Origin of the sequence: Bradyrhizobium sp. OK095 (assembly GCF_900109945.1) — a bacterium.
GTDB lineage: Bacteria > Pseudomonadota > Alphaproteobacteria > Rhizobiales > Xanthobacteraceae > Bradyrhizobium.
Genome location: NZ_FOBX01000009.1, coordinates 57,672 through 113,655, shown reverse-complemented (window position 1 = coordinate 113,655; position 55,984 = coordinate 57,672). Strand labels below are relative to the sequence as shown.

Below are 55,984 nucleotides of genomic sequence, written 5' to 3'. Positions count from 1 at the left end.
GACGCCGGGCTCTGACGTATCAGGCATGACGACCAGCGCGGCGAGCGCCGCCGCGAAGGGACTGTCGATTGTCGTCCCCCTCTACAATGAGGCGGCGGGCCTTTCCGCCCTGCATCAGCGCATCTGCGATCTCGCCAAGACCTTGCGGCAGCGCTATCGCCTCGCTTGCGAAATCGTCTATGTCGACGACGGCAGCGCGGACGCGACGCTGTCGATTGCACGCAGCCTGCCGGCCGACGCGGTCGACGTCCAGGTGGTGTCGCTGTCGCGCAATTTCGGCAAGGAGGCGGCGCTTATGGCCGGCCTCGACCATGCCCGGCTTGGCGCTGTCTTATTCATGGACGGCGACGGCCAGCATCCGCCTGTTCTGGTCGAGCAACTGGTGCGGCACTGGATCGAGGACGGCTACGACGTCGTCTATACCGCCAAGGCGCATCGCGACAACGAGCCCTTCCTACGCCGGCTCGCCGTGCACGGCTTCTACGCGCTGATCAATTGGGGCGCCCGCCAGAAGATTCCGGAGGACGCCGGCGACTTCCGCCTGCTGTCGCCGCGCGCGGTCGCAGCCCTCAGGCAGCTGCCGGAGCGCAACCGCTTCTTCAAAGGTCTCGCCAGCTGGATCGGCTTCCGTCAGATCCGCGTCGATTACGAGCCCGCGCCGCGCACCCACGGTGTGACAACCTTCAGCGCCGCGCGTCTGCTCGGCCTGTCGATCGAGGGCGTGACCTCGTTCTCGGTGGCGCCGTTGCGCTTTGCCAGCCTGCTCGGCGTGATCCTCGCGAGCGGCGCGTTCCTGTTCGGCCTCTCGATCCTGTGGGAGGTCTTGACCACCGGCAAGCAGGTGCCCGGCTATCCTTCGCTCGTGATCGGCCTGATGACGATCGGCGGCGTACAGCTCATCATGATCGGCATCGTCGGCGAATATATCGGCAAGATCCTGTCCGAGCTGAAGGCCCGCCCCATCTATTTCGTCGCCGAGCACAGCGAGAAGCATTTCGAGACCGACAAATCCGACGACGCCGCGAAGCGGACGGCGGCCGAATGAGTGCGGCGGCGACGCCGCGACGGATCTGGCTTTGCGCCGACGATTACGGCATCAGCCCGGGCGTCAACCGCGCCATCCGCGACCTGATCGAACGCGGCCGCCTCAACGCCACCTCGGTGATGATGGTGGGACCTGCGATCGAGCGCAGCGAGATCGAGGCGCTCGAGACGGCGGCGAAAGCGAGCCCTCGCTGCGCGATCGGATTGCACGTGACGCTGTCGGCGCCGTTCCGGCCGCTCACCATGCATTTCCGCCCGCTCGACGGCGACATGTTCATGCCGTTTCCGAAGCTGCTGCGCGCAGGCCTGATGCGGCGGCTCGATCGCGAATTCTTTCGCAACGAGGTGCGCGCGCAGCTCGCGGCTTTCGTCGAGGCATTCGGGCGCGCGCCCGACTTCGTCGACGGCCATCAGCATGTGCAGCTCTATCCGCAGGTGCGCGACGGCTTTGTCGATGCTGTCGTCGAGGCCGCACCGAAGGCGTGGGTGCGCCAGGGCGGCCGCGACCTGCCGCTGGTGCAGCGGCTGGCCTCACCCAAGGCCATGGTGCTCGATATCCTCAGCGCGCAATTCCGCCGCCGCGCCGATAGCGCCGGGCTCAGCTTCAATCCCGGCTTCGCCGGCGCCTATGATTTTACGCGCACGGCCGATTTCGGCGATCTGATGCGGCAATTCCTCGAAGGCCTCCCCGACGGCGGCCTGGTGATGTGCCATCCCGGCTTCGTCGACGACATCCTGACCGGCCTCGATCCGATGACCGACGTCCGCGAGCGCGAGCATGCGTATCTCGGAAGCGAGGCGTTCCCGCAGCTGCTCGCGGCCAGCAACGTGACATTGGGATGAAACCGGCGAGGCAAGCCGCAGGGGCAGCTTGTCGCATACCGAAATTTAATCCGGCCGGCACTGTTGGGGCCACAATGGAACCCTACATCCCGGTGGCGCTTGTTTCGCGCGAGGGAGACAGACCATGAATCCGCAGGAACGCCAGCTCGTCGACGAGCTTTTCGACCGGCTTTCGAAACTGGAAAATGCACCGCGCGATCCCGACGCGATCGCTGCGATCTCCGACGGCCTGCGCAAGGCGCCCGGCGCGGTCTACGCGCTGGTGCAGACCACGTTGTTGCAGGACGAAGCCCTGAAGCGCGCCCATAGCCGCATCCAGGAGCTGGAGGCGGCCCAAGCGCCTGAGCCGGCGCAGTCCGGCGGCTTCCTGGACACCATGCGCGACAGTCTTTTCGGTTCAAGCCCGTCGCGCGGATCGGTTCCGAACGTGCCGCCGCGTGACGCGCGGCCGGTCTGGAACAGCGGTCAGGCGATGCAGCAACCGCAACCGGGTTACGGCCAGCCCCCGTACGGACAGGCTTACGGACAGGCGCCGGGCCCGGGCTATGGCGCCCCGCCGGTCGGCGGTGGCGGCGGCTCGTTCCTCGGCACGGCGGCGGCAGCCGCGGCCGGCGTCGTCGGCGGTTCGCTGCTGCTCTCCAGCATCCGCGGCATGATGGGCGGCTCGCACCAGCAGGCCTTCGGCGACACCAATTCCCTGGGCGGCGATCGCAGTCCCTGGAGCGGTAGCGACCAGTCCGGCGGCTCGCTCGCGCGCGACGCCGGCCTCAACGACATCGGCTCGAACCGCGATTCCCGCCAGGGCTTCCTCGACCAGGGCTCGAACGACCGCGACAACAATACCGATCAGAACTACGGGAACGACGATCGCGACAACGGCAATGTGGACGTGGCCGACGACAGCGATTTCGGCAATGACGACGGCGGCAGCGACTACGCCTGACCGCCGCAAGCCTCATAGGTCCAAACCAACGGCCGCCTCACGGGCGGCCGTTTCCGTTTCGGCGGTATCCGTGTCCCTGCGTGCAATTCGTCACACAAATCCGGTCCGCCCTACGGGTCTGTCTTGGACAGGCGCGACAGCACCGCTATGATGCAGCCTTTCTCGACCGGCATGGCCAAGGCGCCTGACGGTGGCCCGTCCGGGCTTTGACAGGCATCCTTATTGCAGCCGCGGAGGTCATCCGTGCGATCCGCCATTTTGTTTCTACTTGCGCTGATCTTTTCGATATCGACGGATGCCGCCTGGGCCGGCAAGCGCGTCGCGCTTGTCATCGGCATGTCCGCCTACAAGCAGGTTCCGCAGCTCACCAATCCCGCGCGCGATGCCGACGCGATGACCGCCCTGTTCAAGAAGGCCGGCTTCGACGCCGTGGACAACAGGCGCGATCTCGGCATCTCCGAGCTGCGCCGGGCCATCCGTGACTTCTCCGCGACGTCGCAGGATGCCGACGTCGCAGTGGTCTACTATGCCGGCCACGGCATCGAGGTCGACGGCGCCAACTATCTGGTGCCGGCCGACGCCAGGCTCGCGAGCGATTTCGACATCGAGGACGAGACCATCTCGCTCGATCGCGTGCTGCGCGCGCTCGACGGCGCCAAGCGGCTCAAGCTCGTCATCCTCGATGCCTGCCGCGACAATCCCTTCGCCACCAGCATGAAGCGCACCGTCGCCAGCCGCGCGATCGGCCGCGGACTTGCCAAGGTCGAGCCTTCGATGTCCGACACGCTGATCGCGTTCGCCGCCAGGGCCGGCGCGGTGGCAAGCGACGGCGACGGGCAGAACAGCCCGTTCGCCACGGCGCTGGTCCGCAACATCGCCGAGCCCGGGCTCGATTTGCGGATCGCGTTCGGCCGCGTGCGCGACGAGGTGCTGAAGGCGACCGGCAATCGCCAGGAGCCGTTCGTCTACGGATCACTCGGTGGCGATACCGTCGCGCTGGTCCCGCGCCTTGCCGATCCCGAAGCCGAAGCCCGCGTGGACTACGAGCTGGCGGCGCAGGTCGCAACCAGGGAGGCCTGGGACTCCTTCCTCGCCAAACATCCGGCCGGCTTCTTCGCCAACCTCGCGCGCGGACAGAACGGCAAGCTGGAGGCCGCCCAGCAGGGCCGCGCCAAGGCCGACGACGCCAAACGGCAGGCCGAGGAACTCGCGGCGCAGAAGGCGGCGGACTTCCGCAGGCAGCTCGAAGAGCAGAGCGCGCGCCAGACCGCGGAGGCGAAGCAAAAGCTCTCCGAGCAAGCCAAGCGCGATCTCGACGAGGCGCGGGCGCAGATCGCCGAACAGGCCAAGAAGGAGCTGGACGAGGCAAGACGCCAGGCCGAGCAGGCACGGCAACGGGCCGATACGGCCCAGGTCCAGGTCGAGGCGGCCCGGCGTCAGGCGGCGGCCGATGCGCAGGTCCAGGTCGAGCAGGCCAAGCGCGACGCCAAAGCTCAGGCCGACAAGGTTCAAGCTGACAAGGCCCAGGCGGACAAGCTGGCGGCGCTCACGCCCAACACCCCGCCCGCACCGGAGCCGCCTCCCGCCGCACCGAAGATGGATCCTTCGGATATCGCGCGGCTGCTCCAGGCCCATTTGAAGCGGGTCGGCTGCAATCCCGGCAATGTCGACGGCAAATGGGATGACGGCTCGCGAACCGCGCTGGAGCTGTTCAACAAGAGCGCCGACACTCGTTTCGACGTGAAACTGGCAAGCCTCGACGCGCTGGACTCGGTGCGCAGCAAGACAGACCGCGTCTGCCCGCTGGTCTGTGCCAAGGGGCAGCGCGCCGAGGGCGATCGCTGCGTCCAGATCGGCTGTTCGAGCGGCTATGTCCTCAACGCCGGCGGCGCCTGCGAGAAGCGGCCCGAGCCGGCACCAAAGCCCAGGACCGTGACGCGGCAGGAGCCCGCCGCGCCACGCAGCGCGCCGTCGTCTCGCGGCGGCGGCGGCAAGTGCTTCTCGTTCGGCGGCAAGACCTATTGCGAGTAAGGCACTTGCTCGCCGATCCGATCACATCACCACGACCCTGGTGCCGACATTAACGCGGCCATAGAGGTCGATGACGTCCTCGTTGCGCATGCGGATGCAGCCCGAGGAGACGTTGGTGCCGATGGTCCAGGGCTCGTTGGAGCCGTGGATGCGGTAGAGTGTTGAGCCCAGATACATCGCGCGGGCGCCGAGCGGGTTTTCCGGGCCGCCTTCCATGTGCCGGGGCAGGTCGGGCCGGCGCGCGATCATTTCCGTCGGCGGGGTCCAGTCCGGCCATTCGCGCTTGGAGGTGATCGACTTGACGCCGGACCAGGTGAAGCCCGGGCGGCCGACGCCGATGCCGTAGCGCATCGCGCGGCCGTTGCCCTCGACGAGATAGAGGAACTTGTTCGGCGTATCGACCACGATGGTGCCGGCACTTTCCTTGCCGCTATAGTCAACAGATTGTTTCTCGAATCTCGGATCGAACTGACGCTGCCGCGGGTCGACCGCTTCCTGCTGAACCGCCCCCTGCATCTGCGGCTCGCCCATCGGCGGCAGGCGACGCTGGTCGTAATAGCCGGGCTGCTGCTGATACATGGGCTGCTGCGGAGCGTAGGCCGGACCGCGGCCGGGCCCATCGCTGAACAGGAATTCGATGAAGCCGCCGCCCATGCCCGAACTGGAGGCGACACGGACCGGCGCCGGCGGCACCTGCGGCTGGTAGAGCACCGCAGGCGGATCGTTCGGCACCGTATTGTCGAAGGCGCGGGCGCAATTGGCGCCGGCAATGAAGGTGCAAGCGCTGCCAAGCAGCGCGACAGTCATCTTTTTGAACATCGACGTACTCTGTACTGTTTCGTCTAGTTACATTCGCCGTCGACGCGCCTGGATGATCGGCGCCCGCGACGTGGTCAATAAAGAGCAAAAGCCGTTTCGTTTGGTAAACAGAAACGACGTTTGGATTCACCACGTCGCGAGCGGGGCTGCAATTTGGCGATCAGCGTTTATTTTCGATGAACGCCGCAGGCCCATGGTTAATCGCTCCTTTTCACGCCGTCGCACGCGGCCGCACGACAGTTCCGGCTGTGAACTTCGTGTTAAATCGCTTCTGCCTAAAAAGACACGTGAGTGAGGTGGGGGGAGTTCCTGATGGCGATTCACCGCAAACGTTTTCGTGTCGAAGAGGCTATTGTCGGCGAGATGCCCAGCCCCGAAATGATTGAGGAGGCGGCGCCGATGCATAGTGAGATCATGGCGGAGTTGCGTGCGATCCGCGCCCAGATGGCGAAGGGCATTGCGCCCGTGCCCTTGTCCGGCAGCGCGGCCATGGCGGCGATCGACGCCTCCACGGCCCACGAGCTCTCCGAAGCTCGCACCATGCTCGAGACCTACCGGGCTCAGATCGAGCAGTGCGAGAAGCTGAAGATCGAGCTCGACCTGATCCATGACGCCATCGACCGCACCAAGCGCGAGATCGCGACGCTGCACGGCAAGAGCTTTGACGGCGCGGAGATGGCCAAGGTCAATGGCGAGCTCGGCGCGGTTGTCGGCGGCACCGAGCAGGCGACCCAGCAAATCCTGGAAGCCGCCGAGGCTATCGACCAGTCGGCCAGTGCGCTGGCCAAGGTGGACTCGGCCGACCAGCAGAAGCGGCTCTCCGACGACATCCAGGAACGTGTCATCTCGATCTTCGAGGCCTGCAACTTCCAGGACCTGACCGGCCAGCGCATCAGCAAGGTCATGACCACCATGAAGTTCATCGAGCAGCACATCAACTCGATGATGGATATCTGGGGCGGCGTCGACGCCATCAAGGCCCACGTGACGCCGCAGGTCGATAACCGCAGCGAGGACGATAAGCTGCTCAACGGTCCGAAGCTTAGCGGCGACGTCGGCCACGCCTCGCAGGACGACATCGACGCGCTGTTCGACTGATCGGACGCGACGGACGGAAAAAACAAAACGCCGGCGAAAGCCGGCGTTTTTTTTGTTGCGTCATTGCGAGCGAAGCGAAGCAATCCTCGCAATGACTGGGTTAGATCACGCCCTTGGCGCGCAGCGGACGTAGACCATGTTGCCGTAGCGGGTGGCGGCGTCCTTGTCGATGAAGCGGGTGATCATGACGCGGCCGTCGAAGGAGACGATCTCGCGGTCCTGCTCGCCGGGGGTGGGACCGGCCGGCCCGATATAGTTCTTGCCGCCGGGCGAGCCCTTCAGCCGCAGTTCCTGGGGCGTCGCCTGGTCAGCGAGATGCATGACCACGCCGCCGGAGGTACCGGCGCCGATCACATAGGGATTCTTGCACTGCTCGCGCGCCATCTTCTCGGTGCGGGGGCGGTCGGCCGGGTTCTGGAACGAGGCGAGGCCCCAGCGGCCGACGATCTCGTCGGCGCGGATGCTCGCCGGCATTTCCGGGCCGGTGCCGGTATCGGCCACGGGCGGCGGCGAAGACGACGTGAGGGACGGCAGGCTGAAGCCGCCGCCGCAGGCGCCAAGCAGCAGCGCCAGGCAAGAGGCGGCCGCCAGATTGGCAACCGTGCGTGCGTGAGCTGAACTGATCATGACATTCCCCCGAGCAAACTGCCCCCCAAACAAGACCTCGACCACATCCCTCCTCCAGCCAAGCGCAAAACCGCTGTCGGAGCAATGACGTCCTTTATACGCCAGCGCGACCAATAAGTTTCTGTAGACACAATCCTATATCCGCCTCACCAATCGCTTAACCACCTTTGCTTGACAGGATCGCGGCCAAGCCATATTTCCGGGCTCACTATTAGCACTCGGAAAGCCCGATTGCTAAGCGCGCCGTTCGATCCTCGGGAAGAGGGTGGACGGAAGCGCCGCCCCACCCACTTTCCGCTACTTCCGAAGCGAGCCTCCAAAGGGAAACGTCATGGCTAAATCCAAATTTCGTCCGCTGCATGACCGTGTCGTGGTCAAACGTATCGACGCCGAGGAAAAGACCAAGGGCGGCATTATCATTCCGGACAGCGCCAAGGAAAAGCCGTCCCAGGGCGAGGTTGTCGCCGTCGGCCCCGGCGGCCGTGACGAGGCCGGCAAGCTGACCCCGATCGACCTCAAGGTCGGCGACGTCGTGTTGTTCGGCAAATGGTCGGGCACCGAGGTCAAGATCGACAACGAAGATCTCCTGATCATGAAGGAGTCGGACATCATGGGCGTTCTGGCCTAAGGCCATCCGCCTGAACGGCCGCTGAATGTCATGCCCGGATCGACCGATCCGGGCATCCATCATTCCGCCGCAGATCACCAAACAAGACACATCACGAAACCCGAGGGATTGCAGAAATGACTGCCAAAGACGTCAAGTTTTCCGGAGACGCGCGCGATCGCATGCTGCGCGGCGTCGACATTCTCGCCAACGCCGTCAAGGTGACGCTCGGCCCGAAGGGCCGCAACGTCCTGATCGAGAAGTCGTTCGGCGCCCCCCGCATCACCAAGGACGGCGTCACCGTCGCCAAGGAGATCGAGCTCGAGGACAAGTTCGAGAACATGGGCGCCCAGATGCTGCGTGAGGTCGCCTCCAAGACCAACGACCTCGCCGGCGACGGCACCACCACCGCGACCGTGCTGGCCCAGGCCATCGTGCGCGAAGGCGCCAAGGCGGTTGCCGCCGGCATGAACCCGATGGACCTCAAGCGCGGCATCGACACCGCGGTTGCCGCTGTCATCAAGGACATTGAAAAGCGCGCCAAGCCGGTCGCCGCCTCCTCCGAGGTCGCCCAGGTCGGCACCATCTCGTCCAATGGCGATGCCGCCATCGGCAAGATGATCGCCCAGGCGATGCAGAAGGTCGGCAACGAGGGTGTCATCACCGTCGAGGAAAACAAGTCGATGGAGACCGAGGTCGAGATCGTCGAGGGCATGAAGTTCGACCGCGGCTATCTGTCGCCCTACTTCGTCACCAACCCCGAGAAGATGACCGCCGAGCTCGAGGACGCCTACATCCTCCTGCACGAGAAGAAGCTGTCCGGCCTGCAGGCCATGCTGCCGGTGCTGGAAGCCGTGGTGCAGTCGGGCAAGCCGCTCCTCATCATCGCCGAGGACGTCGAGGGCGAGGCGCTGGCCACCCTGGTCGTCAACCGCCTGCGTGGCGGCCTCAAGGTCGCCGCCGTCAAGGCGCCGGGCTTCGGTGACCGCCGCAAGGCCATGCTGGAGGACCTCGCGATCCTCACCGGTGGCCAGCTCATCTCCGAAGACCTCGGCATGAAGCTCGAGAACGTCACGGTGAAGATGCTGGGACGCGCGGGCAAAGTGGTGATCGACAAGGAGAACACCACGATCGTCAAGGGCGCCGGCAAGAAGCCGGAGATCGAGTCCCGCGTCGGCCAGATCAAGGCCCAGATCGAGGAGACCACCTCGGACTACGACCGTGAGAAGCTCCAGGAGCGTCTCGCCAAGCTCGCCGGCGGCGTCGCGGTGATCCGCGTCGGCGGCGCCACCGAGATCGAGGTCAAGGAGAAGAAGGACCGCGTCGAGGACGCGCTCAACGCCACCCGCGCCGCGGTGCAGGAAGGCATCGTCCCCGGCGGCGGCGTCGCGCTGCTCCGTGCCAAGAAGGCGGTGGGCCGTCTCACCAACGCCAATGCCGACGTCCAGGCCGGCATCAACATCGTGCTGAAGGCGCTGGAAGCTCCGATCCGCCAGATCGCCGAGAATGCCGGCATGGAAGGCTCGATCGTCGTCGGCAAGATCCTGGAGAACAAGTCCGAGACCTTCGGCTTCGACGCCCAGAACGAAGACTATGTCGACATGGTCGAGAAGGGCATCATCGATCCCGCCAAGGTGGTCCGTACCGCACTCCAGGACGCCGCCTCCGTGGCCGGCTTGCTGGTGACCACCGAGGCCATGGTCGCCGAGGCGCCGAAGAAGGAAGCCGCGCCCGCGATGCCGGGCGGCGGCATGGGCGGCTTCTAAGCCGTCCGTTCCATTGCAGAGTTACGAAGGCCGCCTCCGGGCGGCCTTCTTTTTTACCGATCATCCCCGACGCTTTGCAATTCAACCCACGGCCAAAACCAACTACGGTGGCGGCCGATTCTGTTCCTTCGAGGATTTCGGCGATGCGCGCGCTTCTGGTTTGTTCGACAGCCCTATTGGCGGCTTTGCTCGCCGTCTCGCCCGACATCGCCTCCGCCCAGATGAAATTGTCGCCGAAGGCCACGGTACCTGGCGGCACGGAGACGCGCTATTTCACCTCGATCGACGGGTTGATGGACGGCAATGCCGACGTGATCCTGAAAGAAACGCGCCAGGGCAAGACGGTGACGGCGGCGGTGCTCGACGTCTGCTATCCCGTCGCGAAGAATTCCGACCGCAAGGACCGCTTCGTCGTCAACCTCCAGGTCGCGGGCCAGAACCTGACGGGCACGACGCAGAGCATCGGCGCGAAGGCGCCCGTCAGCGTCAAGCTGCTGCGCAAACAGTCCGGGGACAATTTCGAATTCCGCGGGCAGATCAGCATCGGCCAGGCGGTCACCGAGGTCACCTCGCCCGACAATTCGGACCTCAGTGAAAAAGAATTTCAGGACAACCAGACCTCCGACGACGGCATCACGCCGCAGCCGAAGGATTTCACCGACGTCTCGCCGGAAGCGATCGCGGTCAAGGTCAAGCTGGATGCGGCGACGGAGTTCCTGAAGAGCCTGAAGGGCCAGGAGGTCGAGGTGACGCTGGCGAGCCTCACCGTCGGCTGCGAGGCGCTGCGCGCCGGCGAGCAGACCATCAACATGTCAGTCGATCCGGAGCGCGCCGGCGCGCTGCTCGCAAAATTCAAGGCGACGCCGGGCGTCACCGCCGCGGGCTGGACCGCCGGGATGACCGAGATGGACCGCAGCATCCGCTTTGCCGCCGCCGACTGGCGCGACGGCGACAAGACCAACCGCGACAAGCTCGCGACCGCCGTGGCCGGCGTGCTGAGCGGGACGCTCGCGGCAAAGCCGGTCTCGCAGAGCTTCAACCCCGCCACCGGCAAGCTCAAGCTCGTCTTCAAGCGACCGAATCAGGATTTCCCGGCGCTCGACCTCACCGACACGATCGAGGTCGCAGGCCTGATCTCGCCCGACAAACCTGGCGCCACCGACAAGCTCATGCTCTGGATCGGCAACCCGGCGACCACGACAGCTGATGAGAGCAGCGGCGCCAAGCTCAACCTCTCGGACGAAGCTGCGGCCGACGAGGAAGGCGACCAGCCCGACGACAACGGCTCGATCGGGGCGCTCGCCAAGGAGCTGAAGGGCCAGCGCTGGGATGCGGATAAGTCGGTGTGGAAGTGACGTAGCACTCACACCGCTCTCGGTCATCGCCCGCGAAGGGGGCGATCAAGTATTCCGAGACCTCTGTGGTTGAACCGACAGGCCGCGGCGTACTGGGTACCCCGGTCAAGCCGGGGTACGACAGCGAACCCTAATTCCCGTTGACGCGAAAGCGCAGCGGCTTGGGGCCGATCAGCGTGAGCACGTCGCCCTGGCGCTTCCAGGTCTCGACACTGCCGAGCGCAGCAACGAGCTCGTCGTCGGCCTGCGCTCTTGCCTGCGGGCAGGACCGGTCCTGGATCTGGCCGGGGACGAAGATGACGGTGTTGCCGGCGACCGAGAACTGGCCCTTGCCGCCTTTGCACCAGAGCTCCAGCACGACCTCGCCATTGTCGCCGATCTCGATGTTCGGAATCCGCTTCGAGCCGGGCTGCGGCAACGCCTCCAGCGTCATCTCGGTGCCGAAGGGGAAACCGTCCTCCGCGCGCGCGAGCGTGGACATTGCGAGCATTGCAACCGCCAAACACACCATCTGCCTGAGCAAAACCATGAGACCTCTCGACCATCCTTGTTGGCAGCACCTTCTATAAGACGGCGACGGCGTTGAACAGGTTCGTCGGTTCATGGCATGCCGGGTCTCTCGAAGCGCCCGGTCGGCGCGAGCGCCGCTGAATTGTCTTCGGATCCAGCGGTCACCGTTCGCTATACCGTTCGAAGCCACCGTGTTAGCGTGATGCAGCGTCACCTGTGTCCGGCACTCCTGATTGAGCAGAGTGGGGCGAATGAAGCATACGGTTCGCGATGTTGCGATGACCGCGCCGCGACCGCAGGGCGGACGCTTTCCGTTGCGGACCCGCCTGATGATGCTGGTCGTTGCCAGCGTTATTCCCCTCGTGGGATTCACGCTGGTGCGTGAATATCTGGACTACCGGAAAGCGGTGACAAGCTCGGGCCAAAAGACATTGGAGCTGACGCGCAGCCTGTCGCTGGCCGTGGAGAAGGAACTGCAAGCACGCATTGCCGTCCTTGAAGTGCTCGCGCTCTCGCGGCCGCTGCGCGACGGTGACCTCGAAGGTTTTCGCGCCCAGGCGGACACCGTGGTGGCACAGCAGTTTCCCGGCTCGAATATCCTGCTTCTGAGAGATGACGGACAACAGATATTCAATACCCTGCTGCCGCAGGGCGCACGCCTTCCGGCCCGTCAGAATCTGGGGACGATCAAGGCCGTATTCGCGACCGGCCGGCCTGCAGTTTCCGACACCTTTATCGGCCTCGTGTCACATCGCTACGTGATCTCGATTGACGTACCGGTTCGGCGTGCCGGTGGCACGATCTCCCATGTGTTGTCGGTCAACCCGCAAATCGACGCGTTTGACCAGGCCATAAGGAGTCAGCGCCTCCCGGAAAGCTGGCTGATTTCCATATTCGACCGGCAAGGAGCCAACGTCGCACGCAGCCTGAATGCCGATCGGTTCCTCGGCCAAAAGGCGGTGCCATTGTTGCTCGAGCGGATGCTGAGCAAGCCTGAGGACGTCTTCGAGACGACCTCACGCGAGGGCCTCAGGCTGCTGACCGCATTCAGTCGCGTCGAGCCGTCCGGCTGGACGGTGGCCATGGGCGTGCCTCTCGCCGAGTTGACCGCGCCGGCCATCAACGCCGCACTGCGAACGCTGGTCGCAGGCGGCGCCGTGCTCTCGCTCGGTCTGCTCCTTGCTGCAGCCTTGACGCGCCAGATCACCGGCCCGATCGCCATGTTGCGCCATCTCGCCACCGCCGCGAATCGACGCGAAATCCTGAATCCGCCTGCCACCGGTCTGAGCGAGGCCGACGAGGTCGTGCAGGCGCTGCACTTGTCCGAGATGGCCCGCCGGCAGAGCGAGCAGGAGGTTCGCGACCGCAGCGACGAGCTCGAATCCACGAACAGGACATTGGAAGCTGAAGTTGACGTCCGCGAGAGGGCCGAGCAGAAGGCCCAGGCCCAACTCGGGCACCTCTATCTGTTGCACCAGATCACCCGCGCGATCGGCGAGCGGCAGGATCTCAACAGCATTTTCCAGGTCGTGGTCCGGAGTCTCGAGGATCAGTTGCCGGTGGATTTCACCTGCCTCTGCTTTCACGACGCGGTCGACCACACGCTGACGGTGAGGCGGGTCGGGATCAAGAGCAGCGCGCTCGCGCTCGAACTGGCGATGCCCGAACGGGCGCGCATAGACATCGACGAGAACGGACTGTCGCGTTGCGTGCTGGGTCAACTGGTCTACGAGCCGGATATCGGGCAATCGACGGCGCCCTTCCCACAGCGGCTGATGCAAGGCGGCCTGCGCTCGGTGGTGCTGGCTCCGCTGCAAGTCGAGAGCCGGGTGTTCGGCGTGCTGGTCGCCGCACGCGCGTCCGCGCACGGCTTCAGCAGCGGGGAATGCGAGTTCCTCCGACAGCTCAGCGAGCACGTCGCGCTGGCCGTGCACCAGGCGCAGCTCTATGGCGCCCTGCAACAGGCGTATCAGGACCTCCAGCAGACCCAGCAGGCGGTGATGCAGCAGGAACGCCTGCGCGCGCTCGGGCAGATGGCGAGCGGGATTGCCCACGATATCAACAACGCGCTTTCGCCCGTTGCACTCTACACGCAATCGCTGCTCGAAACGGAGCCCGACCTCAGCGTGCGCGCGCGCGGATATCTCGAGACCATCCAGCGCGCGATCGAGGACGTCGCCCAGACCGTGGCCCGGATGCGGGAGTTCTATCGGCAACGCGAGCCGCAACTGGCGCTGGTGGCGGTTCACCTCAACCCGCTCGTGCAGCAGGTCGTCGACCTGACACGGGCGCGGTGGAACGACATGCCGCAGCAGCGCGGCGTCGTCATTGCGCTGCGTACCGAGCTTGCCGTCGACCCGCCGCCGATCGCGGGTGTCGAAAGCGAAATCCGCGAGGCCCTCACCAACCTGATCTTCAACGCCGTCGATGCGCTGCCGAACGGCGGCACGCTGACGCTGCGGACACGGCTCGTCCGCGAGGACAGCGGCCCGGGCCAGATCCTGCTCGAGGTCAGTGACGATGGCGTCGGCATGGACGAGGAGACCCGGCGGCGCTGCCAGGAGCCGTTCTTCACCACCAAGGGCGAGCGCGGCACCGGCCTCGGGCTGGCAATGGTCTATGGCGTCGCCAGACGGCACAGTGCCGAGGTCGACATCATCAGTGCGGTCGGGACGGGAACCACAGTGGGCCTGAGCTTCCCGATACCGGACAGGGCCGCGACGGCGACAGCCGCGCCCGATGCACGGCCGGCGATGCCCCCGCGGCTGCGCCTGCTCCTGATCGACGACGATCCGCTGCTGCTCAAATCGCTGCGGGACACGCTGGAAGCCGACGGCCATGTCATCGTCATAGCCAACGACGGCGGCGCCGGAATCGAGGCGTTCCGGGCAGCCTGCGACCGCGGCGAGACATTCGCAGCAGTCATCACTGACCTCGGCATGCCGAACATCGACGGACGCAGGGTGGCAGCCGCGGTCAAGAACGCATCACCGGCAACGCCGGTGATCATGCTGACCGGCTGGGGCAAGCGCCTGATGTCCGACGACGAGATCCCACCCCATGTCGATCATCTCCTCAGCAAGCCGCCGAAGCTTCGGGAATTGCGTGAGACACTGGTGGCGTGCTGCGGCCCGGCGCGGTGAGTGGTGATCCACCCGAAACGCAGATCCCCGCGAGCAGGCGGCCCGCGGGGATCGTTCGTTGTGTCCCGATCGCGGCTACTTCAGCACCATCGCCGTGAACGGCCAGACATAGGCTTGCAACGTCACGAACACGCCGACCAGGGAGGCCAGCACGATCGAGTGCCAGAACACGAAGCGCAGGATGGTGCCCTCGTGGCCGTACCAGTTGGTCGCGGTCGAGGCGACGACGATGGATTGCGCGTCGATCATCTTGCCCATCACGCCGCCGGACGAGTTCGCCGCCGCCATCAGAATCGGCGACAGGCCGAGCTGCTGGGAGGTGATCTTCTGGAGGTTGCCGAACAGGATGTTCGACGACGTATCCGATCCCGTCAGCGCGACGCCCAACCAGCCGAGCAACGTGCCGAAGAAGGGATAGAGCACGCCGGTCGCGGCAAAGGCGAGACCGAGCGTCGCGTCGACGCCGGACAGCCGGGTCAACGTGCCGATCGCGAGCATCGCCGAGATCGTGATCAGCGAGATCGCGCACAGCCGAATGGTGCGGCCATACTCGGTCACCAGCCTGCCGGGACCGACGCCCATCAGGAAGCCGGAGATGATCGCCGCGATCAGCATGCCTGTGCCGGTGAAGGACAGGTAAGTGAAGCCGAAGACCGCGCCCTCCTTCGTCGGCCCTGGCGCGACCGGCGGCATCTTGTTGATCATCTGGTGCAGTTCGGGAACGGGGTAGTTCCAGACAAAGATCGAGTTCGCCCAGGTCTTGAAGGCGCCGTTACCCCAGATCAGCATGACGATGCAGACGATGATCCACGGCAGCAGCGCATTGAACAGCTCGCTCTGCGTGAGCGGGGTTTTGTCGAGCGGCTTGGTCGCGGCCATGGTCGCGGCCGATTCGTCCTGGCCGCGCAGCGCAGGCGAGAGCCAGAGCTGCTTCGGCTGCCACACTTTCAGGAACAGAATGAGCGCCCCCATCGAGATCAGCGACGCCCCGATGTCGACGATCCATGGATTGACGAAGTTCGAGATCACGAATTGCGGGACCGCGAACGACACGCCCGTGACGAGGATTGCGGGCCAGACGTCCTTCATGCCCTTCCAGCCCGCAAACGCCCACACCACCCAGAACGGGACGATCAGCGAGAACAGCGGCAGTTGCCGCCCGACCATCGCGCCGAGGATGTAGGGATCGAGCCCGGTGACCGAGGCAAGGCCCTGGATCGGCGTGCCCAGCGCGCCAAAGGCCACCGGCGCCGTATTGGCGATCAACGACAAGCCGGAGGCCGCGAGCGGCGAGAAGCCGAGGCCGATCAGCACGGCGCCGGTGATCGCGACCGGTGTGCCGAAGCCCGAGGCGCCCTCGAAGAACGCGCCGAACGAGAACGCGATCAGCAACAGTTGCAGCCGCCGGTCCTCGGTGACTCCGCCGACCGCGCGCTTGAGCAATTCGAAGCGCCCGGTCGTCACCGTCACCTGATAGAGGAAGATGACGTTGAGGACGATCCAGCCGATCGGAAAGAAGCCGGTGACGATGCCGAGGATCGAAGCACGGATCGACATGTTCACCGGCATGGTGAACACGAAGATCGTGATCAGGTTGGTCACGATCACGGCGACGATGGCCGCGATATGGGCCTGGACGCGACCGCTCGCGATCAGGACGAGCAGCGTGACGACAGGGATCGCCGCCGCAATCGTCGACAGCACTGGGCTGTGCAGCGGATCATAGACTTGATTCCACATGGTCTTCCTCCCCCACGCGTTTATGTGGCGGGCCAGCCTGCGTGGACGGCGAGCCTGCTTGGCGCAGTGGAGAGTGCCTTTGAACCTGAAGCGAATGCCCCTGCGAACGCAGCGGTTCCCGTCCGCTCACAAGCTCGCGAAGTCCCGGAGGCCCCCACCCCGCGCCGTTATGCCCATGCTAGGGTTGCAAGGCGCGACAAGCCAACGCAAATTGCAGAACTTGCGACTTTAGTCTAAGCGCGCCCATTTTCGCCATTGCCGCAAGCCTTTGGCTTCAGGCAATTGTGCACACCCCTCAGGAGACAGAGCTCTGTGAAGAACATCAGCGCCACGCTCGCGATCGTCTGGCGAATCGCCATTCCCTATTTCCGATCGGAGGACAAATGGGCCGGCCGCGGCCTGCTCGGCGCCGTGATCGCGATCGAGCTGGCACTGGTCGCGATCGACGTGCTGGTGAACCAGTGGCAGAACCGGTTCTACAGCGCGCTTCAGAACAACGATTGGGACGCCTTCGTCACGCAGATCTGGATCTTCATCGCGCTCGCCTTCACCGCGATCGCGCTGGCGGTCTACAAGCTGTACCTGAACCAATGGCTCCAGATCCGCTGGCGGCAATGGCTGACCACGCATTATCTCGGCGAATGGCTCGAGGGCGCCACGCATTACCGCATGCAGCTCAAGGGCGATGCGGCCGACAACCCGGACCAGCGCATTACCGAGGACGTCAAGAATTTCGTCGAGCAGACCTTGGTGATCGGGCTCGGCCTGCTCTCCTCGATCGTGACGCTGTTCTCCTTCGCGCTGATCCTCTGGGGCCTTTCCAACGCTGCGCCGCTGCACCTGTTCGGCACCGACCTGATGATCCCCGGCTATCTGTGCTGGATTGCACTGATCTACGCGATCTTCGGCACCGCGCTGACGCACTGGATCGGCGCCCCGCTGGTCAACCTCAATTTCGAGCAGCAGCGCTATGAAGCCGACTTCCGCTTCAACCTCGTTCGGGTCCGCGAGAATTCCGAGCAGATCGCGCTGCTCAAGGGCGAAGGCGCCGAACGCGGGCGCCTGCTGGATCGCTTCAGTTTCGTGATCGGCAATTGGTACGCCATCATGAGCCGGACCAAGCGCCTCAGTGCGTTCACCAACAGTTATCAGCAGGCCGCCGTGATCTTTCCCTACGTGCTGGTGGCGCCGGCCTTCTTCGCCAAGAAGATCCAGCTCGGCGATATGATGCAGACGGCATCGGCCTTCTCGAGCGTGCAAGGCGCGCTCTCGTTCTTCGTGGTGGCCTACCGGTCGCTGGCGGAATGGCGCTCGATCGTCGCGCGTCTCGACGGCTTCGAGATGTCGGTCGATACGGCGGCAAACCTGCCGGCACATGAGGCGACGATCGAACTCAAGGCGACCGGCGGCAGCCGCAATATCGGGCTCGATAAGCTCTGCGTGTATCTCCCCAACGGCACCCCGCTGGTCGCAGCCGACGGCTTCGCCATCCAGGCGTCGGAGCGCGTGCTGGTGACCGGACCATCCGGCTCCGGCAAGTCGACGCTGTTCCGGGCCATCGCCGGCATCTGGCCGTTCGGCACCGGCAGCATCGTCATCCCTGCGCAGGCGAAGCTGATGATGCTGCCGCAACGCCCTTATTTCCCTGTCGGCGCACTGGGGCACGCCGTGATCTATCCCGCAGCACCCGGCGCGTTCCAGGCGCCCCGGATCCGGGACGCAGTGATCGCGGTCGGCCTGCCCGACCTCGCCGAACGGCTCAATGAGGAGGGCCATTGGAACCGGATGCTGTCGCTCGGCGAGCAGCAGCGCCTGGGGCTTGCCCGCGCGCTGCTGCATGTGCCGGACTATCTGTTCCTGGACGAGGCCACGGCGTCGCTGGACGAGCCGTCCGAGGCCCGGCTGTACCGTCTGCTGACGGAAAAGCTGCCGCAGGCCACCATCGTCTCGATCGGCCACCGCTCGACCCTCGACGCCTTCCACACCCGCAAGGTGACGATGGTGAAGGACGGCGCGATCCACGTCCTCGGTGACGGGGCTTCGGCCGAGAAGGAGCCGACCGCGGCGGGCTGAGGGCGTTGGCGGGGGCCCGCCGAGCTAAGGCGCCTCGTTGCGGCCATCCTTCGAGACGCCCGCCTTTGGCGGGCCCTCAGCATGAGGTCGTGATCGTGGAGAAGCCCCGACCCTCATGGTGAGGAGCGCCGCCTCACGGCGCGTCTCGAACCATGAAAGGCCCGGCTCCTCTCCCGGGCACCACCCAAAGCAGTCCCCCAAAGCAAAAGGGCGGCAGGTTGCCCTGCCGCCCTCGAAGTCGTCTCGGGAAGAAACTTACTTCAGGTTGCTCATCGCCGTCAGGTCGAAGGACAGCTTGGCAATGCCGGCCGCGCCGCACCAGTTGGAGCCAGCGCCGCCCGGATTGATCGGGGTGACGCTCGTGGTGCCGCTGGCGTTGAACGCGCTGGTGAAGGCGTTGCAATCACCCTTGTTCAGGTCGGTGTCGGAGTAACGCAGATCCAGCGTGAACACCTTGTAGGTGAAGCCGATGCCGATGTTCCAGGTGTTGTAGTCCTTGTAGGGAATGCCGTTGGCGAAAACGGTGCCAACGCCGGTGCCGTAGAAGGCATCCGAAGTGCCGAACCACTGCCGGCCGAACTCACCCGAAACGTACATGCCGACGCCCGAAGGGCCGAACACCGTGCTGGGTGCGGTGTACTTGGCGGTCAACGAAGCGTAGTTGCCCCAGGCACCCGAGTTCAGGAAGTTCGGCGAGTAGTACTCGGTCGCGCCGACGGTGAAGCTGTCGTTGATGGTGTAGTTCACCTTGCCGTAGACTTCGAAGAAGCTGACGTCCTTCTTCATGACGTTGCCGTCGCCGAGGAAGATCGTGGTCGTGCTGACCGGGCAGACGTTGCCGCCGGGAACGACGCCGGGGCCGACCGCGGTCACGGCGTTGTCCGCGCAGCTTCCACCCGGATAAAGGTAGCCCCAGACGCCGATGTCGAACGCGAAGGCGCCGAAGGTCGGGCGGATACCGCCGTAGATGTCGACTTCAGCCGCGGCGCGGTTGGCGAAGGAGATGCTCTCCGCGGACACGCCGACGTAAAGCTGGAGGTCCTTGTTGATGTTGTAGCGCGGCTCGAAATAGGCCGCGACCGACGGCTGGTGGTTCGACTGAGTCACGCCGCGGAAGATGTAATCGCTCATGATCGCGCCGCCGAAGGCGATATCCCAGGGGTCGAAGGCTGCGACCGGCGGGGCCTTCTTGGCCTTCACAGCCATGTCTGCCGCGAAAGCCGAACCCGTCGTCACCAATGCCAGCGCCGTTGCCAACAAAGCTACTTTTTTCATTTCGATCCCCATCACCAGTTCTAACCCCAGTCGTAGTCCCGGAAGCCCCCCGGGTTGCTCGACCTGATTGCAATTTCGTTACCGCCGCAATTTGGATTGAGGGATGTGAACCGTGAAGCAAAAAACGCGGGCATTTGCCGACTTTTTAGGCGTTCTGACGATTCTACGAAAGGTTGTCAGCCTGTGTGGCTTCTCGATCACATTATTTTCACGCCAAAGTGCACAACGAGGCCCGGGTTACTACGTAGCCCGGCGTTCCGTGGCGCGCGCGCCACGAATCAGACTGGCGCAAAAATTGGCGGCTGAAAGAAGCCCTGCGGCGATGCAAAAAAGGCCGCAGCGTCTCCGCTGCGGCCTCGTGCTGTCTGTCGATCGTCAGCGTCGGATTGGAGCCGACCTCTGGCCTGAGCTTGGACCTGGCTTTGGGGCCTAGCCTTGCCCGTCCGCCGGCGTTTCCGCAGAAGACGAAGGCATCGCCCAGCTGGTCTCGGCGACAGGCTCGGGAGCCGGAGCTGCCACAGGCGCTGACGGCTTCGGCGCGGGAGCTGCCTTCGCCTTCTTCGGTGCCGCTTTCTTCACAGCCTTCTTGGCGGCCTTCTTCGGTGCAGCCTGCTTAACGGTCTTCTTGGCCGCAGCCTTTTTGGCCGACTTCTTGGCAGCCTTCGGGGCGGCCTTCTTCGATTTTTTGGCAGACTTCTTCGCGGACTTCTTCGCGGATTTTTTGGCTGCCTTCTTGGCGGTCTTCTTTGCCGCTACAACCTTCTTGGCCTTTTTGGCCTTCTTGCTTTTCTTCTTCTTCGCTTTCGCCATCGTGGTCCTCCTGTTGCCGCCAAACAATGGTCGATCGGGCGTCTTCAGCCGTCACTTCCGGACGAAGACTCAGCTCGAGGCAGTCAATGCCGGCCGCGACCCGCCCGTAGCCCAATCGAGAAGCTCAATCGTGTGTACGACCGGAACTGACGTGCCACTGGCAATCTGCACCATGCAGCCGATATTGCCCGCGGCAATCATGTCCGGCTTGACGCTCGCGATGTTGGCGACCTTGCGATCACGCAACCTGCCCGCAAGCTCGGGCTGGAGAATGTTGTAGGTCCCCGCCGAACCGCAACACAAATGGCTCTCCGGGACATCTTTCACCACGAATCCATTCTTGGAAAGCAATTCTTTCGGAAGGCTCGTGATTTTCTGTCCGTGCTGCAACGAACATGCGGAGTGATAGGCGACGACGATGTTGTCTTGCCGCGCGACCTGCTCCAATCCGAGACCGGCGACGTATTCGGTGATGTCCTTGGCGAGCGCGGACACCTTCGCAGCATCGTCGGCGAACGCAGTGTCTTCGCGCAGCAGATAGCCGTAGTCCTTGATGACCGTGCCGCAGCCGGACGCCGTCACCAGGATGGCGTCGAGCCCCTCGCCTGCGGCCTCCTTCTGCCACGCTGCGATGTTGGCGCGGGCCCGCGCCAGCGCATCCTGGTCGTTGCCGAGGTGATGGGTCAGCGCGCCGCAGCATTGCTCATCCCTGACCAGGACGACCTCGATGCCGTGGCGGGTGAGGAGACTGATGGCCGCCTGGTTGATGCGCGGCGCCAGCACTTGCTGCGCACACCCCTGGAGCAGCGCGACCCGGCCGCGCTTCTTGCCGAGCGCCGCGAACACGCTGCCCGGAAGAGCGCCGGGTGCCGGCAGCCGGTTCGGCGCCAACGCCAACATCGCCTTGAGGCGCTGGATCAGGCCGGGCGTGGCTGACGGCCGCGGCGTCGGCAGGAACACAGCCAACGGCCGGGCAAGCCGCGCCAGCCGCATGCTGATGCGAAACCGCTGCGGGTCGGGCAGGACGAAGGCCAGCACCTGGCGCAGCAGCCGCTCGGTGAGGGGCCGCTGATAGCGCTGCTCGATCCTGACCCGGGCCTGGTCGACGAGATGCATGTAGTTCACCCCGGAGGGGCAGGTGGTCATGCAGGACAGGCACGACAGGCAGCGGTCGACATGCTTGACCACCTCCGCCGTCGGGGTCTGGTCCTTCTCCAGCATCTCCTTGATCAGGTAGATGCGGCCTCGCGGGCTATCGAGCTCGTCGCCGAGCAGCACATAGGTCGGACAGGTTGCGGTGCAGAAGCCGCAATGGACGCAGGCGCGCAGGATCTTGTCGGCTTGCGCGATATCGGGGTCGGCGAGCTGCGCCAGTGAGAATTCGGTCTTCATGCCGCAGTGTCCCGCGTCAGCCGTCCCCGGTTCAAAATCGACTTCGGATCGAAGCTGGCGCGCACCCGCTCGCTCAGCGCGGCAACGCCCGGCGCCTGCGGATGGAACACGTCCACCGCCCGCCTGACGTCCTCGGCCGCCCGGATCAGCGTGGCGTGGCCGCCAACCGCATTCGCGCCGGCACGCACGGCGGGGGCATGCGCATCGCCCTTCGGCGGCAGCGCCGCCCAGATCAGGCCGCCGCCCCAGTCGTAGATCACGTCGCCACCGGTCTCCCGCGCCAATTGCGTACCGAGCGCTGCGCCTGACGCCGGCGGGCAGACGATCCGCCAGACCGGCCAGGCGCCGAGCGCGCCGCTGGCGGCGAAGGGCAGCACGTCACGTATCGTCGCCCACAGCGCGGCAGAGGCCGCGTCCTCGATCAGCGTCGCTGTTCCGAACGGCGCAAGCAATTCGCGCAGCGAGCCGGCACGGTGCGCGGCCGAGGCCGTGATGCCCTCGAGCCGCAGAACGGTCAGCGCCTCGCCCTGGCCGGCGATATCGCCAAGCCCGTCGGTCTTGGCGCGGAACGCCGATTTAGGCAGATGCGCAGCAGCAGAAACGTCGAAGGGCGAGCCAAGCGCGGCGGTCATGGCCTTGTTAGCGACGGCATCGTCGAGCCCGCGCAGCAGCAGCGTCAGCTCGGCTTCAGGCTTCGGCATCACCTTCAGCGTGACCTCGGTCATGACCGACAGCGTGCCCCAGGACCCCGCCAGCAGCTTGCAGAGGTCGTAGCCGGTGACGTTCTTCACCACCTTGCCGCCGGTCTTGAAACTGTCGCCAAAGCCCGAGACGGCGTGCGCCCCGAGCAGGTGGTCGCGGGCCCCGCCCGCCTTGATCCGCCGCGGACCGGCAAGGCCAGCCGCGATCATGCCGCCGATAGTGCCTGATGCCGGCGTGCCGAGCAGCGGCGCGGTGTTCATCGGCTCGAAGGCGAATTGCTGGTTCTTGGCATCGATCAGCGACAGCACATCGGCCAGCGGCGCGCCGGCCTGAAGCGTGACAATCAGCTCGTTCGGCTCGTAGGAGATGACGGCATTGAGCGCGGAGACGTCGAGCACGGCGTTGGTCGCCATGGCGTGGCCAATGCTGCGCTTGCTGCCATGACCGATGATCTCGAGCGGCTGCTCATTGGCAATCGCCGCGCGCACCACCTCTTCGACGTCTTTGGCGTCTCTGACCCTGAGCGTATCCACGGGAAAAGCCGGTAGCGAAATTCGCCGCCAAAATCAAATGCGGCGTGATGCCGGCGACCACTGCCGGCGCGTTCGGGATCAGCCACGGGCCGCAATGACGCTTCGACTATGATCGAAGCGTTCACGACATCGACACTTCGATCGCCGGCGAACCAAAGCCGCCGGGCCATCGCTACAAGTCTGTGCCGATCGCGATCGAGGCCAACCGATGGAGACGGACAATCATGAACCACTATGCCACGCAGAAATCTCTCAGCGACGCCGTCGACGGCGGCGGCCTGCTTGTCGTCGCGCAATGGGAGGCCAAGCCGGGCGAGGCCGACAAGGTCGCAGGGATCCTCGACCGCTTCCTGCCGGAGGCGCAGCGCGAGGACGGCGTCAAGCTGTTCCTGATCTCACGCGCCAGGGACAATCCGGCCCAGTTCCTGTTCTACGAGCTGTTCCGCGACGAAGCGGCTTTCAAGGCGCATCAGGACAGCGCGCATTTCAAGACCTGTATCGCCGGCGAGGCCCTGCCGCTGCTGGCGAAGCGGGAGCGGGCGCAATATGCGCTGATATAAGGATCGCCCGTGCGAGGCTCCGGGCGCCGCGGTTCTGGCCGTGGCGCCCGATGCTAGATGACGGCGCGCAGCGGCGATTTCCGCAAAATCCAACCCGACACCGCGAAGCTGCCTGCGGCCGCCAGCATCGTCAACAGCAGCACCTTTGCGATCGCACCCAGCGCCAGCGTGTGCAACAGCAGCGCAAAGCCGATCAGGATCGGCGGATGGATTAGGTAGACGCCAAACGCATTGTCGGACAGAAATTTGGCGACCGGTCCCTGCGCGTCGAAATAGCGACGATAGACGGCCAGCATCACCAGACCCATGCCCACACAGACCAGCGCCTCCCACAGGCATTTGCCCGCGCTGACAAGATTGAAGCCGCCGCCATAGAGCGCCGTGTCGCCGCTCAAGCCGCCCCCGAAAAGCACCAGCGCGGCAAACAGCGGCACTGAGAGCACGAGCGCAAGCCCTCCCCAGCGGATGCAGGACCGCTCGGCAAGCGCCGTCAGCCAATGGCCGCGATAGCCGAGCGCGCCTGCTGTGAACATCAGGACATATTGCGGGACGTCGCCGGGATGGACGTTGAGTACCGAGGCATCGGCGTGGATCGCGATGCGAACGGCGAAGGTGGTTGCGGCCATGACGGCAATGAACAGAACAATCCCAGCGCCGCGCAGAGCGACCTGCGGCTCCCGCCATCCGGTCCGGCGGATGAGACCATAGAGCAGCGAGAACAGCAGCAGCACCGCGCAGAACCACATCGGCCCGGTCTCGGATAGCCACTCGCCATCCTTCAGATGGGTCAGCCATTGATGGCCGAAGCCGCCTTTGCCCCAGGTCCAGGACAGAAAATACTGCGTCAGCGGGCCGATCACCAACATGTAGAGCAAGGTCGGCAAACCGAGCCTGAGCAGCCGATCGCGCGCAAATCTCGAAAGTCCTTTCCGATCGAAGGCACCCGCGGCGAAATAGCCGGCGATGAAGAACAGCGCCGCCATGAAGAAGGCCTGGAGGAAGCTCTGGTAGACGCCGAAGAACAAGGCCGTGATGAAGCCGGTCTGCGGCCGATCGACATAGTACCAATTGCCGAACGGACTGTAGGTGTCGGCCGCGTGCATGCTCAGCACGAGAATGATCATCGACCAGCGGATGTTGTCGATGAACAGCAGCCGCGACTCCGCCTCCGGCCTGGCCGGCGCTGCTTCCGCGGCACCTGTGAGAACGTCCGCCACCATGCCGGATGTCCGGCCCTCAGAACCGCGGCAAATCCGGAAACGCCAGCTTGCCGGCATGGACGTGCATCCGGCCAAGCTCGGCGCAGCGGTGCAGGGTCGGAAACACTTTTCCGGGGTTGAGCAGCCCCTGCGCGTCGAAGGCGCATTTCAGCCGCTGCTGCTGGTTGAGGTCGATCTCGGAAAACATCTCCGGCATCAGATCGCGCTTCTCGATGCCGACGCCATGCTCGCCGGTGAGCACGCCCCCGAACTCGACGCAGGCGCGCAAAATGTCGGCGCCGAACGCCTCGGCGCGCTCGATCTCACCGGGCTTGTTGGCATCGTAAAGGATCAGCGGGTGCAGATTGCCGTCGCCGGCATGGAACACATTGGCGCAGCCGAGCTGGTATTTTTCCGAGAGCTCGCGGATGCGCGCCAGCGCCTTCGGTAGCGCGCCGCGCGGAATGGTGCCGTCCATGCAGAGATAGTCGGGCGAGATACGGCCGACGGCCGGGAACGCGGCCTTGCGGCCCGCCCAGAACAAATTGCGCTCGGCCTCCGAGGTCGATATCTGGCAGGTGGTCGAGCCACAGCCGTTCGCGATTGTCTCGACGCGCGTGATCAGCTCATCGACCTCGATCTTGGGCCCGTCGAGCTCGATGATGAGCAGCGCCTCGACGTCGAGCGGATAGCCGGCATGAACGAAGGCCTCCGCAGCATGGATCGCGGGCTTGTCCATCATCTCCATGCCGCCGGGGATGATGCCGGCGCCGATGATGCGCGCCACGCACTCACCGGCCGCCTCGACAGCTGCGAAGCCGACCATCAGCGCGCGCGCCGTCTCGGGCTTTTGCAGGATGCGCACCGTGATCTCGGTGATGACGCCGAGCAGGCCTTCCGAGCCGGTGATGACGCCCATCAAATCGTAGCCGCTGTTCTCCGCCGACTTGCCGCCGATGCGCAGGATCTCGCCGCTCATCAGCACGATCTCGCAACCGAGCACGTTGTTGGTGGTCATGCCGTATTTCAGGCAGTGCACGCCGCCGGAATTTTCCGCGACATTGCCGCCGATCGAGCAGGCGATCTGTGACGACGGATCGGGTGCGTAGTAGAAGCCGGCATGCGCGACCGCCTGGCTGATGGCGAGATTGGTGACGCCGGGCTCCGTGACGACGGCGCGGTTGTCGAAATCGATCTCGCGGATGCGCTTGAACTTGCCGAGACCCAGCAGCACGCCGTCCTCCAGCGGCAGCGCGCCGCCCGACAGCGAGGTGCCGGAGCCGCGCGGCACCACCTTGATGCCCTGCCCGGCACAATATTTCAGGACGAGCGAGACCTGCTCGGTCGTATCCGGCAGCACCACGACCATCGGCGGCTGCCGGTAGGCCGTCAGCCCGTCGGATTCATAGGCCCGCATCTCGGCGGCGCTGTCGATCACGCCCTCGCCGGGCACGATTGCGCGCAACGCAGCAATGATCTCAGCGCGGCGCGCGAGCACCGCCTGGTCGCTCGCAGGCATCATGATGGCCATGACATATCCTTCCGACTCGCAGCCCACGATCAAATTTATCGCGGCAAATCAATCACGTCCGCGGTGGTTTGGGTAGGGCATCCGAAAGTCGGATCGACGATCTCTGGCGAGTTCGCTCTGGGACAAGTAGGAAATCATGAAACCTGTCATGGTTTCGTGGCTTGTCCAAGCCAAGCGGGCCTGCCAAAACCGGCAGGTCCGGCGTTTGCCGACCAGGCGAGAGACTGACCAGGCCTGGACCCACCAGGGAAGAGACGAAGAGCAACCTATGAAAAAACTGACTTTTGGCGCGCTGATGATCCTCACTGTCACTGCCACAGCATCCGCCGCGATGGCGCAGGATGTCGCGGCCGGCAAATCGTCGTTCAACAAATGCCTGGCCTGCCACGCGATCGGCGAAGGCGCCAAGAACAAGGTCGGCCCCGAGCTCAACGGCATCGACGGCCGCAAGTCGGGCACCGCGCCGGACTACAATTATTCGGATGCGAACAAGAATTCCGGCATCACCTGGAACGAGGCGCTGTTCAAGGAATACATCAAGGACCCCAAGGCCAAGATCCCCGGCACCAAGATGGCGTTCGCCGGCATCAAGAACGAGACCGAGATCAACAATCTCTGGACCTTTGTCTCGCAGTTCGACAAGGACGGGAAGATCAAGCAGTAAGCAGGTGAAGGGCGGCCGCTAGGGCTTCGGTTCTGATTGAATCAGAACCGAAGCTCTGGCTTTTTGTTTTGACGCGTTTTCTTCACGCGAACCGGTATCCACTTCGCTCGAAAACGCTCTAATCGGCGGCCGCCTGCGCCGGGACGATCTTCCCGATCATCGTCTCGATCTCCGTCTTCACCAGATCCGGCACGGCGTTCTGCACCATGTGGCCGAGATCGGGCAGCACGATCAGCTTTGCATTCGGCACCATCGCCGCGAACGGGCGGGCGTGGATGTTGGTCGACACGGTCTTGTCGGGCTCGCCGGCGATGATCGTGACCGGCGCCTTGATCTCGCCGTAGCGCGCGACCTGCTCCTTCACCGCTTCCTTCAGCGTCACCAGATCATAGGCATTGGCGATGAACTCGCGCGGGCGCAGCAATAGCGGCGTTGCGGAGTCCTGCATGAAACCATCCGGCATGGTCTGGGGCAGGAACACGTTGCGCGCGCCGGACTCTGCCACGAAATACCCGAGCGGCAGCGTGATGGTGTAGGCGAGCAGCGGGCCGATGACAGGCGTCGCGATGACCTCGTTGTAGCGGCCGACGCCGCCGGGCCAGGGATGGGTGACCGGCGCCAGCATCACGAGGCCGGCGACGCGGCCGGGATGATCGAGCGCCAGCCGCGCCCCGAGCGCACCGCTCCAGGAATGCACGACGAAGAGAGCGCGATCGATCCCGAGCTTATGAAGCGCCTCGTCGATCATCCTCGCCTGGATCTCCGGCGTCGAATCCTGCCGTCGCGCGCGCGTGCTCCAGCCATGGCCGGGACGATCGATCAAAACGACGCGATGGTTTTTGGCGAGGAGGTCGCCGAGCGGGCGCCGCATCGCTTCGAGATTGGAGCTCGCGCCATGCAGCATCACGATCGGCAGGCCGATCTCGCGCGGACCGACATCGACGACGTGAAGCACGGCGCCTTCGACCTCGATCATCCGGCCCTGAGGGGGATAGGCGCGTTGCACGGCGACGACACCGGCCTGCGTGACCAGCGCCAGCAGAACCAGCGCCGTCACGACTGACATCACGATCATGGAGAGAGTCCGGGAAATCCAGGGCACATCGCAGCTACGGGTTTTACGGTTAGCAGTTTCGCTCCCCCGACTTCGGCATTTCCATCGGAAAAGGCAGGGCTGTGGATATGTGCATAACTACTGAACTAAAAACCTCAATGAAATCAATACCACTGTCCGATGACACGCAAGCCCCGGACCAGCTTCATGCGGTCGTCATGGCGGCTTCCTTATAATCGCCACGGTCGGTTCCGCCATTTAGACGCGGGTGGGCGCCGATCCTGCCCGCAACCCCAGGGGATGCGGGAAAGGCCGGCAGGATTTGTCCTGATTTGAACCGGAGAACTTCGATGAGCTTCAGACCCAAAGATACCGCGATCGACGAGATCGTGGCGAGCTGCAACGGCGACCTGCGCGGCGCCGTGCGGGCGTTGCTGCTGATCAACGAGCACCTCGAGACTGAGCTTGCAAAGGCTTACGCCGCAGCCGCCGATCAAAGCCTGGTCGAGCGTGGCGGCAGCGTCCTGCATTAGATCGCTATCGACCTAGTTCGTGCTGTCCTCGGCCTTTGCTTCGTCGGGGGTCGGCGCAGGACAGGCGCGGATGGTCGAGCGAGCAAGCTTGGCATCGGCCTTGGACTTATAGGGACCGTCGCCGAACCAGATGTCGCCGTCGATGACCGGATTGCTGGTCACGATGTTGCATTTGCCGGTGGCGCGGTTGCCGACCACCCAGAACAGCCCGTCGGCGAGGCTCGCCGTTCCCGACACCAACAGCAGGCTACAAGCAAAGATCGAACGCTTCATGGCTTTTGCTCCTGCCATGCAGGTAGGCCTGCCGGCGCGCCGACAATACCCCCGGCAGTGCGACGCATGCGATCGTGGTTAATCACGGCGCGCCGCAACCGTTCGAAAAATGATCGAGTTAGAGGCTAGATATCACGTCCCTCGACCTTCTCGGTCAGGGACTTGACCTGGTCGGGAATCTTGTCGAGGTGCGGATTGACGGCGAGCGCCTTGCGGTAGGCCTCGAGCGCACGCTTCTCGTCACCGACCTCCTGCATGATCATGCCGAGACCCGCGAGCGCGCCGAAATGCCGGGGCTCCCGGATCAGCACTTCGCGAATGTCGGCAAGCGAGCGGGCGTAGTCATTCTGCATGTAGTAGAGCGTGGCGCGCCGGTTCCAGGCTTCGATGTAATCGGGCCTGAGCTTGATCACCGAATCCAGCAGCTTGATCGCGATTTCGATCTTCTTGGCGTCGACCGCGGTCTTGGCCCGCGCCATCAACAGCGACGCAGTGTCGCTCGGGGTCTGGATCCAGATCGCCCAGATCCGCGCTTCGACATGCTTGGCGCTGGCCTCGTCGGGCGCCGCCTTCAGCGCGCCGAACAGGAAATCGAGATTCTTGGTCCGGTCGACCTTGGGCAGTTTTGCCGGCGCTTCGGGAAGCTTCTTCTGCTTGCCGGGCGGAGTCGGTGGATCATCCTGCGCCAGCGCCGGACCAAGGCCGGCGGCTCCCAGAACGAGGGCCAGACCAAGAGCCATACAAAGGGTGCGCGCGAAAGGGAATCTCACTGCCATGGGCCAAGTCTAAACGCGCAAAGCCGCCCTTGCATAGCAGGGGCGGCGTCAAACTCGTGTGAAACCGTGGTCTTGCGGGGCGCGCGCGTGCGTGAGGCGACCGCGAGGGCAATCAGCCGCCCAGATCAGCCCTGGCGAGCCTTGAAGCGGCGCTGCACCTTGTTGATGACGTACACCCGGCCCTTGCGGCGGACCAGGCGGTTGGCGCGATGGCGACCGCGCAGCGACTTCAATGAGTTACGGACCTTCATGGCAGAATCCTGAACGTTCGAAAGGCCGTGTTCGGCACTACCGTTTCGGCACGCGCGAATGTGGCAAAATGAAACCTTTCCCGCTGGCGGACCGACCGCCCGGGACGGGGCGGTTCTTAAGGCATGGCGGGACTGGATGTCAATCCAAACAGGCCATTCCGCCCCGAATTAACCTCTGGATAGGGCTGAAACGGCCCATTCACGCGGGAAATTCGACCATCGCCTCGCCGGTCGCAACCCGCTCCTCGTTCTGGTTCCGCACGATGACGTCGATCACGACCCAGCGTGCCTTGGCCGTGACCTGCTTCGACTTGATGATCCCGGAGGGCTGGATGGTGTCGCCGGGCCGGACCGGCTTCACCCATCTTGTCTCGAGCCGGCGGTGGATTGCGCCGGCCGGATAGGCCCAGTCGGTGATCATGCGCGAGATCAGCCCAAAATTGTTCATGCCGTGCATGATCACGCCGCCGAACTGGGTCTTGCCGAAACTGCCCTTCATGTAGTCGTCGTCGAGATGCAGCGGGTTGTAGTCGAGCGAGGCGTCGCAGAACAGACGGATGGATTCGCGGGACACGGCGAAGCTGGGTCCTTCGATGGAGTCGCCGGCGCTGAGGCCTTCGAACGTCACGGTCATAGCTGCCTCCCCTATACCGGCCTGATGGTCCAGCCGCGGCCCGAGCAGATCACCTCGCCCGCCTGGTTAAAGAAGACGTTGTCGTGCACGACGAACAACCGCTCGCGCTTGATGAACTTGTCGAGCGCGCGGGCTTCGAGCCGAATGACATCGCCGGGGCGGGCCGGGACGTTGTAGCTCCAGGACTGCCCGGCATTGACCGTGCCCGGCGAGCGCATCCAGTCGTCCGCAGGCGTGCAGGCAAACATCAGCATGATGTGGATCGAGGGCGGCGCAATCAAGCCGCCGTAACGGGTCGCCCTCGCATAGGCCTCGTCGAAATAGAGCGGATGGGTCTCGCCGACCGACTTGCAGTACAGCGCGATCGCCTCGCTTGTGAGCGTATAGGGGATGGTCTTGCGCGGCTCGCCCGGGACGATGTCGTCCCATCCCTTGCGCGATTGGGCGTCCTTCCAGAAATCAGTCTCGAAGGCTTGCGCCTCAGCCATTTCCGGCCTCCCCATATCCTTATTGTTCATGCCTTTATTGTTGCCGAAAACACTAGCGCAGGGACGGCCGCCCACCAATCCCCGCGAGGGGCACTTGCCAAATTCGTTATATCATATAATCAATTTGACAACCGATCGGGGAGGAAACCAATGCCGAAGATGAAGCTGCCGAATATCGACGATGTCGTCGCGATCGACATCCACACCCATGCCGAGGAGCCCTGCGGCACCCATCCCGACGACGGCTATGACGATTTCCAGGCCCAGATGGCCGACTACTTCAAGTCGCCGCACAAGCATCCGCCGACCGTGCCGGAGACCGCGGCCTACTACCGCTCCAAGAACATCGCCGCGGTGATCTTCCCGGTCGACGCCGAGCGCGAGACCGGCTTCCGCCGCTACAAGAACGAGGAGATGCTGGAGATCGCCTCCGACCATCTCGACGTCCTCATCCCGTTCGTCTCGATCGATCCGCACAAGGGCAAGCTCGGGGTGCGCGAGGCGCGCAAGCTGATCGAGGAATACGGCGTCCGCGGCTTCAAATTCCACCCGACCATGCAGGGCTTCTACGCCAACGACCGCATGGCCTATCCGCTCTACGAAGAGATCAACAATGGCGGCGCGATCGCGCTGTTCCACACCGGCCAGACCGGCGTCGGCTCGGGCATGCCCGGCGGCATGGGCATGCGGCTAAAATATTCCAACCCGATGTACATGGACGACGTCGCGGCTGACTTCCCCGACCTCAAGATCATCCTCGCCCACCCCTCCTTCCCCTGGCAGGAAGAAGCGCTGTCGGTCGCGACCCACAAGCCGAACGTTTACATCGACCTATCCGGCTGGTCGCCAAAGTATTTCCCGCCGATCCTGGTGCGCTACATCAACTCGATCCTGCAGGACAAGATGCTGTTCGGCTCGGACTGGCCGGTGATCACGCCGGACCGCTGGCTGTCGGATTTCGCCAAGATCGAGATCCGCGACGAGATCCGGCCGAAGGTGCTGAAGGCCAACGCGCGCAAGCTGTTGGGGATCTAGGCGAGCGCATCGAGGGCTTCGATCGAATGACCGAAGCCCTCATGCTCAGGCGCTCAGGGCCCTAGACTTGTGCGAGGCCGCCGTCGACGAAAACCTCGCCGCCGGTCATGAAGCTGCTGTCCGACGACGCCAGGAACGCGGCCACCGCCCCCGTCTCACTCGGGTCGCCCACGCGCCCGATTGGCGTCATGCTTCCGAGCGCATCGAACGCTTCCTCGCCGACGATCTCCAGCGCCAGCTCGGTCTTGGTCGGCCCCGGAGACAGCACGTTGACGCGGATGCCGGTGCCGCGCAGGTCCAGCGCCCAGCTGCGCGCCAGATTGCGGATCGCAGCCTTGGTCGCGCTGTAGATGCTGAACTGCGGCGTCCCCATCACGCCCGTGCTCGAACCGGTCAGGATGATCGACGCCCCCTGCTTCATCAGCGGCAGGGCCTTTTGCACCGTGAACACGAGCCCTTTCACATTGACGTCGAAGATGTGATCGTAATGCGCGACCGTGATCTCGCCGAGCGGCGCAAACAATCCGGTGCCGGCATTGGCGAACAGAATGTCGAGCCCGCCGCGTTCGGCTTTCACCGCTGCGTACAACCGGTCGAGGTCGGACAGATCCGTCACCGAGCCCCTGACGGCGCGCGCCGAAGGACCCAGCTTCGCAACGGCCGCGTCGAGCGGCTCCTGCCGCCGCCCGAAGAGATAGACGAACGCGCCTTCGTCGACGAACCGTTTCGCCGCTCCAAATCCGATGCCGGTTCCACCGCCGGTCACCACTGCGGTCTTGCCTTGTAGTCTGCTCATGATGTGCTCCTTCACTAAGGTTGCACTGAGCTGGCGGCGTACCCACTTATCGACAAGTATGCACCTTTTGGTAAGTGCCCAAAAAATGTCGTCAGATCTTTCAGAGCCGACTTTCCTGGCCGCGCAGATTCCACCGCCTGTCCAAAGTTGCACGCCGAGTCTGCCCGGCTTCACCTGCGGCCTGGATGCGACCTTGCGGGTCATCGCCGGCAAGTGGAAGCCGCTGATCCTGTACTTCGTCGCCCAGGGCGGGCCGACCCGCTACGGCGAGCTGCGACGCGCCGTGCGTGACGTCAGCGACAAGATGCTGATCCAGCAGCTGAAGGAATTGGAGGCAGACGGTCTCGTGAAGCGGACCGACTACAAGGAGGTGCCGCCGCGGGTGGACTACAGTCTGACCCCGTTGGGCCACAGCCTGGCCGAGGCGCTGGTGCCGCTCTGCTCGTGGGGCACGGAGCACATGGCGGATGTGAGCCGGGTCTTCGCCGAGCGGGAGACCTGGAATACCAAGGGGCGGTGAACCTGATGGCCGCGTTGCGTCCGATCAATTCACGCTTGCCAGATAGCCCGCGAGAATTGTCCGGCTCTGGCTCAGCGTCTCGATGCGCTCGTCGATCAGGCCGACCTGCTGGGCGAGTATTTTTCGCAACTCGTTGCAGGGCGTGAAGGCTGGATCGTTGCTGCGAACGCACGGCAGCAAGCGCTGGATCGTTTCGAGCGTCATTCCGGCGGCGCCAAGCATCTTGATCCGCCGCACGGTTTGCTCTTCCTCCGACCCGTAGTCGCGATAACCCGCGTCGGTCCGCTGCGGCGCCAGCAACCCTTCGCCTTCGTAGTAGCGCAGCATTCGGACGCTGACGCCCGTCCGCCTGGAGAGTTCGCCAATTTTCATCTGAAAACCTCTTGACCCTTACAGCGCTGTCAGACCTTACAGACTCTGCTCATCCAAGTGAATGCCGCTTGAGAGGGAGCAAAGATGAAAGCCTACCATCTGAACAGCCATGCTGGTGCTGGCCGCCTTGTGCGAGCCGACCTCGGCAAACCGGAACCCGCCAGTGGCGAGGTTCGCATCCGGGTCGAAGCGGCCAGCCTGAACTACCGCGACCTCCTGATCCTCGACCGCGCAGACCAAAACAAGCTCAACGGCCGCGTTCCGCTCTCCGACGGCGCAGGAATCGTTGACGCCATCGGCCCCGACGTCCTGCAATGGCGGCTCGGAGACCGCGTCGCTGCATCGTTCTTCCGCGATTGGGTCTCGGGGCCGTTCAAGTCCAGCTATGTTCCGTCATCCCTCGGTGGCAACACGATGGACGGAATGCTGGCGGAGTATGTCGTGCTACCGGCAAATGCGCTCGTTCCCGTGCCACCGCATTTGTCCTCGCTCGAAGCCGCGACATTGCCCTGTGCCGGCGTCACGGCTTTCCATGGCCTGATCGCACGCGGCGGGATGCACAAAGGCGACACGCTGCTGGTCCAGGGAACGGGCGGCGTCGCGCTGTTCGGTCTTCAATTCGCAGCAGCGCTGGGAGCGCGCGCGATCGTGATCTCGTCCTCGGATGAAAAACTCGCCCGTGCCAAGGCGCTGGGCGGCTCGATCCTCATCAACTATCGCGACACGCCTGATTGGGATGTCGCGCTGATGAAAGCGACGGATGGCGAAGGCGCCAGCCATATCCTCGAACTCGGCGGTCCCGGCACCTACGACCGATCGCTGCGTTCGGTCGCGTCGGGCGGCAAGATCGTTCAAATTGGCGTGTTGACGGGATTCGGACCGAAGCCCGACCTCGCGCGGCTGCAATGGGAGAATGCCGACATCATCGGCGTCACCGTCGGATCGGTCGAACATTTCGCCGCCATGAACAGCTTCCTGACCGAACATGCGATCCATCCGATCGTCGATCGGGTCTACGGCTTCGACGAGGCTCCGGAAGCGTATGCTCACCTCCGGTCCGGCTCACACTTCGGCAAGATCGTTGTGAAGTTCTAGAAGCGAGGATTGACTGCGAGGGGACCGCCGCTTCGGGTCAGAATCCGGACGGTGACGGGACGTATTGCATTGCCTCACAGCACGGCCCGCGTTAGAGAAGCCGCAGATTTGGAGGTCGGCACATGTCATGCACCTACAAGCTGAATGAAGACGTTCGCCATCAGCCGCAAGGACCACAAGGACGTGCTGCAACTGAGCCACCGATGATTTACACCATCGTTCAACATATGCCCATCGAGGCAGATGGACGCATTAGATACCGCATCAAGTGCAAATCGAAGAATATCGAGCGAGTCGTTACGGAAGATCAGCTGTCGTATTCTCAGTGATCGAGCGCGCTTGCCGACAGAAGGATCCTAGTCATGCTGAATGATCGCGAAAATATCCTGGTCGCGCTCCGCGAAAAGCCACTCAAAGTCTATGAAGTCATGAAACGCGCCAACGTCGTGAACGAAGAAGCTTGCCAGTCCCTCCTGTTGAAGATGCGCGACGAGGGCTTGGTGAAGTTCGATATCCACAAAGGGCGATGGCTCATCGGATGATTCGAGAAATTGCGGCGACCGTCCATCGTTGATCGCAGAAGACCCGCTGCGGTGCTCAAGAACACACTCAGACTCGAAGGATTAGCGGCAGCTTTCATCCTGGATCGATATCGCCGCACCTTGTATAGTCCTTAGCGCCCGCAACGCTCACAGAGGACCGGTCAAGTGAGTCTCAAAGCCGTCGTCTTCGACGCCTACGGAACGCTCTACGACATCCAGTCGGTCTCAGAGATCACCGAGGATGCGTTTCCGGGCTACGGCGAGATCATCACGCAAATCTGGCGGATCAAGCAGCTCGAATACACCTGGTTGCGCTCGATGATGCGGCGTTACCAGGATTTTTCCGCGGTTACGCGTGACTCGCTCGCGTATACGCTGCGCGTGCTGGGGCTTGCCTGCGAGAACGAGACATTCGAGCGCGTGATCGAGAAGTATCTGCATCTCGATCTCTATCCGGATGCGGTAGCAGCGCTTGAAGCCTTGAAGCCGCGAAAGCTCGCCATCCTCTCCAATGGCAGCCCGGACATGCTGAATGCGCTGGTGCGCAACTCCGGCCTCGACCGTCTGCTCGATGCCACCATCAGCGTCGATGCCAAGGGGATCTTCAAGCCGAGCCCGCAGGCCTATGAGCTGATCGGTGAGACGCTCGGCACCGCGTCCGAGGAGGTGCTGTTCGTCTCCTCAAACCCCTGGGACGTCGCGGGCGCGAAGGCGTTCGGATTGAACGTCGCCTGGATCGAACGGGTGACACCGGAGGCGATGGCGCTGGCTTGCGTCGAGAACGAACTCGTGGCACCGCTGACCATGTTTAGGGCGATCCGCACCCAGATGGATGAACTCGGCTTTGCGCCGGACCACCGCGTCCACGCGCTCTCCGAGCTGGCAAAGATCGCTTAAGCATCGTCACCCGCCCGTGAGACATGAATGAGCCTGGAATCCGTTCGCGCCTTCTTCGCCGAGAAAGCCCCCGACATCTCCGTCATCGAATCCCCGATCAGCTCCGCGACCGTGACGCTTGCCGCAGAGGCCTATGGCGTCGAGCCCGGGATGATTGCCAAGACGCTATCGCTGCGCATCGGCGAGCGCGTGATCCTGATCGTCGCCGCGGGTACCTCACGCATGGACAACAAGAAGGTGAAGGCGCAATTCGGCGGCAAGCCGAAGATGCTGGGGCTGGAAGAGGTCGCCGAGATCACCGGCCATGAGGTCGGCGGCGTCTGCCCGTTCGGGCTGAAGTCGCCGCTGCCGATTTACTGCGACGTCTCACTGAAAGCGTTCGACATCGTGGTGCCGGCCGCGGGCTCGACCCATAGCGCGGTGCGCATTGCGCCCGACCGGATGGCCGAGCTGACCGCTGCCGAATGGGTCGATGTCTGCGAGCACAAGCCCTAGCCAGCGCTAGTCATCGTCGTCGTAAGGCTGCGGCTGCGCCAGCGGAGGCGCAGCGTTGTAGCGCGGTGGCGGCACAGGCCGTCCGCGCGGAACCTGTTGCTGCGGCGGAATCTGGTTGTTGGACTGGAACACGGCGCGACACGCGCTCGACAGCTGCGGCGTGTTCTGTTGCAAACAAGCCGTGATACGATTCACGTCCGGAATCTGGTCGCTGCACAGCCGCCACACATCCGGCGTGCAGGCCATCTGCTGTTCCATCGTGCCGCGATTGTCCTGCGCAAAGGCCGCGCCCTGCGCGACCATGCCGCCAACTGCAAGCGCCACACTCAGCGCAATCCGCTCTGTCCGCATCTCTCGATTCCTTCCCGAGGTCTCTCGATTTGTCTTCAATCAATGAGACGCGGTCAGGTTCTCACCCAACAAAAGAATGTGAAGGGGTGGCCGGAACCTACTCCACCTTGCCGATCTTCTTCACCGCCGCGATCAGCCGCTTGCTGTCGGTCGCCACGAATTCGGAGAACGCCGGCGCGTCCTGATAGGCGACGAGACTGCCCGAGGTATCGAAAGCCCTGAGCACATCAGGGCTTGTCATCACCTGCGCCATCGCCTCGCGCAGACGGCTGGCGATCGGCGCGGGAAGAGAGCGCTGAGCAAACAGCCCGGCCCAGATGTACATCTCGACATCCTTGTAGCCGAGCTCCTGGAAGGTCGGCACGTCGGGGAAGCTCGCGATGCGCTTGGCGCCGCAATTGCCGAGCACACGCAACTTGCCGTCGTCGACCTGCGGCTTCAGCGTCCCCGGTGCCGCCGCGATCGCCTGCACGGTGCCGCTGAGCAACCCGGTGAGCGCGGGACCGGCGCCGCGAAACGGCACATGCAGCAGCTTGATGTCGGCACTATTGGCAAACATCTCCATAGCCACATGCAGCGTGCCGTAAGGCCCGGACGAGCCGTAGGTGATCTGGCCGGGCCGCTTCTTCGCGTCCTCGACGAAATCCTGCGCCGTCTTCCAGGGGGCCGAGGCCGGCACCGCGAGCAGCGTGGGATCGGCGAGCACACGCGCGATCGGCATGAACTGCGAGACTTCATAGGCGACCGGACGGTCGAACAGCCGGTCAGCCTCGGGGAGCACCGCGAGCGAGGATAGCGTCATCAGCAGCGTGTAGCCGTCGGGCTCCGCGCGCGCCGCCGCAGCATTGCCGACCGATCCGCCGCCACCGCCGGCGCGGTTGTCGACGATGACGGGCTTGCCGAGGATCCGCTCCAGCGCCATCGCGACGGGACGCGCCGCGAGATCGGCCTGTCCGCCAGCCGGGAACGGGACGATCATGGTGATGTTGCGCGCCGGATAGGTTTGCGCGTGGGCCTCGTCCGGCAAAGCAGCCCGCAGCAGCGGCAATGCCGCAGCGGCGCGCAAGAGATCGCGTCGATCCATCATAATCCCCTCGCCCCCGATTTTCTTTTGTTTCGCCAGCCTAACGTGCCACGCAGCAAGAACAAGGCGTTAACGAAGCATTGACCATGTCCGGCCCCGTCAGGAACGCATCCGTGAACCCGCTGTTTCCCTCCCAGGGAGTGAGTGATGCGGAATCTTGCGACCATCGACGTCGCCCTGGACGAGATGCTGGTGAATCTCGCAGCGATCGTCCTGCGGCTTTCGAAGCCCGAGATGACGCGGACGCCGGAAGCCCGGCGCGCGTTGGCGCAATCCGTCCATCAATATGCCGTGTGCGCGGCACGATCGACCGACCCGCGGGTGCATGAATTGAAGTCGCAGCTGGAGGGGACGCTGAAGCCGAACTTGCGCATTGTCGCAATCGACGGCGTGAAGGTGTCGTAGTCGGATTCGGTCGTTGAACCGCTCGCTCTAAGACCCCTTCACCTTTCCGCGAGACCGCCGCTTGCAGGTGCCCGGCAGCTTGGCCGCGAGGAAATCGCCGAGGGCTTCGACGCGGGCGGGACGCGGGCCGCCGGGCGGGGTCACGAGGTGCACGGCGCCTTCGGCCTGCTTCCAGTCTTTCAGGATCACTTCGACCTCGCCCGATGCAATCGCTTCGCCGACGATGAACTCAGGAAGCTCGGCGATGCCGAGGCCGGCGATCAGCGCCGGCATCACCGCTTCGCCATTGTTGACGCGAAGCTGTCCGCCCGGGCGCACGCTGGCCTGCTCGCCGGCGGCGTTGGTGTAGTGCCAGACATTGGGCGTCGAGAGATAGGCGTAGCTGAAGCATTTGTGCTCGGCCAGATGCATCGGATGCGTCGGCCGTCCATGTTGCTTGAGGTAGGACGGCGCAGCCACCGTGAAGCGTGGCATGGTGAAGAGCCGCCGCGCGATCAGCGAGGAATCCGGCAGGCGCGCGATCCGCACCGCCATGTCAAAACCCTCGCCGATCAGATCGACGGTCGCATCGCTCAAATGCAGATCGACCGAGACTTCCGGATAGGCCTCGAAAAACTCCGGTAGCAGCGGCGCCACCGCCTTGATGCCGAACGTCATGGGCACGGCGAGCCGCACCAGCCCGCGCGGCGCCACCGATTGCGCCAGCGCCTCGTTCTCCGCAGCCTCCCCGTCGGCCAAAAGGCGCGTGGCGCGGTCGGCAAGCTTGTGCCCGGCATCGGTCAGCGCGAGCCGGCGCGAGGTACGGTTGAACAGGCGAGCGCCGAGCCGCTCCTCCAGCCGGGTCACCGCCTTGGACACCGTGGCCTTGGACATTGCGAGCTCGCCCGCTGCCCCCGCAAACGACCGTAATTCCACGACTTTTGCGAAAATCGCGAGCGCCTCGAAATCGGGGAGTTTTGCCATGGCAGCCGGCCTCTAAAGGTCTATTCAGGAAACAATACGTTTCAATGGTTTCTATTTCTATACCACAAGCGGAGGCTTATCCAAGGGTCATCAGACATTCAGGACTGGAGAAATCCAATGACCAAGAAGCTCTCAGGCAAGGTTGCCCTCGTCACCGGCGGCTCGCGCGGCATCGGCGCGGCCTCGGCCCGCGCTCTCGCTGATGAAGGCGCAGATGTCGCCATCAGCTACGTCGCCTCGCCTGACAAGGCCGAAGCGGTCGTCGCTGAGTTGAAGGCCCGCGGCGTCAAGGCCCGTGCCTTCAAGGCAGATCAGGCCTCGGCCAAGGACGTCACCAAGCTCGTCAACGATGTGGCGAAGGAGTTCGGCCATCTCGACATCCTCGTCAACAATGCCGGTGTCGCCGCGGGCGGCGCGACCGACGATGCCAATGCCGATACCAGCGCGCTGGAACGTCAGGACTCCGTCAACGTACATGGCGTGATCGCGGCGATCCGCGCCGCCTCGCAATTGATGGGTGAGGGCGGACGCATCGTCACCGTCGGCTCGATGCTGGCCGACCGCGCCTCGTTCCCGGGTCTTGCCGACTACGTCGCCACCAAGGCGGCGGTGGTCGGCTACACCAAGGGCGCGGCACGCGATCTCGGCCCGCGCGGCATCACTGTCAACGTGGTGCAGCCCGGCTCGATCAACACCGACATGAACCCGGACGACGACCGCGACTTCGCGGAAGCCCAGCGCAAGCAGCACGCGCTGCAACGCTTCGGACGCCCCGAGGAAGTCGCCGCCGGAATCGTCTTCCTCGCAAGCCCGGAAGCCTCCTTCGTCACCGGCACCGTGCTCAACGTCGACGGCGGGTTTGGCGCCTGATCAAAGCGCCTCCCCTCCAACACAAGGATTACGCAAATGATCGAACTCAGACCTTTCGACAAACTCGGCGGCGCCGATCACGGGTGGCTCAAGGCCAAGCATCATTTCTCCTTCGGCGGTCACTATGACCCGAACAACATGGGTCATGGCGCCTTGCGGGTGTGGAACGACGACGAGATCGCGCCGAACACCGGCTTTCCGGCTCATCCCCACGCCAACATGGAGATCATCACCTATGTGCGCGAGGGCGCGATCACCCATCAGGACAGCCTCGGCAACGAGGGACGGACTGAAGCGGGCGACGTGCAGGTGATGAGCGCCGGCAGCGGCATCCGCCACTCCGAGTACAATCTGGAGCCGAGCAAGACCCGGATCTTCCAGATCTGGATCGAACCGACGCAACGCGGCGGCCAGCCGACCTGGGGCTCAAAGCCGTTCCCGAAGTCGGACCGCTCCGGCAAGCTCGTCACCATCGCGAGCGGAATCGAGGGTGACACGGACGCACTGCCGATCCGCGCCGATGCGCGGGTGCTCGCCACAACGCTGAAGGCCGGCGAGAGCGCGGAGTACGAGCCCGAGAGGTCACGGAACCTCTATCTCGTGCCCGCGGCAGGTTCAGTCGAGATCAACGGCGTCCGCGTCAATGCCCGCGACGGCGTCGCGATCCGCGACGAGGAACGGCTGAAGATCACGGCGCTGGAAGACACCGAGCTCGTGCTCGTCGACGCGGCGTAAGCGCCGCGCACACAGAACAACTCAATTCATCATTCAACGGAGACCACCATGACCAAAGTTCTCGTCCTGTATTATTCCGCCTATGGCCACATCGAAGCGATGGCCAATGCGGTTGCCGAAGGCGCGCGCGAAGCCGGCGTCACCGTCGACATCAAGCGCGTGCCGGAGCTGGTGCCAGCTGAAGTCGCGAAGGCCTCCTATTACAAGGTCGATCAGGCCGCGCCTGTCGCCGAGATCGCGGACCTCGCCAATTACGACGCAATCATTGTCGGCACCGGCACCCGCTTCGGCCGCATGGCCTCGCAGATGGCGAACTTTTTGGACCAGGCCGGCGGGCTCTGGGCCAAGGGCGCATTGCACGGCAAGGTCGGCGGCGCCTTCACCGCGACCGCGACCCAGCATGGCGGCCAGGAGACGACGCTGTTCTCGATCATCACCAACCTCCTGCATTTCGGTATGACCGTGGTCGGCCTGAACTACGGCTTCGCCGGCCAGATGAAGCTCGATGAAGTCACCGGCGGCTCGCCCTACGGCGCCACCACGATCACCGGCGGCGACGGCAGCCGTCAGCCCAGCGCCAACGAGCTCGCCGGCGCGCGCTATCAGGGACGCCAGATCGCGGAGACCGCCAAGAAACTTCATGGCTGAGCTTCATGGCTGAGCCTCGCAATTAAGCTTTACGACCGACAGCATCGCCGATGCGACGCGGGCGGCATTCTCATTCGGGAATGCCGCCTGACTTAACGTTGTGACGCAATGGTCACCCGCTAGGCCTGCGTGATGTCGGCGTGAGGCTTGATTGAATCCGTCACGACAGGCGCCGGTGCCGTCGACAACCACCAGCCCTCACCGGCGAACCAGCACGTCTCGTCGGGAGCGCCCTCTCTCCGCAACGACTGCACGCCATCCCATCCTCCTGCGAACGCCTCGGCCAGCCGCCGGGCGGCATCCGCATCCTGCAATCCCGCACAGCCGATGAATTGCGCACGCCCCAGGAATTTGGCCGGCCAGACCGCACCCTCGTCAGGGCGCGCGATCATCAACATGCCGCCGAGCATGCCTTCAGGCGCCAGCGGAAACACCAGCCGTCCGCCGGGCCGCAAGGCATCGAGCCATTCCGTGGCCGGCTGCGCCGCGCCCGCGCAGACATAGATCACGTCAGCAGCCGGCAGATCGGACGCGATGCCCGAACGTTCGCGCACCTCGACATGGGCGATGTCCTTCAGATTCTCGCGCGCGAGCCCTGCCAGACGTTCGTCGATCTCATAGGCATGGACACGGCCGCCGGGGCCGACGAGATGCGCGAGGATCGCGGTGTAGTAACCACTGCCCGCGCCGATCTGGATCGCGGTCTCGCCTTCCTTCACAGCGCAGCCGCTGAGCCAATAGGCGTGCGCGCCAGGCATCCCGATATTGAGGCCGCGCGCGCTGTCGAGCGCCAGCAGCGCGTTCTGATAGAGGAACGCGGGGTCATCATCGGGCGTCACGACATAGGGATGGCCACCGAGGGAGATCGACCACGGCCCGGGCCCGACGAAAGGCTCGCGCCTGACGGTCCGAAAAGCCTCCTCGATACGGGGATCCGCGGCCCTCGCCGCGGCGCAGATCAACTGCGCATAGAATGCGCGATATTTTGCCGAACGATCTTCCATGTCGCCTCCGGGAAACGGAAGGCGACGATAACACGACCATTGCGATAGTCGAATGACCTGAGCAACCCCCGGCTTTGCACGCTCTAGCGTGCGGCCTTGCCCATCGCGCGCGCCGCGAGGGCGGCCAGCCTTGGATGACGGCGCAGCCCCTGCGCGGCATGATCGCGCCAGACGTAAGGCACGCCGCGCCAGGACAGTGCGACGCTGACATCGGTCAGCGGCACCTGTTCGGCGCCGAGGCGGCGCTTGTAGTCCTGGTTGCCGATGCTGAGATCGAAGCGGCGCACGCCCTGCGCATGCAGCGCCTCCATGGTGCGTTCAGTTACGAGCAGTCCGGGAGAGAAGTTCGCCCAGGTCTTGCCGGTATGACTGATGCGCAGCAGGAAATAGGTCGCGCCGTATCGAACGCCGAGCGTGGTCGCAACGATGCCCTTGTCGCAGACCAGCGCCGAGACGACGGCATAGCCTTCAGCAACACCTTGCCGCGCCACCTCGCGATAGAAACTCGCGTGAACATCGTCGTTGAGAACGAAGGGCGAGCCAAGCTGCCTCATCCGTTCCTCCTGCTGCACATCCATCACATCGAGCAGCTCGCGCGCGCGCGCGACATCCGTAGCGATCTCGAACCGCGCGTTGCCAAGACGGCTGAAGACGCGCCAGCACCGCGGCAGCTGTAGACGCCTGAGCGACGCCCTATAGTCGGCATAGTCGTCGCCCATGAGCACGAGGTTGCCGTTGACCGAGCAGGATCCGATACGGCCGAGCGACACCAGCGGGTTCGGCTTGCCGCCGACATGAGCCGGCATCTTCTTCAGGCGCAACAGGTCGAAGCCGTCAGGCAGGGCGCGCAGGGCATCGACCAGCGCCGCACTGATTGCGCGCGCGCCGGCCGCATCGAACGTCGCATCGCATGCCAGGATCGGCGCGTTGTTGTCGGAGATGCCGAGATCGGCGAACTCGACGACACGGATGCCGCGCCTGACATGGCTCATCATCGGCACCACCGCGATGTCCCTGCCGGTCGCGGCATCGGAGATCAATGCGATCAGCGGGGCATGTTCGTGAAACGCCTCGTACCAGGCATCGAGCCAATAACCATGCTGGAAAGCGGTGCGATGGCCGGCCTTCAGGCGCAATGCGGCATGCTGCCAGTCACGCAGGAAATCGACCGCGATTCCCGACGTGCTGGACACAAGATCATCTGGTTGCTCGACGCTGAGGAACGTCATCCGCGGGGCATGTGGTTACTGAATGTTTCCAGATAGATTATGTTTTGCCGTGGACCACAAGTTACGTCGCTGCTTATCGTTAAGCGGATACCACTTCCCTGTCCCCGCGACAGATCAGCCGCTGCGACAAGCTGTCAGCGGTCGGGTTCCATCGGCTCAACGCATTGGAACCTGGCCAGGAAGTGCAGACCGGCGGCGGCCAGCGCGAACATGAACCAGACCGGATTCTGCCGTTCGAGCAGGAAGGTCTCGGTGGTCCCGAAATAGAGGCCGAACAGCCATATCGTCAGGAACAGCTTGCCCAGCGCATTGCTGCGATTGTGGGCCTGGACCGTCTGGAAGTTGCGAAGCGGGGCGAATACGAAGATGAGGATGACCAGCAGCAGGCCCGGCAGGCCGATGGTAACGGCGAGGTCGAGATAGCTGTTGTGGCTGTGCGCCGCCGTCACCGCCCATTCAGAGCCCTTGGCGGTCTGGCGCTCGGTCACATCGTCCCAGAACGCCGCATAGCCGTGGCCGATGATGGGCTTTTCGGCGACGGCCGCGAGTGCGAATTCCCAGATATCGGAACGGCCGGTGAAGGTGGGATCGACGGGGAGCAGCCGCGTCACGGACCCCAGCGACGGGCTCAGGACGCTGCCGACCGTCAGCAGGTTCATCACGATCAATGGCGCAAAGCAGATGATCCGCTTCAGCCACAGGCTGCGCGTGACGTAGACGAGCGAGGCCAGCGCATAGATCGCGAGGCACAGCACCGAGGAGGTCTTGCCGCCGGTGAAGATCAGGAAGATGCCGGCAAGCAGCGCGATCGCCGGCCCCATCACGAACGAGCCGACCGCGGACAGGTAAATACCGAGATAGACCAGGATAGTCATCACCGGCGAGGCGACGTTCTTGTGGCCGAAACTGCCGCGCCAGTCGCCGGCGAGCTGCGGCTCGGTGATGTCGAGCGCGGTGTGGATGGAATATTGCGGCGCGAGGAAGACGCCGATATAGCACAGCGTCAGCAGCACGAGAGCGGCGCCGCCGAGGCACACATTGAAGCTGCGCTGCGTCGGCGGCAGCAATGGCAACAGCACGGCGATCGACGTCACGCTGGCGGCGAGAACGAAGCGTTGGATCGAAACGCCACGGCTCTCGGAGAAGACGATATTGATCAGCATCCAGCCGACAAGGCAGAGATGCAGCGGCGTCACCAGGCTCTTCAGCGAGGGCGCATCGGTGGCCGCGACGAACAGCACCGCCACTCCTGCCAGGAGGCCCCAGCAGACGTAGGTGAGCGCCATTCGTCCGCCGACGACAGTGGCGACGTCTTCGCTGCGTAGGTCGGGAAACGGATCGAGCGTCACCAGCACGAGCAGCAGAGCTGCCAGTGCGACAAGGCAGCGCGCCGCCTGCACGGCATTCAGCCCGGCAAGCCCGTCGCGCAGGACGTGGCCGAGCGATCGGGCCTCGACGTCGGTCATGTCAGCGGCGCTGCGATCCATGGCTTAGGGCGGTGGCTCAAGGCAGGTCTGATGAATCCCGCAAAGATCCAGGTCTTAGCCCATCCCCGTTAACCATCCGTCAACCAGCATGCCGGAGGTCGCGGACACCCTTTGCTGCCGCGCCACGCTGCGCGCGATCTCGTAATATTGCAGCGCGCGCTGTTCCAGCGTCAGAGTGTCGAGCACGAAGCCCCGCGGATCGAACGTTTTGGCGGCACAGCCGGACCAGAATTCGTCCCAGCCCGCCTCGAACGCCGCTGTGTCGGCGAATTTGGCGCCGCAACGATCGTCCCAATACGGCACCGACGACACCGGCGCGAACTGCACGCGGTGCGGATAATAATCGGGGTCGCGCCACGGGCCGCCGGGATCCCAGGCAAATACCGGCACGCCGCACGACAGCGCCTGCTGATAGGCGATGCCCTGGCTCTCGTTCTGGCACAGGAAGATCATCGCGCGGCAACGCGCCAGCGCGTCCTGATAGTCCTCTTCCTTGTAACTGCCGTAACGCAGCTCCGTGAACGAGCGCCCCTCCTGGCGGAGCCGGGCGCGGACGGGCTCAATCAAATCGGGCGCATAGCGCTCGCGGTCCCAGTGGACCTTGTCGTAGATCAGGACGTCGACGGACTTTTGTGAAGCGCGCGACGGCGCCCAGAGATCGGTGTCGATGCCGACCGGCCAGGCTTCAGTATCCGGCCAATACGGCCGGTACATGTCGGCGTACCATGGGCCGGGCACCACGACCTTCTTCACCGGAAGCCGCTTGAACAGATCGAGATCGTCGAGCGGATGATTGTGGGCAGCAACCCCGAGCAGGATCGGGTTCTTCCACGCGAACTTGTCGAGCAGGAAGGTGCGGCCGATGATGCAGGCGACTTCCTCGGGATGCTGCGCGATATAGCCGTAATCGTTGACGCGGTAGCGGATATCGAGCCGATCGAGCCCTGCGCAGAGGTTGAGGAACACACGCAGCTGGCCGCTCATGCGCGGCTCGCCGAACAGCATGCGGCGCGCCATGCGCCGCAGATGCCGGTCGCCGGGAAACCAGCGATCGTCCTTGTCCTCGTAGAAGAGGTTGAGGACCATGTCGTCGGGATCGTAGTCGAATGTCTTTGCGGGCACAGGGTCCATCCGCGGCAGCCTGATGCGTATTCTCGCATGGGACCGGCTGACGCACTCGTCCAAGTTAGCGACAGACTTAACGCCACAGGCTTAACGCTAATTGACGAAACCAGCCTCGCCCGGGCCTTCGCAGCAATGATTTGGGCGTTATGTGAGTATCATCCGCAACGGCCGAGGCTGCGCTCCGCAACTCCAGCTGCGGCCCGGTTAACAAACCATTAAAGACGAGCCGCCGCTTGACCACCGCCGACGACATTCTGGATTCACCGGCCGCCGCATTCGCGGCAAAAGGCGCACGCACCGCATTGTCGGCGGCTTCTCACACGCCGGTCTCCGTCATCATCCCTGCCAAGAATGCTTCCGCGTTCATCGGCGAGACCATCGCAAGCGTACTGACGCAAGGCGACGTGACCGAGGTGATCGTCGTGGACGACGGCTCGACCGACGACACCATAGCGATCGTTCGTGCCATCCGCGATCCCCGCCTGCGCCTGATGCCGAATGACGCCTCGGGCGTATCGGCTGCGCGAAACCTCGGCGCGCTGAGCGCGCGCGGCGACTGGCTGATCTTCCTCGATGCCGATGACCGCCTGCGCCCCGCCGCGGTGACGACCCTGCTGACGGCAGCCAAGGCCGCTCCCCACGCAATTCTGGTCTATGGCGACTACAACACGATCGACAGCGATGGCCGGCCGATCGGCCGCCGCGACCTGCTCAAGGGCCGCCGCAAGCCATCTGGCGACGTGATGGAACGGCTTGCCTGCGGCAACTTCATCGTCAATGGCGGCATCATGCTGGTTCGTGCCGACGCCTTCCGCGCGGCCGGCGGCTTCGACGTCTCGCTCAGATATTGCGAGGACTGGCATTGCTGGTGCCGCCTCGCCGCGCTCGGCGAGTTCGCATTCGTCCCGGAACTTCTGCTCGACTATCGTCTGCACACCGCCAACACCATGAACGCGGCAGTGCGGACACCACAGGACTTCTTCCCAGCGGTCGCGCGCGTATTCGATGATCCTTTGATCCTCGCCCGGCTGCCCGCAAGCGCCGTGCCTCGGCTGCGCCAGGCGGCCGAGATTCATCTCGTGACCTATTCGGCGACGCAAGCAGTCCGCTTCGGCAGGTACCGCGACGCCCTCGCCTATCTCGGCATGGTTGGACGGCGATCGCCCAGAGCAGTGCCACGGTCCGCGATCAAGATCGCGCTCGCTTATCTTGGAATCTAGCCGCCCGACTCAAGAACGTCAGGTCACGATCTTGGAAGCCTCATAGGGCTTCGGATCGAAGCCGAAGGCCGCGAGCGCAGATCCAAACGCCACCATCACGGGATGCATCGCGACGACGGCCTTCGAGGTCGGCAGCAGCCGGGCCGCACGCAGCAGCGACAGCGGCAAACGCCCGAGCATCTGCGCGAATACCCGCGCCCGGGCCGCCACGCCCCGCGCGGCCTTGTGCTGTACACGATAATTGATCGCGCCGATGCGCAGGCAGCGCTTTGCGATCCAGCTGAAGCTGGTGCGGCTCTGCGGCACGGTCTCGGTGATGACGGCCTCCGCCGTCCAGTGGAAGATCATTCCGGCATTGCGGCAGCGCACGAAAAAGTCGCAATCGCCGCCGCCGAGGAAGTTGAAGCGCAGATCGAAGGCCGGACTTTCGAGCCGGTCGAACGCCGCACGCGTGATCAGGCAATTGCCGCAGCCATAGATCAGCGGCACCGCGCCAGTGTAGTCGTAGGCCGGGCAGAAGACGGGATGACGCGCGAGCCAGGGCTTGCTGTCGTCGTCGAAGACCGGCAACACCGGCCCGCCGACCACGTCGGCGCCGGTTGCTTCCGCGGTGCGGACCATCAGCTCGAGCCAGTCGGACGAGGCGATCTCGTCGTCGTCGATCATCAGGAAACGGGTCGCGGCGGGAAACAGCGCCTGCGCCGTCTCGAAGGCGGCGTTGATCGCCTGGACGTTGCCCTGCCGCTTTTCGACCAGGCAGATGCCCTGGAGCCTGCCATCGGCGAGATACTCCGCGGCGACTGGCGCGCTCTCGCGCCCTGCCGCATCGTTCTCAACCATGACCACCGCGAAGGAGCGCGGGGTACGCTGGCTCGCGAGCGAGTCCAGCGTCAGCCGCAGATGCTGCGGGCGGCGGAAGCAGGGAATACAGACGACGATGCCGACCGACAGATCGATGACCCGGGAGCTCGCCGCGATCTCCCGGCTGGGATCGCGCAACGTTTCCGAGATCCGGCTGGCGGACAGGTCTGTCGGGATCAGTGTCATGGCGCTCTAGATGCCCGAGATATGTTGAAAAAGCCCTGCGCCGGTCGCGCCGTCTCGCGACGGCACAGCGCGGCGGAACAGATGCGTGCCAAAGTGAACAGTCCGACCGAGGCGCGAGACGGCACCATCCGAATGATCTCCCGACAATGCAGACGTGCCACCATACGCTTAACCGCTTTCGCGTGTTTCCCCTGCAAATCCATGCGCAAGTGGTACTGCAATTCGCAGTCCATCATCCGCCGACGGTGCGGGGCAGAGAATGCCGTAGTTAACGCCCATGCGCATTAACCCGACCGTAAGCACCGCGACCGGTGAAGCGGGGCGGCATCAGATTTGCTCTTCGGGCATACGACATTTTTCCTGTAAATTTGAATCGAACAAGCGCGGTCAGAAAATATGAACAAACCAGCCACGATCGATTTCGCGACAGCCACGGCGACCAACGCCCCCGCAGCCACTGCACACACCCAGGCACTGCTCGATCTGGTCCCCGGCGAGGCCCGCGACAGCCTGCTCGCCGTTCACGACTTGCTGCGCCGCGAGCTGCCGCAGGGACAGCTCGCGACCTATGAAGCCGGCGGCGGCTCGTGCAGCTTTCTGCCGACAGAATTGCTGAGCCGCAGCCACGTCACCGTCGTCGACATCGACGAGGACCAGGTCAAGAACAACAATTATGCGGACGAGGCGATCCTCGGCGACGTGCAGACCTACCGCTCCACGCCCGAGAGCTTCGATCTCGTGATCTGCTACAACGTGATCGAGCATCTTCCCGATGTCGAAGCTGCGCTGCTGAATTTCCGCGACGCGCTCAAGCGCGGCGGGATGATCCTGATCGGCGCGCCCAATCCGCGCTCGCTGTCCGGCGTCGTCACCAAATACTCGCCGCACTGGTTTCACGTCTGGTTCTACCGGTACATCCGCGGCATCAGGAATGCCGGCCTGCCCGGCGAGCCGCCGTTCCCGACCTTCTTTCATCCGCTGGTGACGCTGCCGCGGCTCGAAGCATTCGCAGACGCCAACGGCCTCGAGATGATCTACCGCCGCGAGGTCGAGAGCCCGCGCTATCCCGAGATGCGCCGGCGCAAGCCGCTGTTCGCGGCCCTGGTCGACGCCGGCGCCGCTGTGCTCAACGCCGTGCTGCCGCGCGGCACCGACGTCCGCCGCGGCGATTATCACGTCATCCTGCGGAAGATCTGACGACGATGCGCGCGCTGCTCGTGGCACAACGTGTGAGGCTTCGCGGCCTCGCGGCGCGCGGTAACGAACCGTTAATCTCTGGGGGGCCTCAGCGTCACTACGACGCGTCGAACGGCGGCCTGCGCTTAAACGCTTTGTTTGCCATTTCGGTGAATAGTCCCTCAATGAGTATGGTTAATTTTCCCTGTTGCGTTGATTGGGCACCTATATCCTTGGTGCGTGGCGTAAAGCGAAGAGTAACCCCTCAGCCCGCGACAGTTGGAATGGAAGCTGGGGATCATGCTTGACTATAACCAGCCGATAGACCGGGTCAGACCAGAGGCCCCGCAGCAGAGGTCCGAAGCCGGCTTCAGCGTGCTGGAACTGGTCAATCTGCTGTGGCGCCGCAAGATCGCGATTGCGGCCGCCGCGCTGCTCGGCGCGACGCTTGCGGTCACCGCCGGCAAGAGCCTGACGCCGCGTTACACCGCCACCGCGCAGCTCTATGTCGATCCGCGCGAGCTTCAGCTCGTCGATCGCGAGCTCACGCCGCGCGCGCAGGACGTCTCCGGCATGTCCATGGTGGTGGAGAGCCAGGCGCGCCTGATCACCTCCAACAGCGTGCTGCTTCGGGTGATCCAGGAGGCCGGCCTAGACAAGGATCCGGAATTCGGCGGCGGCGGTGATACCAAAACGCTGATGTCGTCTCTGCTCGGCCTGATCGGCCTTCAACCCCGCGCGTCCTCCCCCGCGGAGACGAAGGAAGTGCAGCTCGGGGCGCTCGAGGTGCTGAACCGGCACATCACGATCCGCAAAACCGAGAAGAGCTTCATCGTCGACATCGAGGTCTGGTCGACCGATCCGGCGAAGGCGGCGATGCTCGCCAACACGCTGACCAGCGCCTACCTCGCCGAATCCCGCAACTCGCAGGCTTCGGCCGCGCGGCGCGCCACCGCCGACCTCTCCGGCCGGCTGAAGGAGTTGCGCGAGCGGCTCCGCAACGCCGAGACCGTGCTCGCCACCTACAAGGCCCAGAACAATTTCGTCGGCACCCAGGATGCGCTGATCAGCGACCAGCAGCTGTCCGCCAGCAACCAGCGGCTTTCCGCCGCCCGCGCGGCGACGATGGACGCACAGGCGCGGCTCGACCAGATCGAGGCGAGCCGGCGTACGGCGGCGGACGCCGGCGCGATTCCCGAGGCGCTGCAATCGCCGACCATCGCGAATTTGCGTGCCCAATATGCCGATGCCCGCAAGAAATATGCGGAGCAGACCGCCGAGCTCGGCCCGCGCCATCCGTCGCTGCGCCAGACTGAGAAGCAGGTCGAGGATCTCAAGCGCACCATCAGCGAAGAGATCGATCGCTTCGCCCAGTCGGCCAAGAACGATCTGACGCGTTCCCGCGACTTTGAGGCCTCGCTCAGCCGGGCGCTGGAAGCGCAGAAACGGCAGAGCGTGCAGCTCAGCCAGGCCTCTGTGCGCCTGCGCGAGCTCGAGCGCGAGACGGATGCCAGCCGCGACGTCTATCAATCCTTCCTCAAGCGCTCGCGCGAAACCGAGGAGCAGGAGACGCTCAACACCTCGGCGGCTCGCGTCATCGGTGAAGCGACCGTGCCGCAGCGGCGCTCGTTCCCGCCGGCGATGAGCCTGTTCGCGATGATCGGCTTCGTCTTCGGCGCGATCGCGGCTTCAAGCTGGTTCGCCGCAGCCGAGTTGCTGTTCGCCGGTGCGCCCACACCGGCCCGCCGTGAACGCAGCGCAGCGCCGCAGGCGCCCCGCGCTCCGGAAGTTGCTCATGCGCGTCCCGAACTTGACGCCTCACCGCTGCAAGCTTCGACGATGGAAAGCCCCCTGATCGAGAAACCGCTGATCTCGTGCCTCCAGGAGGCCGACGTCATCCATACGCTGGGCGCGATTCTCGCGACCGGCGGTGGCGTCGACCTGACACGGCTGGGCTGGCCGACGCTGCGCCCCGGCTTCCCCTTGACGAGCCTGCTCAATACCTGGCGCGACATGCGCGCAGCCTTGGCCCGGCGTGCCGGCGGCAAGGCGATGCCGGTGATTGCGCTGCTCGGTGCCGGCGAAACCGTCGGGCGCAGCGTGACCGCGCTGAATTTCGCGCTCGCAGCCGCGCGCGACGGCGCCCGCGTGCTGATGATCGATGCCGACCATCAGGCACATTCGCTCTCGAACAAGGTCAATCGTCCCGGCAAGAGCGAGCCGAGCGCACGCGGCTGGCTCTCGATCGGCAGCAAGGCCGCGCGCGAGATCAAGACGGTCAACGGCATCTCGGTGCTGCCGGCCGCCGACGGCGACGCCGGCAAGGCGGTTGAAGCCATCCGCAAGGCGATCGCACAGGCGCGGTCCGCCGGCGGCTACGACCTCGTGATCCTCGATGGCCCCGCAATGCCGCTCTCGGCCAGCGCCCGCAAGTTGCTCGATGACACCGATGCGCTGGTGGCGGTGCTGCCGACCAGCCACGACATCAATGACAGTCTCGAAGAAATTCTGAGCACGCTCGGCCGCGCCGAGCGCAAGCTCGTCGGCGTCGTGCTCGATGAGCTCACCCCCGCAACCCAAGCGCGCCAGCGAGGCAGACAATATGCTTGAGCGCCGCGTCAATCTGGACGGCCGGGCTGCCACTGCCGACGTGCCGCGGATCACCATCGGCGGCCTTCGCATGGCCGCGCTCGACCTGGAAGCCACCGCCGATTTCATGATCGAGGCGACCGATCCTGACAATCGCATCGGCCGTCCGCTGCATCTGACCTCGGCCAATGGCGAGGTGCTGGCACGCTGCTCGACCGAGCCGGAGACCGAACGCCTGTTCCGCGGCGCCGACCTGATCAACGCAGACGGCCAGCCGCTGGTGGCGGCCTCAAAACTGCAATCCTGGTTTCCGCTGCCCGAGCGCGTTGCGACCACGGACTTGTTCCACGTCGTCGCGCGCAAGGCCGAAGTGCTCGGCCGCACCTTCTACATGTTTGGCGCCAGCGAGGCCGAGAACGCCGCCGCGGTCGAGAATGTTCGCAATCTCTATCCGAGCCTCAAGATCGTCGGCTACAGCCACGGCTATCTGCGCGGCGACGCCCTGCGAGCGAAAATCGAGGAGATCAACGCGCTCGCACCCGATTATCTCTGGGTCGCGCTCGGCGTGCCCAACGAGCAGGCATTTGTCGAGGAATACACGCCGCTGATGACCAATGTTGGCGTTATCAAGACATCCGGCGGGTTGTTCAACTTTTTATCGGGCAGCCGGTCCCGCGCGCCGCAATGGATGCAGAAGATCGGGCTGGAATGGGCCTGGCGCACCTGTCTCGAGCCACGCCGTTTGCTGTGGCGCTATTTGACCACCAACCCCCGCGCGCTCTATCTTCTCTTCAGCCGCAAACGACCTTCCAATCGCTGAGAGAAGAGTAGAAGACGACATGACCGACCGACCGACTGTCCTCGTCACAGGAGGTGCAGGCTATATTGGCTCGCACGCCTGCCGCGCACTGGCCACCGCCGGCTATCAACCCGTCGTTTATGACAATCTCTCGACAGGCCATCGCAGCTTTGTCGCCGGTCCCCTCGTCACGGGCGATCTGCTCGACGGCGCGGCGCTGGCGCGTGCCTTCGCCGAGCACAAGGTCACGGCCGTGATGCATTTCGCCGCGGCCAGCCTCGTCGGCGAGTCCATGACCGACCCGCAGAAATACTACATCAACAACGTCCAGGGCACGTTGTCGCTGCTCCAGGCGATGCGCAACGCAGGCTGCCATCGCATCGTGTTCTCCTCGACCGGCGCCGTCTACGGCAATGCCGATTCCAAGGAGCTACCGGAAGATTTTCCCTGCGCACCGATCAATCCCTACGGCGCATCAAAATGGATGATCGAGCGCATGCTCGCCGATTATCGCGCAGCCTACGGCTTCGGCGCATTCTGTCTGCGCTATTTCAACGCCAGCGGCGCCGATCCCGCAGGCGGCATCGGCGAGCTGCGTGACAACGAGACCCATCTCATTCCGCGCGCCATGATGGCGCTGCAAGGCCATGTCGACTTCGCCGTGTTCGGCGACGATTACGACACGCCCGACGGTACCGCGATCCGCGACTACATCCACGTTACCGACCTCGCCGCCGCGCACCTCGCGGCCTTGAAGCATCTGGAAACCGGACATGCCGGCGGCAGCTTCAATCTCGGCACCGGCTCCGGCTTTTCCGTGCGCGAGATCCTGAACGCCATCAGGCAGGAGACCGGGCGCGAGGTGCCGCATACCATGAAGCCGCGCCGCGCCGGCGATCCCACCTACCTCGTTGCCGACGCTTCTGCCGCGCGAAAGGTGCTTAACTTCGTGCCGCGCCATTCCGATTTGCCGACCGTGATCCGGACAGCCTGGGCCTGGCACCAGAAGGCGCATCCGCTCAAGTCGCGCTAAAGCGCGCTAGCTGAAGGCGCGTTTCAGCCGCGACGCCGCGGCTTCGGTCGAGGCCAGATCCAGTTCCGGCTGGAGCGGCGGCGCAACCGGCAGAACCATCGGCCGCAGCAGCTCGGCCATCTGCTTGGCCGGCAGCGGCTTGGAGATCAGGAAGCCCTGCATCTCGTCGCAGCCATGGGTGCGCAGGAACGCCTCCTGCTCGGCGTTCTCGACACCTTCGGCGACCACAGTCATGCCGAGCGCCTTGCCCATGCTGATGATCGCCTGCGCGATCGCCTGGTCCTCGGAATCCTGCGGCAAGTCACGAACGAAGGAGCGGTCGATCTTGATGGTGTCGATCGGAAAATGCTTCATCAGCGACATCGACGAATAGCCGGTGCCGAAATCGTCGATCGCAAGCCGGATGCCGCGGCTCTGGATGGCGTCGAGTACCTTCAGCGCGCGCCCGACATTGCGCATCATCATGCTCTCGGTGACTTCGAGCTGGAGCAGCACCGGCGACATGCCGGAGGCTGCCAGCGCCTCATCGACGTCCTGCAACAAATGTTCGTCGACGAACTGCCGCGGCGAGAGGTTGACCGCCATCGACACCGGCAAGAGACCGCGGCGCTGCCAGGCCATGGCCTGCGCGCAGGCCTCCTTCACCACCCAGCGGCCGATCGGCACGATCAGCCCGGTTTCCTCCGCAAGCGGAATGAACTGCGCCGGCGAGATGCTGCCGAGATCCGGATGCGTCCAGCGCAGCAGCGCTTCCACGCCGGTGATCTGGCCGGTCTCCATGTCCACCTTGGGCTGGTAATTCAGCGAGAACTGCTCGCGCTCCAGCGCCCGGCGCAGCGCGCTCTCCAGCGAGAGCCGTTCGATCGACTGCGTCTTCACTTCCTTGGAGAAGAAGCGATAGCCGTTCTTGCCGTCTTCCTTGGCGAGATACATCGCCATGTCGGCGTTCTTGGTCAGCGTCTGCGCATCAGAGCCGTTGGCCGGATACATCGCGATGCCGATCGAGGCCGTGGTGTGGCACTCGTGACCGGCGAGCTCCATGGGCTCGGCGAGCGCCGCGAGCAGCCCGGTCGAGATGCGCTGGACGTCGTCGATATCGCCGCACTGGTCGAGGATCACCACGAATTCGTCGCCGCCGAGGCGCGCGACGACATCGCTCTTCCGCAGCGCCCTGCGCAGCCGGGTCGCCACTT

General features: G+C 64.4%; 55 protein-coding genes (2 of these 55 only partly in view). 28 read left to right on the top strand and 27 right to left on the bottom strand.

Going from position 1 to position 55,984, the window contains the following annotated elements:
* The 4 genes from BMW89_RS23725 to BMW89_RS23710 form a co-directional block, all read left to right on the top strand.
* A protein-coding gene (locus tag BMW89_RS23725; protein WP_092029445.1) for a glycosyltransferase family 2 protein crosses the window boundary here: on the top strand, window positions 1-1,045 show its 3' portion. Its footprint begins 2 nt before the window's first position; only the last 1,045 of its 1,047 coding nucleotides appear in the window; the start codon is cut by the window's left edge — 1 of its three bases falls inside, at window position 1; the stop codon is at window positions 1,043-1,045.
* Window positions 1,042-1,887, top strand: a complete 846-nt coding sequence (locus BMW89_RS23720; protein ID WP_092029444.1) for a ChbG/HpnK family deacetylase — start codon at window positions 1,042-1,044, stop codon at window positions 1,885-1,887. Before BMW89_RS23725 ends, BMW89_RS23720 begins: the two co-directional genes overlap by 4 nt.
* 124 nt (window positions 1,888-2,011) lie before the next feature.
* Window positions 2,012-2,830, top strand: a complete 819-nt coding sequence (locus BMW89_RS23715) for a DUF2076 domain-containing protein (protein WP_092029443.1) — start codon at window positions 2,012-2,014, stop codon at window positions 2,828-2,830.
* Window positions 2,831-3,073: 243 nt separating this feature from the next.
* Entirely contained in the window at window positions 3,074-4,861 is a 1,788-nt protein-coding gene (locus BMW89_RS23710; protein WP_092029442.1) for a caspase family protein, read from the top strand.
* Window positions 4,862-4,882: 21 nt separating this feature from the next.
* Here BMW89_RS23710 and BMW89_RS23705 read toward each other — a convergent pair whose 3' ends face one another.
* Window positions 4,883-5,680, bottom strand: a complete 798-nt coding sequence (locus tag BMW89_RS23705) for a L,D-transpeptidase (protein WP_092029441.1) — start codon at window positions 5,678-5,680, stop codon at window positions 4,883-4,885.
* Window positions 5,681-5,992: 312 nt separating this feature from the next.
* On the opposite strand from BMW89_RS23705, the gene BMW89_RS23700 reads away from it, so the two are divergent.
* On the top strand, window positions 5,993-6,778 hold the full coding sequence (locus tag BMW89_RS23700; RefSeq protein WP_177196267.1) for a protein phosphatase CheZ: 786 nt from the start codon (window positions 5,993-5,995) through the stop codon (window positions 6,776-6,778).
* Window positions 6,779-6,883: 105 nt separating this feature from the next.
* Here BMW89_RS23700 and BMW89_RS23695 read toward each other — a convergent pair whose 3' ends face one another.
* Window positions 6,884-7,405 carry a hypothetical protein gene (locus BMW89_RS23695; RefSeq protein WP_092029439.1) on the bottom strand — a complete coding sequence of 174 codons (522 nt, stop codon included), beginning with the start codon at window positions 7,403-7,405 and terminating at the stop codon, window positions 6,884-6,886.
* Window positions 7,406-7,736: 331 nt separating this feature from the next.
* Between BMW89_RS23695 and BMW89_RS23690 the strand changes: the two genes are divergently transcribed.
* The 3 genes from BMW89_RS23690 to BMW89_RS23680 all read left to right on the top strand — a co-directional run bounded on the left by BMW89_RS23690 (window position 7,737) and on the right by BMW89_RS23680 (window position 11,133).
* On the top strand, window positions 7,737-8,033 hold the full coding sequence (locus BMW89_RS23690) for a co-chaperone GroES (protein WP_092029438.1): 297 nt from the start codon (window positions 7,737-7,739) through the stop codon (window positions 8,031-8,033).
* Between the two features lie 116 nt (window positions 8,034-8,149).
* Window positions 8,150-9,778 (top strand): chaperonin GroEL, encoded by a 1,629-nt coding sequence (groL, locus tag BMW89_RS23685; protein WP_092029437.1) that lies wholly within the window; start codon window positions 8,150-8,152, stop codon window positions 9,776-9,778.
* A gap of 143 nt (window positions 9,779-9,921) precedes the next feature.
* Window positions 9,922-11,133, top strand: coding sequence for a hypothetical protein (locus BMW89_RS23680; RefSeq protein ID WP_177196266.1), 1,212 nt, complete (start codon window positions 9,922-9,924; stop codon window positions 11,131-11,133).
* A gap of 130 nt (window positions 11,134-11,263) precedes the next feature.
* On the opposite strand, the gene BMW89_RS23675 is transcribed toward BMW89_RS23680, so the two are convergent.
* Window positions 11,264-11,662: an META domain-containing protein gene (locus BMW89_RS23675; RefSeq protein ID WP_092029435.1), complete on the bottom strand. Its 399-nt coding sequence runs from the start codon at window positions 11,660-11,662 to the stop codon at window positions 11,264-11,266.
* Window positions 11,663-11,921: 259 nt separating this feature from the next.
* Here BMW89_RS23675 and BMW89_RS23670 point away from each other — a divergent pair, with 259 nt between their 5' ends.
* Window positions 11,922-14,786: an ATP-binding protein gene (locus BMW89_RS23670; RefSeq protein WP_210187579.1), complete on the top strand. Its 2,865-nt coding sequence runs from the start codon at window positions 11,922-11,924 to the stop codon at window positions 14,784-14,786.
* Between the two features lie 75 nt (window positions 14,787-14,861).
* Here BMW89_RS23670 and BMW89_RS23665 read toward each other — a convergent pair whose 3' ends face one another.
* Window positions 14,862-16,526, bottom strand: a complete 1,665-nt coding sequence (locus BMW89_RS23665) for an L-lactate permease (protein WP_092029434.1) — start codon at window positions 16,524-16,526, stop codon at window positions 14,862-14,864.
* A gap of 312 nt (window positions 16,527-16,838) precedes the next feature.
* Here BMW89_RS23665 and BMW89_RS23660 point away from each other — a divergent pair, with 312 nt between their 5' ends.
* Window positions 16,839-18,599 (top strand): ABC transporter ATP-binding protein/permease, encoded by a 1,761-nt coding sequence (locus BMW89_RS23660; protein WP_092029433.1) that lies wholly within the window; start codon window positions 16,839-16,841, stop codon window positions 18,597-18,599.
* Between the two features lie 255 nt (window positions 18,600-18,854).
* Here BMW89_RS23660 and BMW89_RS23655 read toward each other — a convergent pair whose 3' ends face one another.
* From BMW89_RS23655 to BMW89_RS23640, 4 genes are all read right to left on the bottom strand, one after another.
* Complete coding sequence (locus BMW89_RS23655) at window positions 18,855-19,874, bottom strand: TorF family putative porin (protein WP_177196265.1); 1,020 nt, start codon at window positions 19,872-19,874, stop codon at window positions 18,855-18,857.
* A gap of 429 nt (window positions 19,875-20,303) precedes the next feature.
* On the bottom strand, window positions 20,304-20,684 hold the full coding sequence (locus tag BMW89_RS23650; RefSeq protein WP_092029431.1) for a histone: 381 nt from the start codon (window positions 20,682-20,684) through the stop codon (window positions 20,304-20,306).
* Window positions 20,685-20,753: 69 nt separating this feature from the next.
* The gene (gene glcF / locus BMW89_RS23645; protein ID WP_092029430.1) at window positions 20,754-22,076 is read right to left on the bottom strand and encodes a glycolate oxidase subunit GlcF; all 1,323 of its coding nucleotides are present in this window, start codon (window positions 22,074-22,076) and stop codon (window positions 20,754-20,756) included.
* A complete protein-coding gene (locus tag BMW89_RS23640) occupies window positions 22,073-23,311 on the bottom strand; it encodes an FAD-binding protein (protein WP_092029429.1) in 1,239 nt (412 codons plus the stop codon). Before BMW89_RS23640 ends, glcF begins: the two co-directional genes overlap by 4 nt.
* 224 nt (window positions 23,312-23,535) lie before the next feature.
* Between BMW89_RS23640 and BMW89_RS23635 the strand changes: the two genes are divergently transcribed.
* Window positions 23,536-23,871 (top strand): putative quinol monooxygenase, encoded by a 336-nt coding sequence (locus BMW89_RS23635; protein WP_092029428.1) that lies wholly within the window; start codon window positions 23,536-23,538, stop codon window positions 23,869-23,871.
* Window positions 23,872-23,924: 53 nt separating this feature from the next.
* On the opposite strand, the gene BMW89_RS23630 is transcribed toward BMW89_RS23635, so the two are convergent.
* On the bottom strand, window positions 23,925-25,091 hold the full coding sequence (locus tag BMW89_RS23630; protein ID WP_177196264.1) for an acyltransferase family protein: 1,167 nt from the start codon (window positions 25,089-25,091) through the stop codon (window positions 23,925-23,927).
* 16 nt (window positions 25,092-25,107) lie between these two features.
* Window positions 25,108-26,601, bottom strand: coding sequence for an FAD-linked oxidase C-terminal domain-containing protein (locus tag BMW89_RS23625; RefSeq protein ID WP_092029426.1), 1,494 nt, complete (start codon window positions 26,599-26,601; stop codon window positions 25,108-25,110).
* A 268-nt stretch (window positions 26,602-26,869) separates the two neighbouring features.
* Between BMW89_RS23625 and cycA the strand changes: the two genes are divergently transcribed.
* Window positions 26,870-27,265, top strand: a complete 396-nt coding sequence (cycA, locus tag BMW89_RS23620; RefSeq protein WP_092029425.1) for a cytochrome c-550 CycA — start codon at window positions 26,870-26,872, stop codon at window positions 27,263-27,265.
* A 118-nt stretch (window positions 27,266-27,383) separates the two neighbouring features.
* On the opposite strand, the gene BMW89_RS23615 is transcribed toward cycA, so the two are convergent.
* Entirely contained in the window at window positions 27,384-28,340 is a 957-nt protein-coding gene (locus BMW89_RS23615) for an alpha/beta fold hydrolase (RefSeq protein WP_177196263.1), read from the bottom strand.
* A 329-nt stretch (window positions 28,341-28,669) separates the two neighbouring features.
* On the opposite strand from BMW89_RS23615, the gene BMW89_RS23610 reads away from it, so the two are divergent.
* A complete protein-coding gene (locus tag BMW89_RS23610; protein WP_092029423.1) occupies window positions 28,670-28,852 on the top strand; it encodes a hypothetical protein in 183 nt (60 codons plus the stop codon).
* 12 nt (window positions 28,853-28,864) lie between these two features.
* Here BMW89_RS23610 and BMW89_RS23605 read toward each other — a convergent pair whose 3' ends face one another.
* The 5 genes from BMW89_RS23605 to BMW89_RS23585 all read right to left on the bottom strand — a co-directional run bounded on the left by BMW89_RS23605 (window position 28,865) and on the right by BMW89_RS23585 (window position 31,274).
* Window positions 28,865-29,125: a hypothetical protein gene (locus BMW89_RS23605; RefSeq protein ID WP_092029422.1), complete on the bottom strand. Its 261-nt coding sequence runs from the start codon at window positions 29,123-29,125 to the stop codon at window positions 28,865-28,867.
* A 125-nt stretch (window positions 29,126-29,250) separates the two neighbouring features.
* Window positions 29,251-29,901, bottom strand: a complete 651-nt coding sequence (locus tag BMW89_RS23600) for a tetratricopeptide repeat protein (RefSeq protein ID WP_092029421.1) — start codon at window positions 29,899-29,901, stop codon at window positions 29,251-29,253.
* 125 nt (window positions 29,902-30,026) lie between these two features.
* Window positions 30,027-30,152 carry a type B 50S ribosomal protein L36 gene (gene ykgO / locus BMW89_RS23595; RefSeq protein ID WP_006611362.1) on the bottom strand — a complete coding sequence of 42 codons (126 nt, stop codon included), beginning with the start codon at window positions 30,150-30,152 and terminating at the stop codon, window positions 30,027-30,029.
* Window positions 30,153-30,351: 199 nt separating this feature from the next.
* Window positions 30,352-30,786, bottom strand: a complete 435-nt coding sequence (locus tag BMW89_RS23590) for a MaoC family dehydratase (protein ID WP_092029420.1) — start codon at window positions 30,784-30,786, stop codon at window positions 30,352-30,354.
* An 11-nt stretch (window positions 30,787-30,797) separates the two neighbouring features.
* Window positions 30,798-31,274, bottom strand: coding sequence for a MaoC family dehydratase (locus BMW89_RS23585; RefSeq protein WP_092029419.1), 477 nt, complete (start codon window positions 31,272-31,274; stop codon window positions 30,798-30,800).
* Between the two features lie 150 nt (window positions 31,275-31,424).
* Here BMW89_RS23585 and BMW89_RS23580 point away from each other — a divergent pair, with 150 nt between their 5' ends.
* Window positions 31,425-32,309, top strand: coding sequence for an amidohydrolase family protein (locus BMW89_RS23580; protein WP_092029418.1), 885 nt, complete (start codon window positions 31,425-31,427; stop codon window positions 32,307-32,309).
* A 61-nt stretch (window positions 32,310-32,370) separates the two neighbouring features.
* Here the strand turns inward: BMW89_RS23580 and BMW89_RS23575 are convergent, their stop codons facing one another.
* Entirely contained in the window at window positions 32,371-33,105 is a 735-nt protein-coding gene (locus tag BMW89_RS23575) for an SDR family NAD(P)-dependent oxidoreductase (RefSeq protein WP_177196262.1), read from the bottom strand.
* Window positions 33,106-33,265: 160 nt separating this feature from the next.
* On the opposite strand from BMW89_RS23575, the gene BMW89_RS23570 reads away from it, so the two are divergent.
* Window positions 33,266-33,625, top strand: a complete 360-nt coding sequence (locus BMW89_RS23570) for a winged helix-turn-helix transcriptional regulator (RefSeq protein WP_210187580.1) — start codon at window positions 33,266-33,268, stop codon at window positions 33,623-33,625.
* A gap of 24 nt (window positions 33,626-33,649) precedes the next feature.
* Here BMW89_RS23570 and BMW89_RS23565 read toward each other — a convergent pair whose 3' ends face one another.
* On the bottom strand, window positions 33,650-33,997 hold the full coding sequence (locus BMW89_RS23565) for a MerR family transcriptional regulator (protein WP_092029416.1): 348 nt from the start codon (window positions 33,995-33,997) through the stop codon (window positions 33,650-33,652).
* An 84-nt stretch (window positions 33,998-34,081) separates the two neighbouring features.
* On the opposite strand from BMW89_RS23565, the gene BMW89_RS23560 reads away from it, so the two are divergent.
* The 4 genes from BMW89_RS23560 to BMW89_RS23540 all read left to right on the top strand — a co-directional run bounded on the left by BMW89_RS23560 (window position 34,082) and on the right by BMW89_RS23540 (window position 37,026).
* Complete coding sequence (locus BMW89_RS23560) at window positions 34,082-35,092, top strand: zinc-dependent alcohol dehydrogenase family protein (RefSeq protein ID WP_092029415.1); 1,011 nt, start codon at window positions 34,082-34,084, stop codon at window positions 35,090-35,092.
* 362 nt (window positions 35,093-35,454) lie between these two features.
* Window positions 35,455-35,634, top strand: a complete 180-nt coding sequence (locus BMW89_RS23550; protein WP_092029413.1) for a hypothetical protein — start codon at window positions 35,455-35,457, stop codon at window positions 35,632-35,634.
* Window positions 35,635-35,799: 165 nt separating this feature from the next.
* On the top strand, window positions 35,800-36,531 hold the full coding sequence (locus BMW89_RS23545; protein WP_092029412.1) for a haloacid dehalogenase type II: 732 nt from the start codon (window positions 35,800-35,802) through the stop codon (window positions 36,529-36,531).
* Window positions 36,532-36,558: 27 nt separating this feature from the next.
* On the top strand, window positions 36,559-37,026 hold the full coding sequence (locus tag BMW89_RS23540) for a YbaK/EbsC family protein (RefSeq protein WP_092029411.1): 468 nt from the start codon (window positions 36,559-36,561) through the stop codon (window positions 37,024-37,026).
* A 6-nt stretch (window positions 37,027-37,032) separates the two neighbouring features.
* Here the strand turns inward: BMW89_RS23540 and BMW89_RS23535 are convergent, their stop codons facing one another.
* Together BMW89_RS23535 and BMW89_RS23530 are read right to left on the bottom strand one after the other, a co-directional pair.
* Window positions 37,033-37,377: a hypothetical protein gene (locus tag BMW89_RS23535; protein WP_092029410.1), complete on the bottom strand. Its 345-nt coding sequence runs from the start codon at window positions 37,375-37,377 to the stop codon at window positions 37,033-37,035.
* Window positions 37,378-37,474: 97 nt separating this feature from the next.
* Window positions 37,475-38,461, bottom strand: coding sequence for a tripartite tricarboxylate transporter substrate binding protein (locus BMW89_RS23530; RefSeq protein WP_092029744.1), 987 nt, complete (start codon window positions 38,459-38,461; stop codon window positions 37,475-37,477).
* Window positions 38,462-38,608: 147 nt separating this feature from the next.
* Here BMW89_RS23530 and BMW89_RS23525 point away from each other — a divergent pair, with 147 nt between their 5' ends.
* Window positions 38,609-38,866: a hypothetical protein gene (locus BMW89_RS23525; protein WP_177196261.1), complete on the top strand. Its 258-nt coding sequence runs from the start codon at window positions 38,609-38,611 to the stop codon at window positions 38,864-38,866.
* Between the two features lie 27 nt (window positions 38,867-38,893).
* On the opposite strand, the gene BMW89_RS23520 is transcribed toward BMW89_RS23525, so the two are convergent.
* Window positions 38,894-39,829, bottom strand: coding sequence for a LysR family transcriptional regulator (locus tag BMW89_RS23520; RefSeq protein ID WP_092029408.1), 936 nt, complete (start codon window positions 39,827-39,829; stop codon window positions 38,894-38,896).
* Between the two features lie 117 nt (window positions 39,830-39,946).
* Here BMW89_RS23520 and BMW89_RS23515 point away from each other — a divergent pair, with 117 nt between their 5' ends.
* The 3 genes from BMW89_RS23515 to wrbA are packed head-to-tail and all read left to right on the top strand — an operon-like array spanning window position 39,947 to window position 42,082.
* Window positions 39,947-40,699, top strand: coding sequence for an SDR family NAD(P)-dependent oxidoreductase (locus BMW89_RS23515; protein WP_092029407.1), 753 nt, complete (start codon window positions 39,947-39,949; stop codon window positions 40,697-40,699).
* A gap of 36 nt (window positions 40,700-40,735) precedes the next feature.
* Window positions 40,736-41,434 (top strand): pirin family protein, encoded by a 699-nt coding sequence (locus BMW89_RS23510; protein ID WP_092029406.1) that lies wholly within the window; start codon window positions 40,736-40,738, stop codon window positions 41,432-41,434.
* Between the two features lie 48 nt (window positions 41,435-41,482).
* Complete coding sequence (gene wrbA / locus BMW89_RS23505; RefSeq protein WP_092029405.1) at window positions 41,483-42,082, top strand: NAD(P)H:quinone oxidoreductase; 600 nt, start codon at window positions 41,483-41,485, stop codon at window positions 42,080-42,082.
* A gap of 119 nt (window positions 42,083-42,201) precedes the next feature.
* Here the strand turns inward: wrbA and BMW89_RS23500 are convergent, their stop codons facing one another.
* The 4 genes from BMW89_RS23500 to BMW89_RS23485 form a co-directional block, all read right to left on the bottom strand.
* The gene (locus tag BMW89_RS23500) at window positions 42,202-43,086 is read right to left on the bottom strand and encodes a protein-L-isoaspartate O-methyltransferase family protein (RefSeq protein ID WP_092029404.1); all 885 of its coding nucleotides are present in this window, start codon (window positions 43,084-43,086) and stop codon (window positions 42,202-42,204) included.
* An 83-nt stretch (window positions 43,087-43,169) separates the two neighbouring features.
* Window positions 43,170-44,315 carry a GNAT family N-acetyltransferase gene (locus tag BMW89_RS37995; protein ID WP_177196260.1) on the bottom strand — a complete coding sequence of 382 codons (1,146 nt, stop codon included), beginning with the start codon at window positions 44,313-44,315 and terminating at the stop codon, window positions 43,170-43,172.
* Between the two features lie 134 nt (window positions 44,316-44,449).
* Complete coding sequence (locus BMW89_RS23490; RefSeq protein ID WP_092029403.1) at window positions 44,450-45,802, bottom strand: O-antigen ligase family protein; 1,353 nt, start codon at window positions 45,800-45,802, stop codon at window positions 44,450-44,452.
* A 54-nt stretch (window positions 45,803-45,856) separates the two neighbouring features.
* Window positions 45,857-46,924, bottom strand: a complete 1,068-nt coding sequence (locus tag BMW89_RS23485) for a glycosyltransferase (protein WP_092029739.1) — start codon at window positions 46,922-46,924, stop codon at window positions 45,857-45,859.
* A 236-nt stretch (window positions 46,925-47,160) separates the two neighbouring features.
* On the opposite strand from BMW89_RS23485, the gene BMW89_RS23480 reads away from it, so the two are divergent.
* On the top strand, window positions 47,161-48,147 hold the full coding sequence (locus tag BMW89_RS23480; RefSeq protein ID WP_092029402.1) for a glycosyltransferase: 987 nt from the start codon (window positions 47,161-47,163) through the stop codon (window positions 48,145-48,147).
* 18 nt (window positions 48,148-48,165) lie between these two features.
* On the opposite strand, the gene BMW89_RS23475 is transcribed toward BMW89_RS23480, so the two are convergent.
* Window positions 48,166-49,194 (bottom strand): glycosyltransferase family 2 protein, encoded by a 1,029-nt coding sequence (locus BMW89_RS23475; RefSeq protein ID WP_092029401.1) that lies wholly within the window; start codon window positions 49,192-49,194, stop codon window positions 48,166-48,168.
* Window positions 49,195-49,590: 396 nt separating this feature from the next.
* Here BMW89_RS23475 and BMW89_RS23470 point away from each other — a divergent pair, with 396 nt between their 5' ends.
* The 4 genes from BMW89_RS23470 (at window position 49,591) to galE (ending at window position 54,791) form a co-directional block, all read left to right on the top strand.
* On the top strand, window positions 49,591-50,391 hold the full coding sequence (locus BMW89_RS23470; RefSeq protein ID WP_092029400.1) for a class I SAM-dependent methyltransferase: 801 nt from the start codon (window positions 49,591-49,593) through the stop codon (window positions 50,389-50,391).
* A gap of 279 nt (window positions 50,392-50,670) precedes the next feature.
* Window positions 50,671-52,980, top strand: a complete 2,310-nt coding sequence (locus BMW89_RS23465) for a GumC family protein (RefSeq protein ID WP_092029399.1) — start codon at window positions 50,671-50,673, stop codon at window positions 52,978-52,980.
* Window positions 52,973-53,779, top strand: coding sequence for a WecB/TagA/CpsF family glycosyltransferase (locus BMW89_RS23460; protein ID WP_092029398.1), 807 nt, complete (start codon window positions 52,973-52,975; stop codon window positions 53,777-53,779). The genes BMW89_RS23465 and BMW89_RS23460 overlap by 8 nt, the downstream gene beginning before the upstream one ends.
* Window positions 53,780-53,798: 19 nt before the next feature.
* Window positions 53,799-54,791, top strand: a complete 993-nt coding sequence (gene galE / locus BMW89_RS23455) for a UDP-glucose 4-epimerase GalE (protein ID WP_092029397.1) — start codon at window positions 53,799-53,801, stop codon at window positions 54,789-54,791.
* A gap of 6 nt (window positions 54,792-54,797) precedes the next feature.
* Here galE and BMW89_RS23450 read toward each other — a convergent pair whose 3' ends face one another.
* Window positions 54,798-55,984, bottom strand: the final stretch of a protein-coding gene (locus BMW89_RS23450) for a bifunctional diguanylate cyclase/phosphodiesterase (RefSeq protein WP_177196259.1). 2,929 nt of this gene lie beyond the right edge of the window; 1,187 of the gene's 4,116 nt are visible here — the last part of the coding sequence; its start codon lies off the right edge, out of view; the stop codon is at window positions 54,798-54,800.

Coding starts and splice junctions, on each gene's coding strand:
- BMW89_RS23575 (WP_177196262.1), bottom strand. CDS start 33,105: ATGAGCAGACTACAAGGCAAGACCGCAGTGGTGACCGGCGGTGGAACC.
- BMW89_RS23470 (WP_092029400.1), top strand. CDS start 49,591: ATGAACAAACCAGCCACGATCGATTTCGCGACAGCCACGGCGACCAAC.
- BMW89_RS23650 (WP_092029431.1), bottom strand. CDS start 20,684: ATGGCGAAAGCGAAGAAGAAGAAAAGCAAGAAGGCCAAAAAGGCCAAG.
- BMW89_RS23550 (WP_092029413.1), top strand. CDS start 35,455: ATGCTGAATGATCGCGAAAATATCCTGGTCGCGCTCCGCGAAAAGCCA.
- wrbA (WP_092029405.1), top strand. CDS start 41,483: ATGACCAAAGTTCTCGTCCTGTATTATTCCGCCTATGGCCACATCGAA.
- BMW89_RS23705 (WP_092029441.1), bottom strand. CDS start 5,680: ATGTTCAAAAAGATGACTGTCGCGCTGCTTGGCAGCGCTTGCACCTTC.
- BMW89_RS23690 (WP_092029438.1), top strand. CDS start 7,737: ATGGCTAAATCCAAATTTCGTCCGCTGCATGACCGTGTCGTGGTCAAA.
- galE (WP_092029397.1), top strand. CDS start 53,799: ATGACCGACCGACCGACTGTCCTCGTCACAGGAGGTGCAGGCTATATT.
- ykgO (WP_006611362.1), bottom strand. CDS start 30,152: ATGAAGGTCCGTAACTCATTGAAGTCGCTGCGCGGTCGCCATCGCGCC.
- BMW89_RS23695 (WP_092029439.1), bottom strand. CDS start 7,405: ATGATCAGTTCAGCTCACGCACGCACGGTTGCCAATCTGGCGGCCGCC.
- BMW89_RS37995 (WP_177196260.1), bottom strand. CDS start 44,315: ATGACGTTCCTCAGCGTCGAGCAACCAGATGATCTTGTGTCCAGCACG.
- BMW89_RS23635 (WP_092029428.1), top strand. CDS start 23,536: ATGAACCACTATGCCACGCAGAAATCTCTCAGCGACGCCGTCGACGGC.
- BMW89_RS23465 (WP_092029399.1), top strand. CDS start 50,671: ATGCTTGACTATAACCAGCCGATAGACCGGGTCAGACCAGAGGCCCCG.
- BMW89_RS23670 (WP_210187579.1), top strand. CDS start 11,922: ATGACCGCGCCGCGACCGCAGGGCGGACGCTTTCCGTTGCGGACCCGC.
- BMW89_RS23475 (WP_092029401.1), bottom strand. CDS start 49,194: ATGACACTGATCCCGACAGACCTGTCCGCCAGCCGGATCTCGGAAACG.
- BMW89_RS23585 (WP_092029419.1), bottom strand. CDS start 31,274: ATGGCTGAGGCGCAAGCCTTCGAGACTGATTTCTGGAAGGACGCCCAA.
- BMW89_RS23580 (WP_092029418.1), top strand. CDS start 31,425: ATGCCGAAGATGAAGCTGCCGAATATCGACGATGTCGTCGCGATCGAC.
- BMW89_RS23525 (WP_177196261.1), top strand. CDS start 38,609: ATGCGGAATCTTGCGACCATCGACGTCGCCCTGGACGAGATGCTGGTG.
- cycA (WP_092029425.1), top strand. CDS start 26,870: ATGAAAAAACTGACTTTTGGCGCGCTGATGATCCTCACTGTCACTGCC.
- BMW89_RS23665 (WP_092029434.1), bottom strand. CDS start 16,526: ATGTGGAATCAAGTCTATGATCCGCTGCACAGCCCAGTGCTGTCGACG.
- BMW89_RS23610 (WP_092029423.1), top strand. CDS start 28,670: ATGAGCTTCAGACCCAAAGATACCGCGATCGACGAGATCGTGGCGAGC.
- BMW89_RS23515 (WP_092029407.1), top strand. CDS start 39,947: ATGACCAAGAAGCTCTCAGGCAAGGTTGCCCTCGTCACCGGCGGCTCG.
- BMW89_RS23605 (WP_092029422.1), bottom strand. CDS start 29,125: ATGAAGCGTTCGATCTTTGCTTGTAGCCTGCTGTTGGTGTCGGGAACG.
- BMW89_RS23490 (WP_092029403.1), bottom strand. CDS start 45,802: ATGGATCGCAGCGCCGCTGACATGACCGACGTCGAGGCCCGATCGCTC.
- BMW89_RS23560 (WP_092029415.1), top strand. CDS start 34,082: ATGAAAGCCTACCATCTGAACAGCCATGCTGGTGCTGGCCGCCTTGTG.
- BMW89_RS23630 (WP_177196264.1), bottom strand. CDS start 25,091: ATGGTGGCGGACGTTCTCACAGGTGCCGCGGAAGCAGCGCCGGCCAGG.
- BMW89_RS23680 (WP_177196266.1), top strand. CDS start 9,922: ATGCGCGCGCTTCTGGTTTGTTCGACAGCCCTATTGGCGGCTTTGCTC.
- BMW89_RS23500 (WP_092029404.1), bottom strand. CDS start 43,086: ATGGAAGATCGTTCGGCAAAATATCGCGCATTCTATGCGCAGTTGATC.
- BMW89_RS23615 (WP_177196263.1), bottom strand. CDS start 28,340: ATGATCGTGATGTCAGTCGTGACGGCGCTGGTTCTGCTGGCGCTGGTC.
- BMW89_RS23540 (WP_092029411.1), top strand. CDS start 36,559: ATGAGCCTGGAATCCGTTCGCGCCTTCTTCGCCGAGAAAGCCCCCGAC.
- BMW89_RS23600 (WP_092029421.1), bottom strand. CDS start 29,901: ATGGCAGTGAGATTCCCTTTCGCGCGCACCCTTTGTATGGCTCTTGGT.
- BMW89_RS23510 (WP_092029406.1), top strand. CDS start 40,736: ATGATCGAACTCAGACCTTTCGACAAACTCGGCGGCGCCGATCACGGG.
- groL (WP_092029437.1), top strand. CDS start 8,150: ATGACTGCCAAAGACGTCAAGTTTTCCGGAGACGCGCGCGATCGCATG.
- BMW89_RS23520 (WP_092029408.1), bottom strand. CDS start 39,829: ATGGCAAAACTCCCCGATTTCGAGGCGCTCGCGATTTTCGCAAAAGTC.
- BMW89_RS23715 (WP_092029443.1), top strand. CDS start 2,012: ATGAATCCGCAGGAACGCCAGCTCGTCGACGAGCTTTTCGACCGGCTT.
- BMW89_RS23535 (WP_092029410.1), bottom strand. CDS start 37,377: ATGCGGACAGAGCGGATTGCGCTGAGTGTGGCGCTTGCAGTTGGCGGC.
- BMW89_RS23590 (WP_092029420.1), bottom strand. CDS start 30,786: ATGACCGTGACGTTCGAAGGCCTCAGCGCCGGCGACTCCATCGAAGGA.
- BMW89_RS23720 (WP_092029444.1), top strand. CDS start 1,042: ATGAGTGCGGCGGCGACGCCGCGACGGATCTGGCTTTGCGCCGACGAT.
- BMW89_RS23655 (WP_177196265.1), bottom strand. CDS start 19,874: ATGAAAAAAGTAGCTTTGTTGGCAACGGCGCTGGCATTGGTGACGACG.
- BMW89_RS23565 (WP_092029416.1), bottom strand. CDS start 33,997: ATGAAAATTGGCGAACTCTCCAGGCGGACGGGCGTCAGCGTCCGAATG.
- BMW89_RS23675 (WP_092029435.1), bottom strand. CDS start 11,662: ATGGTTTTGCTCAGGCAGATGGTGTGTTTGGCGGTTGCAATGCTCGCA.
- BMW89_RS23530 (WP_092029744.1), bottom strand. CDS start 38,461: ATGGATCGACGCGATCTCTTGCGCGCCGCTGCGGCATTGCCGCTGCTG.
- BMW89_RS23625 (WP_092029426.1), bottom strand. CDS start 26,601: ATGGCCATCATGATGCCTGCGAGCGACCAGGCGGTGCTCGCGCGCCGC.
- glcF (WP_092029430.1), bottom strand. CDS start 22,076: ATGAAGACCGAATTCTCACTGGCGCAGCTCGCCGACCCCGATATCGCG.
- BMW89_RS23700 (WP_177196267.1), top strand. CDS start 5,993: ATGGCGATTCACCGCAAACGTTTTCGTGTCGAAGAGGCTATTGTCGGC.
- BMW89_RS23460 (WP_092029398.1), top strand. CDS start 52,973: ATGCTTGAGCGCCGCGTCAATCTGGACGGCCGGGCTGCCACTGCCGAC.